The organism is Streptomyces sp. NPDC007189 (genome assembly GCF_040703635.1).
GTDB lineage: Bacteria > Actinomycetota > Actinomycetes > Streptomycetales > Streptomycetaceae > Streptomyces.
Genome location: NZ_JBEYEY010000004.1, coordinates 443,910 through 485,285, shown reverse-complemented (window position 1 = coordinate 485,285; position 41,376 = coordinate 443,910). Strand labels below are relative to the sequence as shown.

36 protein-coding genes and 1 pseudogene (1 of these 37 cut by a window edge) are annotated in these 41,376 nt (G+C 73.4%); 17 read left to right on the top strand and 20 right to left on the bottom strand.

Features of this window, described 5'->3' with window-relative positions; translation table 11 throughout:
• Positions 1–121: 121 nt before the first annotated feature.
• The 12 genes from AB0950_RS11380 to AB0950_RS11325 form a co-directional block, all read right to left on the bottom strand.
• Complete coding sequence (locus tag AB0950_RS11380) at positions 122–268, bottom strand: hypothetical protein (RefSeq protein WP_366778373.1); 147 nt, start codon at positions 266–268, stop codon at positions 122–124.
• Between the two features lie 119 nt (positions 269–387).
• Positions 388–534, bottom strand: coding sequence for a hypothetical protein (locus AB0950_RS11375; RefSeq protein WP_366778372.1), 147 nt, complete (start codon positions 532–534; stop codon positions 388–390).
• On the bottom strand, positions 524–1,519 hold the full coding sequence (locus AB0950_RS11370; protein WP_360145884.1) for a glycosyltransferase family 9 protein: 996 nt from the start codon (positions 1,517–1,519) through the stop codon (positions 524–526). The genes AB0950_RS11375 and AB0950_RS11370 overlap by 11 nt, the downstream gene beginning before the upstream one ends.
• 338 nt (positions 1,520–1,857) lie before the next feature.
• Entirely contained in the window at positions 1,858–3,489 is a 1,632-nt protein-coding gene (locus AB0950_RS11365) for a PfkB family carbohydrate kinase (protein ID WP_366778371.1), read from the bottom strand.
• Positions 3,486–4,199 (bottom strand): SIS domain-containing protein, encoded by a 714-nt coding sequence (locus AB0950_RS11360; protein WP_360573667.1) that lies wholly within the window; start codon positions 4,197–4,199, stop codon positions 3,486–3,488. The genes AB0950_RS11365 and AB0950_RS11360 overlap by 4 nt, the downstream gene beginning before the upstream one ends.
• Positions 4,196–5,428, bottom strand: a complete 1,233-nt coding sequence (locus AB0950_RS11355) for a glycosyltransferase (RefSeq protein ID WP_360145893.1) — start codon at positions 5,426–5,428, stop codon at positions 4,196–4,198. The genes AB0950_RS11360 and AB0950_RS11355 overlap by 4 nt, the downstream gene beginning before the upstream one ends.
• On the bottom strand, positions 5,425–6,387 hold the full coding sequence (locus tag AB0950_RS11350) for a glycosyltransferase (protein ID WP_360145896.1): 963 nt from the start codon (positions 6,385–6,387) through the stop codon (positions 5,425–5,427). The genes AB0950_RS11355 and AB0950_RS11350 overlap by 4 nt, the downstream gene beginning before the upstream one ends.
• Positions 6,384–7,394: a glycosyltransferase family 9 protein gene (locus AB0950_RS11345; RefSeq protein ID WP_360145899.1), complete on the bottom strand. Its 1,011-nt coding sequence runs from the start codon at positions 7,392–7,394 to the stop codon at positions 6,384–6,386. The genes AB0950_RS11350 and AB0950_RS11345 overlap by 4 nt, the downstream gene beginning before the upstream one ends.
• Positions 7,391–7,972 carry an HAD-IIIA family hydrolase gene (locus AB0950_RS11340; RefSeq protein ID WP_360145902.1) on the bottom strand — a complete coding sequence of 194 codons (582 nt, stop codon included), beginning with the start codon at positions 7,970–7,972 and terminating at the stop codon, positions 7,391–7,393. The genes AB0950_RS11345 and AB0950_RS11340 overlap by 4 nt, the downstream gene beginning before the upstream one ends.
• Positions 7,969–8,964 (bottom strand): glycosyltransferase, encoded by a 996-nt coding sequence (locus AB0950_RS11335; protein ID WP_360145905.1) that lies wholly within the window; start codon positions 8,962–8,964, stop codon positions 7,969–7,971. Before AB0950_RS11335 ends, AB0950_RS11340 begins: the two co-directional genes overlap by 4 nt.
• Positions 8,961–10,595, bottom strand: coding sequence for a carbamoyltransferase C-terminal domain-containing protein (locus AB0950_RS11330; protein ID WP_360145908.1), 1,635 nt, complete (start codon positions 10,593–10,595; stop codon positions 8,961–8,963). Before AB0950_RS11330 ends, AB0950_RS11335 begins: the two co-directional genes overlap by 4 nt.
• A 36-nt stretch (positions 10,596–10,631) precedes the next feature.
• The gene (locus AB0950_RS11325; protein WP_360145911.1) at positions 10,632–11,690 is read right to left on the bottom strand and encodes an NAD-dependent epimerase/dehydratase family protein; all 1,059 of its coding nucleotides are present in this window, start codon (positions 11,688–11,690) and stop codon (positions 10,632–10,634) included.
• Between the two features lie 315 nt (positions 11,691–12,005).
• On the opposite strand from AB0950_RS11325, the gene AB0950_RS11320 reads away from it, so the two are divergent.
• A complete protein-coding gene (locus AB0950_RS11320; protein ID WP_360573657.1) occupies positions 12,006–12,899 on the top strand; it encodes a polysaccharide pyruvyl transferase family protein in 894 nt (297 codons plus the stop codon).
• A 101-nt stretch (positions 12,900–13,000) separates the two neighbouring features.
• The gene (locus AB0950_RS11315; RefSeq protein WP_360573655.1) at positions 13,001–13,567 is read left to right on the top strand and encodes a hemerythrin domain-containing protein; all 567 of its coding nucleotides are present in this window, start codon (positions 13,001–13,003) and stop codon (positions 13,565–13,567) included.
• Positions 13,568–14,543: 976 nt separating this feature from the next.
• Here AB0950_RS11315 and AB0950_RS11310 read toward each other — a convergent pair.
• From AB0950_RS11310 to AB0950_RS11300, 3 genes are all read right to left on the bottom strand, one after another.
• A complete protein-coding gene (locus AB0950_RS11310; RefSeq protein ID WP_360145920.1) occupies positions 14,544–14,873 on the bottom strand; it encodes a DUF3040 domain-containing protein in 330 nt (109 codons plus the stop codon).
• A gap of 119 nt (positions 14,874–14,992) precedes the next feature.
• Positions 14,993–15,418: a VOC family protein gene (locus tag AB0950_RS11305; RefSeq protein ID WP_360145923.1), complete on the bottom strand. Its 426-nt coding sequence runs from the start codon at positions 15,416–15,418 to the stop codon at positions 14,993–14,995.
• A gap of 75 nt (positions 15,419–15,493) precedes the next feature.
• Positions 15,494–17,755, bottom strand: coding sequence for a DUF5127 domain-containing protein (locus tag AB0950_RS11300; protein WP_366778370.1), 2,262 nt, complete (start codon positions 17,753–17,755; stop codon positions 15,494–15,496).
• 575 nt (positions 17,756–18,330) lie between these two features.
• Here AB0950_RS11300 and AB0950_RS11295 point away from each other — a divergent pair.
• The 11 genes and pseudogenes from AB0950_RS11295 (at position 18,331) to AB0950_RS11245 (ending at position 32,222) form a co-directional block, all read left to right on the top strand.
• Positions 18,331–19,449, top strand: coding sequence for an ABC transporter substrate-binding protein (locus tag AB0950_RS11295; protein ID WP_360145929.1), 1,119 nt, complete (start codon positions 18,331–18,333; stop codon positions 19,447–19,449).
• A 114-nt stretch (positions 19,450–19,563) separates the two neighbouring features.
• Positions 19,564–21,255 (top strand): sugar ABC transporter ATP-binding protein, encoded by a 1,692-nt coding sequence (locus tag AB0950_RS11290; RefSeq protein WP_366778369.1) that lies wholly within the window; start codon positions 19,564–19,566, stop codon positions 21,253–21,255.
• Positions 21,252–22,217, top strand: coding sequence for an ABC transporter permease (locus AB0950_RS11285; protein ID WP_366778368.1), 966 nt, complete (start codon positions 21,252–21,254; stop codon positions 22,215–22,217). Before AB0950_RS11290 ends, AB0950_RS11285 begins: the two co-directional genes overlap by 4 nt.
• The gene (locus tag AB0950_RS11280) at positions 22,214–23,215 is read left to right on the top strand and encodes an ABC transporter permease (protein ID WP_360145938.1); all 1,002 of its coding nucleotides are present in this window, start codon (positions 22,214–22,216) and stop codon (positions 23,213–23,215) included. Before AB0950_RS11285 ends, AB0950_RS11280 begins: the two co-directional genes overlap by 4 nt.
• An 82-nt stretch (positions 23,216–23,297) precedes the next feature.
• Positions 23,298–24,323 (top strand): LacI family DNA-binding transcriptional regulator, encoded by a 1,026-nt coding sequence (locus AB0950_RS11275; RefSeq protein WP_360145941.1) that lies wholly within the window; start codon positions 23,298–23,300, stop codon positions 24,321–24,323.
• A gap of 56 nt (positions 24,324–24,379) precedes the next feature.
• The gene (locus AB0950_RS11270; protein WP_366778439.1) at positions 24,380–25,462 is read left to right on the top strand and encodes an aldose epimerase family protein; all 1,083 of its coding nucleotides are present in this window, start codon (positions 24,380–24,382) and stop codon (positions 25,460–25,462) included.
• A 180-nt stretch (positions 25,463–25,642) separates the two neighbouring features.
• Positions 25,643–28,849 carry a TIM-barrel domain-containing protein gene (locus AB0950_RS11265; protein ID WP_366778438.1) on the top strand — a complete coding sequence of 1,069 codons (3,207 nt, stop codon included), beginning with the start codon at positions 25,643–25,645 and terminating at the stop codon, positions 28,847–28,849.
• 243 nt (positions 28,850–29,092) lie between these two features.
• Positions 29,093–29,927: pseudogene (locus AB0950_RS11260) on the top strand (LysR family transcriptional regulator).
• 222 nt (positions 29,928–30,149) lie between these two features.
• Positions 30,150–31,142 carry a dihydroxyacetone kinase subunit DhaK gene (gene dhaK / locus AB0950_RS11255; RefSeq protein ID WP_360145947.1) on the top strand — a complete coding sequence of 331 codons (993 nt, stop codon included), beginning with the start codon at positions 30,150–30,152 and terminating at the stop codon, positions 31,140–31,142.
• A gap of 67 nt (positions 31,143–31,209) precedes the next feature.
• Positions 31,210–31,815 (top strand): dihydroxyacetone kinase subunit DhaL, encoded by a 606-nt coding sequence (gene dhaL, locus AB0950_RS11250; RefSeq protein WP_360145950.1) that lies wholly within the window; start codon positions 31,210–31,212, stop codon positions 31,813–31,815.
• Complete coding sequence (locus AB0950_RS11245; protein ID WP_330341642.1) at positions 31,812–32,222, top strand: PTS fructose transporter subunit IIA; 411 nt, start codon at positions 31,812–31,814, stop codon at positions 32,220–32,222. The genes dhaL and AB0950_RS11245 overlap by 4 nt, the downstream gene beginning before the upstream one ends.
• Before the next feature lie 21 nt (positions 32,223–32,243).
• Here the strand turns inward: AB0950_RS11245 and AB0950_RS11240 are convergent, their stop codons facing one another.
• Entirely contained in the window at positions 32,244–32,945 is a 702-nt protein-coding gene (locus AB0950_RS11240; RefSeq protein ID WP_366778367.1) for a glycoside hydrolase family 75 protein, read from the bottom strand.
• A gap of 567 nt (positions 32,946–33,512) precedes the next feature.
• Here AB0950_RS11240 and AB0950_RS11235 point away from each other — a divergent pair.
• Both AB0950_RS11235 and AB0950_RS11230 read left to right on the top strand, forming a co-directional pair.
• Entirely contained in the window at positions 33,513–34,487 is a 975-nt protein-coding gene (locus AB0950_RS11235) for a fibronectin type III domain-containing protein (RefSeq protein ID WP_360145956.1), read from the top strand.
• Positions 34,488–34,726: 239 nt separating this feature from the next.
• Entirely contained in the window at positions 34,727–35,266 is a 540-nt protein-coding gene (locus tag AB0950_RS11230; protein WP_360145959.1) for a hypothetical protein, read from the top strand.
• Between the two features lie 21 nt (positions 35,267–35,287).
• On the opposite strand, the gene AB0950_RS11225 is transcribed toward AB0950_RS11230, so the two are convergent.
• Both AB0950_RS11225 and AB0950_RS11220 read right to left on the bottom strand, forming a co-directional pair.
• On the bottom strand, positions 35,288–35,833 hold the full coding sequence (locus AB0950_RS11225) for a PadR family transcriptional regulator (protein ID WP_360145962.1): 546 nt from the start codon (positions 35,831–35,833) through the stop codon (positions 35,288–35,290).
• Between the two features lie 31 nt (positions 35,834–35,864).
• Positions 35,865–37,880 carry an NADPH-dependent 2,4-dienoyl-CoA reductase gene (locus tag AB0950_RS11220; RefSeq protein WP_366778366.1) on the bottom strand — a complete coding sequence of 672 codons (2,016 nt, stop codon included), beginning with the start codon at positions 37,878–37,880 and terminating at the stop codon, positions 35,865–35,867.
• Positions 37,881–38,059: 179 nt separating this feature from the next.
• Between AB0950_RS11220 and AB0950_RS11215 the strand changes: the two genes are divergently transcribed.
• Entirely contained in the window at positions 38,060–38,296 is a 237-nt protein-coding gene (locus AB0950_RS11215) for a tautomerase family protein (RefSeq protein WP_366778365.1), read from the top strand.
• 13 nt (positions 38,297–38,309) lie between these two features.
• Here AB0950_RS11215 and AB0950_RS11210 read toward each other — a convergent pair whose 3' ends face one another.
• Both AB0950_RS11210 and AB0950_RS11205 read right to left on the bottom strand, forming a co-directional pair.
• Positions 38,310–38,681 (bottom strand): hypothetical protein, encoded by a 372-nt coding sequence (locus tag AB0950_RS11210; protein ID WP_360145968.1) that lies wholly within the window; start codon positions 38,679–38,681, stop codon positions 38,310–38,312.
• Between the two features lie 104 nt (positions 38,682–38,785).
• Complete coding sequence (locus tag AB0950_RS11205; protein ID WP_366778364.1) at positions 38,786–39,667, bottom strand: hypothetical protein; 882 nt, start codon at positions 39,665–39,667, stop codon at positions 38,786–38,788.
• A 313-nt stretch (positions 39,668–39,980) separates the two neighbouring features.
• Here AB0950_RS11205 and AB0950_RS11200 point away from each other — a divergent pair, with 313 nt between their 5' ends.
• A protein-coding gene (locus AB0950_RS11200; RefSeq protein ID WP_366778363.1) for a SpoIIE family protein phosphatase crosses the window boundary here: on the top strand, positions 39,981–41,376 show its 5' portion. It continues 683 nt past the right edge of the window; only the first 1,396 of its 2,079 coding nucleotides appear in the window; it begins with the start codon at positions 39,981–39,983; its stop codon lies beyond the right edge, outside the window.

Below are 41,376 nucleotides of genomic sequence, written 5' to 3'. Positions count from 1 at the left end.
CACCTCCGGTCGGACGTCGAGGGGGCGCAGCAGGGCGGGCGACACGTCGCGAGTGACGACGGCGACACTGACCCGCGGGTCCCGCGCGGCGCCGGCCTCACGGGCGGTGCCGGGCAGGGACTCAGTGGACATGCGCCACCTCCGGTCGGACGTCGAGGGGGCGCAGCAGGGCGGGCGACACGTCGCGAGTGACGACGGCGACACTGACCCGCGGGTCCCGCGCGGCGCCGGCCCCACGGGCGGTGCCGGGCACGGACTCAGTGGACATGCGCCATCTCCCATCGGACGTCGAGGGTGCGCAGCAGGGCGGCCGGCCCGTCGCGACGGCAACGCTGATCCGCAGGCCCCCCCGCAGCATCGGCCTCACGCGTGGCGCCAGGCACGGACTCAGTGGACATGCGCCACCTCCCATCGGACGTCGAGCCTGCGCAGCAAGCCGACCGGCCCATCGCGGGTGACGACGGCGACACTGACCCGCGGGTCCCGCGCGGCGACGGCCCCACGGGCGGTACCGGGCACGGACTCAGTGGGCATGGGCCACCTCCGGTCGGGCCTCGGGCTCGCCGTCGCGGACCGGACGCAGCAGGGTCAGGCAGGCCGCGGCGACCTCGCCGGAGCGGATGCGCAGCAGCCGGGCGTCGGGGGTGCGGCCGTGCGGGTCGCCGGGCGGGCCGGGCTTCCACAGGGCCAGGTGGCGGGGGCTCGGGGGCGGTCCCCACAGGCGCGGGGAGACGGGGCCGAACAGGGTGACCGAGGGAGTGCCGTGGGCCACCGCGAGATGCGCCAGGCCGGTGTCGCCGCTGAGCACGAGGGACGCCCCGGCGACCAGCGCGGACAGTTCCCCGTACGGCAGGCCGCCCGCGAGCACGTCGCCGGCGGGCTGTCCGCTGTGCTCGGCGACCGAACGCACCAGGGCCTCCTCGCCGGGGCCGCCGGTGAGCACCACGTGGTGGCCGGCCGCGCGCAGGCACCGTACGACGGCGGCGTACCGCTCCCCCGGCCAGCGGCGGGAGCCCGAGGCCGCGCCGGGATGCACGACCACGGCGCCCGGCGCCGGGGACGCTGTGTCCGGCTTCGGGAGACGCAGGTCCAGGGGGTCGGCCGGAATGCCGTAGGCGTGCAGGAAGGCACACCAGCGGTCCCGTTCGTGGGCCTGGGCCTGCCAGGGCGGACCGTCCGGACAGGCGTGCGCGAGCAGCCGGCCCGGGCCCAGCGCGGCGAGGGCGTCGCGGCTCTCGGGGCCGTTGCCGTGCAGGTCGATCGCCAGGTCGGGCGGAGGACCGGCCCAGTGCGTCAGGGACGGCACCGCCCGCCCCGGCGCCTCGGCCGGGAACACGGCGTCGACCGCTCCGGTGGCCATGGCCGCCTCGGTCAGCCCCGGCGGCAGGGCGAGCACGATCCGGTGCCCGGGAAAACCCCGGCGCACACCGCGCAACGCGGGCACACCGGCGAGCAGATCACCGAGGCCCAGCGCGCGCAGGACCAGAACGGTCGGGGGGCGGTGCGGGGTGCGGGTCACCGGATGGGTCCTCCGAAGGGTGCGGGAGTCGGGCCGGAACGAACGGGCGGGTACCACGCGGCGAGCGGGCGACGCGTTGTCGGTGGGTTAGGCCAGGCGGGCGGTGGTGGTGCGGCGGGCTGTGGCCGGGACGGCGGCCGGGTGCCGGGCGCGCGGTGGGACTCCGGCCGGGTGGACGATGACGGTGGTGCGGCCGGCCGCGTCCGGTATGCGGCGTAAGGCATCGGGCCGGACGGGGGGCGCACGGTCGCCCGGTGCGTCCTCCTGCCGGGGCCGGGTCAGGACGGCAGGCAGGTGGCGCGCTCCCGGTGAAGCCCCGGCCGGACGGGCTGAGGTGGTCATCGTGTGCGGCCTGCGGTCGGGGCCGGGCTCTGGGCGGCGCGGCGGGCCAGGCCCGTGGTGGAGCGGCCGTCGAGGTACGGCAGCAGCAGGACCTGGCCGCCCCAGCTCTCCACCAGGGGCTGTTCCGGCAGCTCGGTACGGGCGTAGTCGCCGCCCTTCGCCCAGATGTGCGGGCGGAGTTCGCTGAGGATGCGTTCCGGCGTGTCCTCGTCGAACACGGCGACCGCGTCCACGCACTCCAGCGCGCGCAGCACCCGGACCCGGTCGGCCACCGGCACCAGGGGGCGGCCGGCGCCCTTGCGGCGGCGCACCGAGTCGTCGGAGTTCACGCAGACGATCAGGCAGTCGCCGGCCCGGCGTGCGGCCTGCAGGAGGGCCACGTGCCCGGCGTGCAGCAGGTCGAAGCAGCCGCCCGCGGCGACGACGGTGCCGCCCGCGCTCCGCAGCCGGGCTGCCGTGCGCACGGCGTCGCCGGTGGTGTCGCCGTCCCCCGGCGCGGCCTCGGGCGGGTCCGGTTGCTCCACGGTGGCGACCGCGCGGGCGCCGCCCTCGGCGACATAGCGGGTCGCGGCGTGCACGGCGGCCTGTACGGCGGCCTCGGTGAGCGCGCCGTCGGCGAGCAGGCCCGCGGCGGTCGCGGCGAACCGGTCGCCGGCGCCGCACGGGTCACCCGCCACGGCGGCCGGGGTCGGCACCAGCAGCGGGGTCTCACCGTGGGAGAGCAGCGCACCGCGCTCGCCGAGGGTCACGGCGACGGCCCGTGCCCGCCAGGCCCGGACCAGAGTGCGGGCGTCCCGCGCGGCGGCGCGCAGCCCCTCCTCGTCACCGGACTCACCGGAGCCGTGGGGCCCGTAGGGCCCGCCGGACGCGTCAAAACCCCCGGACCGGTCGGGGCCGCCGGTCCCGTAGGACCCGCCCGAGTCCACAAGGCCGCCGGACCGGTTGAACTCACCGGCCCCGCCGGAATCGTGTGCCGCGCCGGAGTCGATTGCCCCATCGAACCCGCCCGACCCAGCCAACCCTTCCGCCCCACCAGACCGCTCGCCACCGGCCAAGCGTCGGGCAAACGTGCGGGCCTCCTGCGCCGACGGTGTGGCCAGGCGGACGCCGGGGACAGGGGGGCGGCCGCGTACGTGGGGGTCCCAGACCACGGGGGCCTGCGTCCGGGCGAGGGCGTCCCGCAGGACGTCGGCCGTTCCCCGGCCGTAGTCGGCGACCAGGATGCCGCGGGCGCCGGTGATCGCGTCCTCGGCGGCCCCCGTCGCCGCGCGGGCGCGTCCCTCGCCGTCGTCCAGGCGGAGCAGCGGCCGGTCCCCGGCCAGGACCCGGGTCTTGCTGCTCAGCGTGCCCTCCAGCGGCACCTCCACCAGCTCGACCCGGCCCGCCAGCAGCTCGCGCAGGGTCTGGCTGGCGCTGTCGTCGCCGAGCGCGGTGACGAGCGTGACCGGGCGGCCGTCCGCGGCGGCGAGACAGGCCGCGAGGGCCGCGCCGCCGGGGCGGGAGCTGCGCCGGGCGCCGTGCACCACCGGCACGGGGGCGTCCGGGGCCAGGCGCTCGGCCCGGCCGCACAGGTCGTGGTCGAGCAGTGCGTCGCCGACGACGACCAGGGGGGTGCGCGTGCTCGTCATGCCTGTCCCTTCCGGTGCGCCGCGGGCGCGACGGTGCGGGCCCGGCCGACGAGCCGGCCGACGACGCCCGGCCTGCCGTCCACCCCGTCGCCGCCGGCCCGGCCGGCCTCTCCGCGTTCGACGGCCTGGTCGAAGGCCTCGCACAGCATGTGCACGGCGACCAGGTGGAGTTCCTGCACGGTGGCGGCCACCGGCGCGTCCACGCACAGGGCCTCGTCGGCGCCGAGCTGGAGCGGGTTGGGCGCGCGCCCGGTCAGCGCCCACACCGTCATGCCCAGGCGGTGGGCGCAGTCGGCGGCGGCCAGCAGGTTGGCGCTCGCGCCGCTGGTGGACAGCAGCATGAGCACGTCCCCGCGGCGGCCGTGGGCGGCGGTCTGCCGGGCGAACACCTCCTGGACGCCGTAGTCGTTGGCGATCGCGGTCGTGGAGGAGGTGTCGGCGTGCAGGGCGACCGCGGAGAACGGCGGCCGGTCGTCGCGGTAGCGGCCGACGAGTTCGGCGGTCAGGTGCTGGGCCTGGGCGGCGCTGCCGCCGTTGCCGGCGACGAGCAGCCGGGCTCCGGCGCCGAGCCGGCGGGCGAGTTCGCGGCCCCACCGTTCGATGAGGGGGCCGTGGTCGCGGAAGGCGTCCAGGGCCTTCGCGAGGTCGTCGCAGTGGGTGGTGCCCACGGCGGTGTCCACGGCGGTCTTGGTGTCGCTGTCGGTCTTCATCGCACCACTCCCGAGAGCGAGGGGATCGAGGAGACGGCGCCGTACACCGCGGACACGCCGTCGGCCACCCGGTCCCATGTGTAGTGGGTCAGCACGCGCCGCCGGCCGGCGGCCCCGTACCGGGCGAGCCGTTCGGGGTCGGCGAGGAGCGCGCGCACGACCGGCCCGAGGTCGTGGTCCTCGTCGGCCGGCACCAGGACGCCGGTGGTGCCGTCCACGACCGTGTCGAGCTGGCCGCCGACGGCGGTGGCGACGACCGGGGTGGCGCAGGCCATGGCTTCCAGCGGGACGATGCCGAACGGCTCGTAGCGCGGCAGCGACAGCACGAGGTCGGCGTCGGCCATCAGTGCGGGCATCCGGTCCCGGCCGACCCCGCCGAGGAGGGTGACGCGGTCGGCGACGCCGTACTCGGCGGCGATCGCGGCCAGGCGGCGGGCCTCGGGGTCGGTGCCGAGCAGGCCGGCCTCGGGGCCGCCCGCGACGACGAGTTCGGCGTCGGGGATGCCGGCGAGGGCGCGGATGGCGCGGTCGAAGCCCTTGCGGGGCACCAGCCGGCCGACGGCCAGCAGCCGTTTGCGGGCGCCGGCGGGCCGGATCCGGGGGGCGGGCCGGAACTGGTCGGGGTCGACTCCGCAGGGCACGATGCTGATCCGGTCCTCGTCCAGGCCCATGGCCTTCAGTTCGGCGACCTCGTCGCTGCAGGTGGCGATGATGCGGGCGCAGTCGTGGCCGACGGCCTCCTCTATGGCGAGGCGCTGCGGCGGGCTGGTGTCCGAGGCGCCCTGGTAGCGCTTCTTCACGGTGCCCAGCGCGTGATAGGTCTGCACGACCGGTATGCCGGGCTCGCGGGCCCCGGCGAGGGCGGCGAGGCCGGACATCCAGAAGTGGGCGTGCACCACGTCCGGTGGGCTCAGCGTCCACTCCTGGGCCAGGAAGGCACCGAACTCGCTCATGTGCGGCAGGAGTTCGTCCTTGGGGACGGGTGTGGGCGGCCCGGCGGGCACGTGCACCACCTGCACCCCGTCGTCGAGGGTCACCCGGTCCGGCAGGTCCGCCGAGTCCCGCCGGGTGTACACCGTGACCCGGTGTCCCTTTCTGGCGAGTTGCCGGGCGACCTGGGCGACGTACACGTTCTGGCCGCCGGCGTCGGGTCCGCCGAGCGCGGCCAGCGGGCTGGCGTGCTCGGACACCATGGCGACGCGCCCGGCCGGGTGGCGGGTACGGCTCATCGGGTGACCTCCTTGATCAGGCGCTCCCAGTCGTCGAGGAAGCGCCGCTCTCCGTGGCGGGCCTGTGCCGCCGCCCGGGCCGCCGCGCCGGTGCGGCGGGCGAGTTCGGGGTCGGCGAGAAAGGCTCGTACGGCGTCCTCCAGTACGTCGAGGCGGTTCGAGACCACCCCGGCGCCGTCGGGGATCGCCTCGCGCACCTCGGTGGTGTCGAGGGCGACCACCGGCATGCCCAGGAACATCGCCTCCAGCAGCGACAGCCCGAGCGAGGTCCAGCGCACGGGGTGCAGATAGAGGCGGCAGCGGGCCATCTCCCGGTGCAGTTCGTGCTGGGGCAGGTCACGGGTGCGGCAGCGTTCGGGCGGCAGGCCGAGGTGGCCGGCGAGCCCTTCGGTGCGCATGCCGAAGACGTCCAGGGGTGCGCAGCGGGCGAACCGGGGCAGCAGGTCGGTGCCGGTGGTACGGCCCCTGCGCACGGGTTCGTTGACCACGACGGCGGCGCGCCGCTCGGTGCCGGTGTACAGCGGGCCGGGGTCGATGATGCCGTGCTCGACGACCTCGGTCGGGGCCTGGCCGCTGTCCCACATCAGCCGGTTGAAGTGGGTGACGTGCACGATCGGGATCGCGGACTGCGCGGCCAGCGGGTGGGGCTGGCGTTCGGGTGTCTCGTCGGGGCTGTTGTGCTCGACGTACACGGCGGGCACGTCGACGCCGGGCCGGCGGCCGGTCCAGCGCAGGGCCAGGTCGAGTTCGTGCGGCCGTTGCAGCACCATCAGGTCGATGTCGGCGTCCCAGAGTTCCTTGGGGGTGCGTTCCTCGACGGTCTGCGGCCAGTCCCAGGTCACGGCGCGGCCGAGCCCGTCGGGTCCGCGGTCGTCGGTGACCGGGACCAGGTAGGTGTGCGGGCCCTGCACGAAGGCGGTGAGCCACGATCCGTGCACGTGCCAGACGAGGATGTTCATGAGTGCCGCTCCTGGATGAGCTTGTGCACCGCGCGCACCACGTCCTGCCCGGTGATCTCGTCCAGGCAGGGGTGTCCGGGCACCGGACAGGTCAGGGCCCGGGTGTTCGCGCACGGCGCCGACTGGTCGCCGAGCAGGATGGTGGGGACGCCGTACGGCGCCCAGCGTTCGGCGGGGACCACCGGCGCGAACAGGGACACGACGGGGGTGCCGACGGCGGCGGCGAGGTGGGCGGGTCCGGTGTTGGCGCTGATCACGACGTCGGCCATGCGCAGCACTCCGGCGAGGGTGCGCGGGGAGGTGCGCCCGCCGAGGTCGACGGCCAGGTCGCCGCTCACGCAGCGGGTGAGCACCCGCTCGTGCGGGCCGCCGGTGACGACCACGCGGTGCCCGGCGTCGGTGAGCAGGCCGACCGCCTCCGCGCAGCGCCGTGGGCTCCAGGCGCGGGCGGGGGCGCTGGCCCCGGGGTGCAGGACGACGTACGGGCCGTAGCCGGTCAGGGAGCTGGTGTCGGGAGGCGGCAGGACGCGCAGCCTGCCGCTGTCCCCGGCGGGCAGCCGGAAGCCCATGGCGGCCGCGGTGTCCAGGGCCGCTTCCGCCTCGTGCCGGCCGGGCAGCCTCCGGTGCCGTACGTCGAGCAGCCGTCCGGGGTGGTCGACGCTGTCGGCGCCGATCCGGCGCACGCCCGCGAGGCGCAGCAGCAGCGCGGTGGGCAGGGGGCTCTGGTGGAAGGAGGTGAGGACGAGCGCGGAGTCGAAGGCGCCGGCGCGCAGCCGGGCGAGCAGCGCGTCGATGTCCCCCGGGTCCACGTCGGGTGGGTCGAAGCCCTCCCAGGGCGCCTCCCAGACCACCAACTCGTCGACGCCGGGCAGCAGTTCCGCGGCGTCGGCGCCGCGCGGCCCGCACAGCAGGGTGACGTGCGTGCTGTGGGCGGCGACGGCGCGCACGGCCGGGCCGGCGAGCAGCACGTCGCCGAAGCTGTCGAGCCGGACGACGAGGGACCTCATGGCGACGGCCTCCCCTCCGGGACCGCCGCCTGCGGCGGGAGCGGGCACGTCCCGTCCGGGGCCGCCGGGAGCGCGCCGCTTACGGCGGTGAGCAGGTCGGGGGCGCTGTCCCCGGCGAAGCGTGCCACCTCCGCCGGCGCCGTGGCCGCGTTGGGTACGAGCACCCCCCGGGCGCCCGCCGCCCGGGCCGCCAGCACGTCGGCGGCGATGTCGCCGATCACCAGGCACCGGGCGGGCGGGACGCCGAGGCGCGCGGCGGCCGTGAACACCAGTCCGGGGCGCGGTTTGCGGCAGTCGCAGCCGGCGTCCGGGGCGTGCGGGCAGAACACCCAGGTGTCCAGGCCGCCCAGCAGGGCGTCGGCGCGCTCGTTGACCCGGCGCACCTGGTCGGCGGTGAGCAGTCCGCGTCCGATGCCGGACTGGTTGCTGATCACCCCGGTGGCCAGGCCGTGGGACCGGGCGAGGGCGACGGCCTCGGCGGCGCCGGGCAGCAGCCGGACGCGGTCGGGGTCGCCGTTGTAGGGCACGTCCGCCACGAGGGTGCCGTCGCGGTCGAACAGGACGGCGCACACGGTCATTCGGCGCCTCCCAGTGGTCGGGCGTGCCGGTGACGGACCACTCCGCGCAGCCAGTGCCGGACGGCGAGGGGCGGTATGAGCACGCTGGTGCCGGCCATCCCGGCGATCTCGCGGGCCGTACGGGGGCCGGGCAGGATGCGGGCGAGGGCGAACTCGGCGGTGCCGAGCGTCCACAGGGCGGCGCAGACGGCCGCGGCGCGGCGGCGGCCGGCGACGGCGCAGCCGGCGGCGGCCAGCGCGGCGCCGGTGACCGCCAGATGGCGGGGCAGCCGGCCGCGCGGCGCCTGGGCGCGGCTCCACCAGTCGCGGCCGTGCAGCCGGTTCATCAGCGCGTCGTCGGCGTTGCCGCGCTGCGCGGGCAGCGAGGCCCACCAGTGGGCGGGGCGGACCGGGTGGCGGGTGATGCGCCGGCCGCGCCGCAGCGTCCAGCCGGCCCGCTGCACCCGCAGGGCGAGGTCGGCGTCCTCGCGGAAGGCGCGCGGGAAGCGCTCGTCGAAGCCGTCGGCCTGGGTGAGCGCGTCGGTGCGGTAGGCCATGTCGGCGGTGGCCCAGGCGGCGTTCTCCAGACCCTTGGTGTTGCGTTCCCAGTCGGTGGGCCGGCGGTCCAGGGGCAGGGGGACATGCAGCTGCCCCTGGATGCCGCCGACGTCCTCCCCGGCCTCCCGCAGGTCCTCGGCGAGCAGCCGGGACCAGTCCGGGAGCACCTGGACGTCGTCGTCGAGGAAGACCGTCCAGGGGGTGGTGACGGTACGCCAGCCCGCGTTGCGGGCGGCGGCCGGGCCCTTGCCGCCGGTGCGCAGGGTGCGTATCCGTTCGCGCAGCGGCCCGGCCGCGTCCAGCGGCAGTTCGCCCTCGGGTGCGGGCCGGTCGTCGACGACGATCACCTCGTGCGGCGGGTGCCCCTCGGCCTCGGCGAGCGCGCGCAGGCACTCGTCGAGGCAGGGGCGGCCGATCGTCGGGACGACGACGCTGTAGGCGGGCGCGCCGGTCATGCGAACGCCTTCCCGCGTCGGACCGCGAACGGGCCGAGCACCAGCAGGTCCACGGGTGCGGAGCCGAAGCACTCCAGGGCGTCGCGCGGGTCGTCGACCATGGGCCGTCCGGCGGTGTTCAGGCTGGTGTTGACGACCACCGGCAGCCCGGTGCGCCGTTCGAACCCGTCGATCATGCGGGCCACCAGGGGCTCCTGGGCGCGGTCGACGGTCTGGATGCGCGCGGTGCCGTCGACGTGGACGACGGCCGGGATGCGGGCCTTCCACTCGGCGGCCACGTCGTGCACGAAGAGCATGTGGGGGCTGGGCAGCGGACCGTCGAAGATGTCGGCCGCGCGCTCGGCGAGCACCATGGGCGCGACGGGCCGGAACTCCTCGCGTCCCTTGACGGCGTTGAGCCGTTCCAGGTTCTCCGCCTTGCCGGGGTGCGCGAGCAGGGAGCGGTGGCCGAGGGCGCGCGGCCCGTACTCGCTGCGGCCCTGGAACCAGGCCACGATCCCGTCGGCGGCCAGCGCCTCGGCGGCGGTCTCGGCGATGTCGGCGGGTTCCTCGTACGGTACGGCGGCCCGCTCCAGCCACTGCCGCAGCTCTGCGTCGCTCCAGCCCCGCCCGAGCGCGGCCGTCGGCATCGGCTCCAGGGTGTCCTTCTGGCCCGCCACATGGGCGGCCGCGCCGAGGGCCGTTCCGGCGTCGCCGGCGGCGGGCTGCACCCACACGTGCCGGAAGCCGCTCTCCCGCCACAGCCGGGTGTTGGCGACGCAGTTCAGCGCGACTCCGCCGGCCATGGTGAGCGCGTCCTCGCCGGTGTGCTCGCGCAGCCACCGGGCCAGGGCGAGCACGGCCTCCTCCAGGCACAGCTGGGCGCTGGCCGCGAGGTCGGCGTGGTCCTGGCTCCAGGAGCCGCCGGCCGGGCGCGGCGGGACGAACTCGGCCCAGGGCACGGGCCGGGCCCTGAAGCCGCCCCCGTCGTCGGGGCGGACGTACTCCCGCAGCCGCTCGGCGAAGCGCGGGGTGCCGTAGGAGGCGAGCGCCATCACCTTGAACTCGTCGCTGCTGCGCAGGAATCCGAGGTGCTGGGTGAGGTCCTCGTAGAACAGGCCGAGGGAGTCGGGCAGCCGCTGGGTGGAAAGGACGGTCAGCTCGCGGTCGGTGTAGCGGCCGGCCAGGTGGGAGCCGCATTCGCCGCGGCCGTCCAGGACGAGCACGGCGCAGTCCGGGTACGGCGAGACGGGCCCGGCGGAGGCGGCGTGCGCCACGTGGTGGGGGACGAACCTCACCTTGGCCGGGTCCAGGCCGGGCAGGGCTTCGGCGAGGAAGCCGGGGGCCTGGCGGGCGTACTCCTGGCGGAGGTGGTCCCAGGGGTCGTTCAGGCCCATCTCCTCGGCGGGCCGGGCGAGCGCCGGGTCGTAGGAGTAGGCGACGGCGTCCAGGTCGGACGGGGTCAGGCCGGCCTGCTGCAGACACCAGCGGGCCGACTGCTCCGGCTGCTCCCACGCGGAGAAGGGCACGGGCCGTTTGCCGTGCTTGCGGCGCGAGAACCGCTCCTCCTCCGCCGCCGCCACGACCTTGCCGTCGGTGATCAGGGCGGCCGCGGGGTCGTGGAAGAGTGCGTTGATACCGAGGACGTGCATGCGGTGTCTCTCTCCTGGGCGGCGGGCGGTCGGGGGTCAGGGCTGCGACGCGGGCGCGCCTCCCGGGGGCCGCACGGCCGGCTCCCGCACCGGCTCGCCTTCGGCGGGCGTGGCGGCCGGCTCGCCCTGCGGCTGCTGCGCGGCGAAGTAGGCGATGGTCTGTTTCAGGCCTTCCTCCCACGGGATCTGCGGCGACCAGCCGAGCAGTTCGCGGGCGAGGGAGGTGTCGGGCCGGCGCCGACCGGGGTCGTCCACGGGCCGGTCGATGAACGCGACGGGTGAGCGGGAGCCGGTGAGGGCGACCACCCGGCGGGCCAGGTCGGCGACGGTGATCTCGTCGCTGCCGCCTATGTTCACCGGCCGCACGGACCTGCTCGCGGCCACCCGGAGGATGCCCTCGACGGTGTCGTCCACGTAGCACAGCGAACGGGTCTGGCTGCCGTCGCCGGTCACCGTGAGCGGTTCCCCGGCGAGCGCCTGGCAGATGAAGGTGGGCACCGCGCGGCCGTCGTGCGCCCGCATCCGCGGCCCGTAGGTGTTGAACAGCCGCACGATCCCGGCGTCGGTGCCGCGCGCGCCGGCGTGGGCGGTGACCAGCGCCTCGGCGAACCGCTTGGACTCGTCGTACACGCTGCGCGGCCCGACCGGGTTGACGTTGCCCCAGTAGCCCTCGTGCTGCGGGTGGACCAGCGGATCGCCGTAGACCTCGGAGGTGGAGGCGAGCAGGAAGCGCGCCGCGTCGCGGGCGGCGATGGTGAGCGCGTTGCGGGTGCCGAGGCTGCCGACGTCCAGGGTCTCCAGGGGAAGCCGCAGGTAGTCGGCGGGCGAGGCCGGGCAGGCGAAGTGCAGCACCAGGTCGTACGGCCCCGGCAGGCGCTCCACGCAGTCGGACGCGGAGACGTCCACCTCCACGAACCGGAAGCCGGGCCGGTCCTCGAGGTGGGCGACGTTCTCGCGCCGCCCGCAGACGAGGTTGTCGGCGCAGTCGACTTCGACCCCCGAATCCAGCAGCCTTTCGCACAGATGGGAGCCGAGGAAGCCGGCGCCGCCGGTCACGAGAGCGCGCCGCCAGGAAAACGGTGTGTCACCAGTCATGGGGGCTGTTCCTTCGTCCACGTCGTCGCGCCCCGGGAACGCTCCTGCCTGGGCGTTCGGCGCGTACCGCGTCGCCGGGCCGGGCTCACCGGCCCGAACTCGGGAATCAGGGACAGGGCTCGGGTCCCGCTGGTCCGAGGACCGCCCTGTGCGGCCGCCGCTGGCTGGACGGCACTGGCAGCAGAGTGCCCCTGCCAGTTGGTTTCACACGTTGGATTCTTATTCTCCGGAACCACGGGTACTCGCGCGACTCCGGCGTCACACGGCAGATCGGCTCAAGGCCGCAGGACGGGCCCGGACCAGGCGGGAGAGGGCATGCACGACGAGATCACCGCCGCGCTGCTGGGCGCGCTGCGGCGCTCCGGCCGGTCTCCGGGCCGTGTCCTGCTGACGGGCTGGTTCAGTTTCCGGGACGGCGAGGCGACCGCCGGGGACGTGCTCGCCGAGCGGCAGGTGTCGGCCGCGCTGACCCGGGCGGGCATCCGGCACGACACGGCGTGGAGCCCCGGTTTCCGTCCGGGCGCGCTGTCGCTGGAGACGGCGCGGCCGGAGGTGTACGACACCCTGCTCTTCGTGTGCGGTCCGGTGCACGGACCTCAGGTGGCCGCGCTGCATGCCAGGTTCGGGAGCTGTCGGCGACTGGCCGCCGGTGTCTCGGTCGTCGATCCGGCGGATCCCGCGGTCACGGGTTTCCATGAGATCGTCGCCCGGGACGGCGCAGCGGCCCCGGCCCGGCACGACCTCGCGGCCACGGCCCCGGCGGGCCCGCTGCCGCCGGTCGCCGCGGTGGTGCTCTCGCACGGGCAGGGCGAGTACGGCGCCCGCCGCCGCCATGAGGAGGCGAACGCCAAGATCACCGGCTGGCTGGCCGGGAAGGACTGCGCGCGGATGCCGGCCGACACCCGGCTGGCCTGTGACGACTGGCGGCTGTGCGGCACGGCCGAGCAGTTCCTGGCGCTGGTCTCCCGCTGCGACCTCGTGGTCACCACCCGGCTGCACGGCCTGGTGCTGGCCCTGCGCACCGGCACCCCGGTGATCGCCGTGGACCCGGTGGCGGGCGGCGCCAAGGTCACCGCCCAGGCGCGCGCGGTGGGCTGGCCGGCGCTGGTGAACGCGGCGGACCTGGGCGAGGAGGCGCTGGACCACTGGTGGCGGTGGGCGCTGTCCGAGCCGGGCCGGACGGCCGCGGCCCGCCACTCGATGGGCTGACGCGGCGGGGGCGGGCCGTGTAGCGCGCCGTGCGCGGGGCACTCGACGCGGCGACGGCAGGCCGTCATGGGCCGCCGCGATGTCTCGCAGGAGGTAAGGACATGGGTCACGGCGGAAACGTCATTCAGGAGCTGACGACCGATCACCGCGAGGTCGAGGAGATCTTCGGCCGTATCGAGGCGCTGCCGCCCGGTTCCAAGGAGCGCAAGGACCTGGCCGACCAGGCCACGATCGAGCTGGTACGGCACTCGGTCGCGGAGGAGGCCTATCTGTACCCGGCGGTGCGCGAGCACATCACCGGCGGGGACGCCCTGGCCGACAAGGAGATCGAGGACCACGCCAAGGCCGAGCAGATCATGAAGGACCTGGAGAGCTGCCAGGCGGACGATCCGCGGTTCGACTCGCTCATGGCCCAGCTGATGAGCGAGATCCGGTCCCACATCACGGACGAGGAGCAGAACCTCTTCCCCCGGCTGGAGGCCGCCTGTCCTCCTGACGCGCTGATGGACCTCGGCGACAAGGTCCGCCGCGCGAAGAAGATGGCCCCCACCCGCCCCCACCCGTCCGCCCCGGACACTCCCCCGGCCAACAAACTCCTGGCCCCCGGAGCCGGCCTGGTAGACCGCATGCGCGACGCCCTGACGGGCCGCGGCAAGCAACAGAGCTGAGACCTGTGCCGGCGGGCGGTACGGGGCCGGGTGGGGGGCGGTGGGGCGGTCCGCGGCTCTACTGGCGACATGGCGGGCGTCGGCGGGGGGAAGCGGTCGGGGTGGCATCGGCGGTCCGGACGAGCGTAGCGGTCCGGGCGGCGCGCCGGTGATGGCGGTCCGGGCCGGTGATGGCGGTTCGGGCGGCGCGTGCGGCCGGAGGCCGGACCGGTCGGGGCGGCATCGGCGGTCCGGGCGGGCGCTGGCGGTCCGGCTGCGGTGGCCGGTCCGCGCGGGCGTTGCGGTCCGGGTGGCATTGGCGGCCTGGGCGGCACTGGCGGTCCGGGCAGAGCGGTGCGGCCGGGTGCCGGAGCGGGGCGCTCCGGTCCGGGGCTGAGTGGATGAGTTCGGTGCTGAGCCGTCCGGGTTAGACCGGTCGGAGGACTGCGCTTCGGCCGCCGCCTGGGCTCGGGTCGGCCTCCCTTCGTCAGCTGTGTTTCGGCCTCGCCGCCCGGCCCCTTTGGGTCGGCTTTGCACACCTGGCGGCCCTTCGGCCTCACCCGCTCGGTGTGTGTCGGCCCCCCGGTCCCTCGCGGCCCTCGTCTCGTCCTCGTCCCGGCGCTGCGGCCCCGCCTGGGCTCGGGTCCGCCTCGCCCCGCCTGGTGTGTTTCGGCCTCGCCACCCGGCGTCGGGCCGGCCTTACCCGCCCGGCGGCGTCTTTCGACCTCACCCGCCTCGGTGTGTGTCGGCCCCCCGTCCCTCGGCGGCCCTCGTCCCGGCGCTGCGGAGTGCCCCTGCAGTTACGGGCCGGCGACCAGCCACTCGCCTGACGTACGGCGCCACCAAGCCCGGCCACTCGCTCCTACGGCCACTGAGCCATGGGGAGGTCTCGCCTCTCATGGCCACGGAGCCAAGGGGGGTCCGATGTCCGTGGCTTGCCTCGATGCCCATAGCCGGAGGTCACCCCCCGACGCTCCGCGCTCGCCCCTGACACCGCTCAGAGCCACGGCCTCGTGGACCCTCCTTGGCGGACGCCGCGCCGTACCGTTCGGCACAGGAGGCGGAAGGCCTGGACGAGGGTCAGCGGCCAGAGCAGGGCGAAGCAGCACAGCAGTGCGGGGTCCGAGGTGCGGACGCCCATGACGGCCGCGAACGCCGAGGCGACCCCCAGCAGCAGCACCGCGACGGGCAGCCACACGTCCCGCCGGGTGCCGCCCATGCGGCGCGCGAACCGGCGGTCCCGCCTGAGGTCCGTCTCGATCTGCACGAGCACGAGCCGTTCGCGCAGCGACAGCCGTACGTCGTCGTGCATCTCCCAGTCGTCCACGGCAACGGCACCTCCTCCGCCGGTCAGCGGCTCCGCCCCGCAGACCCGAGTTCCCCGGAACGGCCCGGCCGATACGGAACCCGACCCGCACCCCAGCCCCCGGCGTCCCGCGCCGGTGCTCAGTCGAGACAGAACTCGTTGCCCTCGATGTCCTGCATCGCGATGCACGAATCGTTGTCGTCGGCCAGGAGCTGCACGCGTACCGCGCCGAGCGCGACCAGTCGTGCGCATTCGGCCTCGAGCCTGGCCAGGCGCTCCTGGCCCACGAGCCCGGTGCCCACCCGCACGTCGAGATGCACCCGGTTCTTGACGACCTTCCCTTCGGGAACCCGCTGAAAGAACAGCCGCGGGCCGACGCCCGAGGGATCGGCGCAGGCGAACCACGAACCCCGGTCCTCAGGCGGCCGCGAGCGATCGAAATCGTCCCACGTGGCAAACCCCTTCGGCGGCGATACGACGTACCCCAGCACCTCGCACCAGAATCGAGCGACGCGCTCGGGTTCCGCGCAGTCGAAGGTGACTTGGAACTGCTTGATCGATGACATTCGCGCACCATAGCAACGCGGCGGTGTGCGAGTGCCGGCGGTGAAGGCGCTGCCGCCGGCACCGGTCGGGGCGGGCTATCGGCGCAGGCTCAGCAGCGCGAACACGCCGCCGACCACCGGGCGGGCCTGGAAGCCGCTCTGGGTGTTCGCCGCGGTGTCGTACCAGTCGGTGAACGGCACGCGCGAGGGCGAGGTGTGCGCGAACCGGTAGAGCGCGGAGATCAGCACGTCGCTGACCGGGTGGTCGCGCAGCCACGCGGCGGTCCACATCTCCCAGTCGCCCTTGGTGTAGCTGTGCCGCAGGTCCAGCGGGATACCGAACTGGTTGGCCTGCGACAGGTACCAGTCGCCCTCCTTGTGGGCCACGTCGCGCGGTACGAGGTTCAGCCCGAGCAGCGAGTCGGGGTAGCCGTTGTACTTCAGGCTCCAGGTGCCGGGCTGGTCGTAGGCGAGCCTGAGGTGGTCCTTGTCGGTGTCCTGCGCCTTGTCCACCCACTGGCCGATGTAGTCGCGGGCGGTGCTGCCGTAGTGGGAGCTGTCGGAGGAGTTGCCGGCCGCGGTCGCGATCTGTCCCATGGCGCCGATGGCCAGGATGCCCTTCAGGGCGAGGTTCGCGCTGTGGGCGATGAAGCCGGTGAAGTCGTCGGTCTGGTTCTGGTAGCCCGGGTCGAGGGCGTTGTCCACCAGGTAGTCGGCCCACTGCTTGAGGATCGTGTAGTGCGCGGAGGCGAACGCGGCGGCCGTGGCGGAGGTGCTGCGCGCCAGGTAGGCCGCGGTCATCAGCAGCATGTTGGCGGACTCCTCGACCGGCATGTCCTCTTCGTTGCCGTCGTTGTGGCCGCTCGCGTTGGGGTAGCTGGAGCCGAGGTCGTGTTCGGCGAACTTCTTGGGCCAGCCGCCGTTCTCCGCGTAGTCGAAGAGCGGTTCCAGGATCAGGCCGAGGTACTGCGGGTCCAGGTAGAGGAACACCGGCATCGCCGGGTAGGTCACGTCGATGGTCGAGACGTTGCCGTCGGAGGAGATCTCCTTCAGGAACGCCCAGGGTCTGCCCTTCCTGCTGACCAGTTCGGTGCCCGCGTACGCCTGCCGCAGGGAGAGCGCGCAGAGTGCCGCGTATTCCGCGCCGCCCGCGGCCGTCGCCTCCGTGCGGACCTTGTGGTCCAGGGCCGCGGTCCGCTTCTGCGCCGCGGTCGCGTCGGAGTGGAAGAAGGCCGCCATGTCCTGCCAGTTCGACCAGTGCGACTTCCACAGCGGCGGCAGTTGCTCGCCGAGGTAGCCGACCGCGGGCTCGCGGACGTGCCCGACCGACAGCAGCGCGCGGGTCGAGCCGTGCACGCTTCCGAGGTCGAAGCGGAAGGCGAAGACCGGCCAGTTGTCGTTGATGGCGCGCGGCTGCCGGGTGTCGGCGGAGTCGGCCAGCGCGTGTCCGGCCAGCGCGGTGGCGCGGACGCTGGTGTCCGAGCCGATCTGCCAGCTGAGCCCCGAGCGGTTGGTGGCGCTCCACACCACGGTTCCCCAGGAGGCCATGTCGCCGTTCTCCTTGAGCACTCCGGGGCTGTCCGGAGCGAAGGACAGCGAGGTCGCCGTGGTGCCGCCGGAGCCGGACAGCTGCTGCTGGGACCAGCGGATCTTCGTCCCGGAGTCGCCCGAGGCCCACTCGCCGGAGATGTCGAAGTACAGCGAGACGTCGTGCGCCTGGCCGTCGGAGCTGCGCACGTCCGCGATGACGTACGACAGCGGCATCGACTGGCGGCGCAGGTCGCCCGGTTCGACCGGGGAGAGGAACGTGAGGGTCAGTTCCGCTCCGCCGGCCTCGAAGACGAACCGGGAGCGGGTCGCGGTGAGGGTCAGCGAGCGCTGCGCCGCGCCGCGGGAGAGCGGGTGGTCGGGGACGTTGGGCGCGCCCAGGAACAGGTAGTTGGTGCCGTCGACCCGGATGACGCCCGTCATGGCGGTGGTGCGGCCCGTCCAGAACGCCGGCCAGTGGCCGGTCGGCAGATCGGCGTTCAGCCACGTGCTCAGGTACGGCGAGCGTACGGCCAGCGGTACGGCGGGGGGCCGGATCGGGTCGAAGGCCGGAGCTGCCAGGCCGGGGACGCGGCTGCCGGAGGAGGCGGGGACGGCTGCGGACGTCTCCTGCAGCGGCCGGGCGGCGGCCTGCGCACTGTGGGCGAAGCCCGGCAGCAGACCTGCGCCGGCCGCACCGAGGCCGACGCCGGTCCACCGGATCAGACCGCGGCGGCTGAGTCTGCCGTCAGGAGCGTCCGGGCCGGCCGGGGAATCGGGGACGTTCGAGTCGTTCGCAGGCAGCTCGGTGTGGTCGTTCCTTGGTGTCATTCGGTTCTCCTGGAGGAGCCGCTCGGGGAAGACGGTGAAGAACTGACGGGAGCACGCGGGGGGTTGGCGCCACGATCTGCCGGAGGGAGCCATGGGGGCGACGCGACGGCCCCGGCATCGAGCACAGGGCAGGGCGTGAAGGTCGCAGAGGGGGCCGCTACTACAACGATAGAAAAGCGAGCAGGACGATGACAGCACAGCCTGGTTGTCGTGTCCACCCTTCGGTGCCGACCGGATTGCCGGCCTTGGGGACTACGGCGCGGTCGTACACAACTACCCTTTCTAGCTGGGCGTTTGAAGCTTACGAAGGCTTCGGATGACCAACTGAAGACGGTCCCGGGAGTCAGTCTTTACCCCTCGCGCCGGGGTTCACATGGTCACCGCTCAAGCCGAATGTTGTGAACGCGAACTGACGTATTGACAGGTCCGGCGGCCGTCCTCCACTGTGCGTCTACATCGTTGTATGGATGTGTCAGGCCAGGTCGCCCCACAAGCCCGCCCGGCCCGTTCTCCCGCTCTCCCTTCCTCAGAACTCCCGCACGCTCCGACCGTTTCGACGAGGATGTGATCGGCGCATGTACACCTTCCTCCGGGCCAAGGCCGTGTCCGCCGCGGTACTGACCGCCGGCCTGTGCCTGGCCGCGACCGCCTGCACCAACTCCGGTGACGACTCTCCCTCTTCCGGTACCGGCGCGAGCAGCGGTGACAACACCGCGGCCGCCCAGCAGCTCGCCTCCCCCAGCGCCTCCGCCGGTGGCCCGGCGTGCACGTACCAGAGATACGGCGGCGGTGTCCCGAAGCTCGACATCACCGACGGCAAGACCGTGGTCGGCTTCTCGCAGTCGGAGTCCACCAGCAACCCCTTCAGAGCCACCGAGACCAAGAGCATCGAGGCGCAGGCCAAGAAACTCGGCGTCAAACTGATCGAGCGGAACGCCAACGCCGACGTCAACACCCAGAACTCGCAGATCGAGGACATGATCGCGCAGGGCGCCAAGGCCCTGATCGTGGCCCCGGAGAACTCCGACGGCCTCGGCCCCGCGCTGGCCAAGGCCAAGGCGAAGAAGATCCCGGTCCTCACCATCGACCGCTCCGTCACCGGCACCGCCTGCACGGACTTCATCGCCTTCATCGGCTCGAACTTCTACGGCCAGGCCCAGATGGCCGCCGACGACCTGGCGGGTGCCACCGGCAGCAGCGCGCACGTGGCGATCCTCACCGGCAGCCCCGGCAACAACGTCACCACCGACCGGACCAAGGGCTTCGAGGACCAGGTCAAGGCCAAGTACCCGAAGATGAAGATCGTGGCCTCCCAGACCGGCAACTTCGCCCAGACCGACGGTCAGAAGGTGATGGAGCAGCTGCTCCAGGCGCACCCCGACATCAACGCGGTCTACGCGGAGAACGACGAAATGGCCCTCGGCGCCATCCAGGCGATCAAGTCCGCCGGGAAGACCCCCGGCAAGGACGTCAAGATTGTCACCATCGACGGCATCTCGCAGATGGTGCAGAACGTCGCCTCCGGCCAGGCCGTCGCCGACATCGAGACCAACCCGCGGTTCGGCCCGCTCGCCTTCCAGTCGCTGCAGGACTTCTACGGCACCACCGGCGTGCAGCCCAAGGTGATCATCAAGGACGGTCACTTCACGTCCGGCAACGCCAAGCAGGCCCTGTCCCAGGGCCTGGTGTACTGACCGAGCCACCAGGTCCGGCGGCCGTGGAAGGCCCACGTCCACGGCCACCGGGCCCGCCGCACCGGCTGCCGAACAGCGCCACCGCGTCCGGCAGTTCCGCATGAGGAGGCAGACGTGGTCCAGCAGGACCCGGATCCCCGGGGCGACTTCGTCCTGGAAGTCGCCGGGGTGAACAAGAGCTTCGCCGGCGTGCACGCGCTGCGCGACGTGGACTTCGCGTTGCGCCCCGCCGAGGTGCACGCGCTCATCGGCGAGAACGGCGCGGGCAAGTCCACTCTGATCAAGGTGATGACCGGCGTCTACCGGCCGGACTCGGGCACGGTGCGGCTGGAGGGCCGCCCACGCGCCTTCCGCAACCCGCTGGAGGCCCAGGCGGCCGGGATCTCCACCATCTACCAGGAGGTCAACCTCGTCCCGCTGATGTCGGTCGCGCGCAATCTGTACCTCGGCCGCGAGCCGCGCCGCTTCGGGCTCGTGGACGTCGCCCGGATGAACCGCGAGGCAACCCGGGTGCTCGGCCGCTACGGCGTGCACGTCGACGTCACCCGCCCGCTGCGCACCCTCGGCCTGGGCGCCCAGCAGATGGTGGCCCTGGCCCGCGCGGTGCAGGTCGACGCCCGGGTCGTCATCATGGACGAGCCGACCTCCTCGCTGGAGCCGCGCGAGGTGGACATGCTCTTCTCGGTCATCCGCGGCCTGAAGGAGCAGGGCATCGCGGTGGTCTACGTCAGCCACCGGCTCGACGAGCTGTACGCCGTCTGCGACCGGGTCACCGTGATGCGTGACGGCGCGGTCGTGCACACCGGTGCGATGGCCGGACTCGAACGGCTGCGGCTGGTCTCCCTGATGCTCGGCCGGGAGATGGCCACCGTCCGGGACAAGGGCAGCACCGCCTTCGACACCGAGCGCCACGACCGCCGTGCGGGCCAACCCTCCCTCCGGGCCAGGGATCTGTCGGTGCGTCACCGGCTGCACGGCGTCTCGCTCGACATCCATCCCGGGGAGGTCGTCGGCCTGGGCGGGCTGCTGGGGGCCGGCCGCAGCGAGACCGCCAAGGCGATCGTCGGCGCGCTCGCCACCGAGGGCGGCTCCGTGGAGGTCGAGGGGCGGGCGCTGCACCGGCGCAGCCCCGCCGCCGCGATCCGCAACGGCGTGGTGATGCTCCCCGAGGACCGCAAGCTCGAGGGCATCATCCCCAACCTGTCGGTGCGCGAGAACATCTCGCTCGCCGCGCTGCCGCGCCTGTCGCGCGCGGGCCTGGTCTCGCAGGCCAAGCAAAACGAGATCGTCGCGTTCTTCATGAAGCGGCTGCGCATCAAGGCCTCGAGCCCCGAGCAGAAGGTCGGCGACCTGTCCGGCGGCAACCAGCAGAAGGTGCTGCTCGCCCGCTGGCTGTGCCTGAACCCCAAGGTGCTGCTGCTCGACGAGCCGACCCGCGGCATCGACGTCGGCGCCAAGACCGAGGTGCAGGCGCTGATCGACGAACTCGCCGGCGACGGCCTCGGCGTGCTGCTGATCTCCTCCGACCTGGAGGAGCTGATCGAGGGCTCCGACCGTGTGGTGGTCCTCAAGGACGGCCACGTCGTCGGGCACCTGGCCGAGGGGGAGGTCACCGAGGAGGGCCTGCTCGGCACGCTCGCCACCGCGTCGCAGGAAGCCGCCCGGGCACGCGCCGCCGGGAAGGAAGCCGGCGGCCCCGCGGCGGCCGGGGATGCGTCCAGTGAACCGCCCGCGCCCGAGGAGGCATCCGCCTCGGACCGGGCCGCGGCGGCCGAGCCGACACCGGTCGAGGAGAACCAGCGATGACGTCGCTCACGTGGAGCGGCCCGGTGACCGACCGGGCCCGCCTGTTGCGCCTGTTGCAGGAGTACGGCGTCTACGCCGCCCTGATCGTGCTGTTCCTCGTGGCCGTCGGCCTGGACACGTCGTTCGTCGAGATGAGCAACATCCGCGTCCAGCTCTTCCAGCTCGCGCCCACCCTGCTCGTCGCGCTCGGCATGGCCCTGGTCATCGGCACCGAGGGCATCGACCTGTCGGTCGGCGCCGTCATCGCGCTGGCCGCCTCCGTCGTGCCGCTGTACGCCGGGTACGGACTCGGCGGGGTCCTCCTCGTCGCCCTCCTGATCGGCGCGGGCTCGGGCGCGGTCGGCGGCGCGATGGTCGCCTTCACCCGTATCCAGCCCATCGTGGCCACCCTGTCGCTGATGATCGGCGTGCGGGGCCTGGCCGAGATCATCAACGGCAACTCCGCCAAGCCCGTCACCCAGTCCGGCGTCCTCGGCCTCGGCTCGCGCATCATCGTCGGGCTGCCCGAGATGGCGTGGCTCGCCGCGGTGTGCGCGCTGCTCACCGGCCTGCTGGTGCGCCGTACGACCTTCGGCAGACAGCTGGTGGCCGTCGGCGACAACCGGCAGGCCGCGTGGCTGTCCGGGCTGCCCGTGCGGCGCGTGCTGATCACCGTGTACGTGGTCTCGGGGGTGCTGGCCGCGCTGGCCGGTGTGCTCGTCGTCGGCCACGGCGCGGAGGCGGATCCGGCCAACCAGGGCCTGAACATGGAGCTCAACGCCATCACCGCGGTCGTCGTCGGCGGCACCCCGCTGTCGGGGGGCCGGGTGCGGGTGCTCGGCACCGTCGCGGGAGCGCTGTTCATGCAGCTGATCACCGCGGTGCTCACCCAGCACAACGTGCACACGTCGTACACCCAGATCGTCGAGGCGGCCATCATCTGCTGCGCCGTGTACGCCTCCCAGGAGCGTGGTACCCGATGACCTCCACCGTCCTGACGACCGCTCGGACGGAGGCGGACGCACCGCGCCCCACCCTCGGCGAGCGGATCGCCCCGCAGATCCAGCGGCGCGGCGCCCTGGCCGTGCTGGTGCTGGTGGTCGCGATCGCCTCCGCGACTTCCTCCACCTTCCCGACCTGGTCCAACGTCAGCAGCATCCTGGGCAACAACGCGTTCGTGTGGCTGCTGGCCCTCGGCATGACGTTCGTCATCATCACGGGCGGCATCGACCTGTCCGTCGGCTCGATGTACGCACTCGGCGGAGTGCTCGGGGCCTACGGCGCCACCCACGGCACATGGCTCGCGATCCTGCTGCCGCTGGCCGTCGGCGCCGCCTGGGGAGCCGTGCAGGGACTGCTCGTCGCCCGGGCCCGTATGGCGCCGTTCATCGTCAGCCTCGTCGGCCTCCTCGGACTGCGCGGCCTGATGCAGGCCGTCACCGACGAGGGCGCCACCACCTATCTCGTGCCGCAGCACTCCGCCTTCCGCTCCCTCGGTGCGGGCACCTGGACCCCGGTGCTGATCGTGGCCGTGTTCTTCGCCCTGGGCGCGCTGCTGCTGACCCGGACCGGCTTCGGCGCCACCCTCACCGCGATCGGCGGCAACGAGAACGCGGCACTGCTGCTCGGCCTGCCGGTGGCCCGCGCCAAGGTGCTGGTCTACGTGCTCTCGGGCACCCTGGCCGCGGCGGCCGGCGCACTCGGCGGCGCGCGCCTGGGCTCCGGTGTGACCACCATCGGCGTCGGCTACGAACTGACCGCCATCGCCTCGGTGGTCATCGGCGGCACCCTGCTCACCGGAGGCAGCGGCTCGGTCGGCGGCACCGTCAGCGGCGTGCTGCTGCTCGCGGTCATCCACAACCTCATCGACCACTACTTCTCGCAGTACGGCTCCGCCTTCACCGACACGGTCAACGGCGCCTTTCTGGCTGTGGTAGTCCTGATGCAGGCCCTGCTCAGCCGCACCCAGCAGCTGGAATGAGCACCCGCCGCCGCATCCGGCCCGGCACGGCCGCCCGGCGTACGGCCGCAACCCCCCTTCCGCTTTTCGAGAAAGGACCGCCGTGGGCGTCAGCCTGAAGGATGTCGCGCTGCGCGCCGGCGTGTCGGTGAAGACCGTCTCGAACGTCGTCAACGACTACCCGCACGTGACCCCCCGCACCCGTGAGCGGGTCCAGCGCGCCATCGACGAGCTGGGCTACCGGCCCAACCTGACGGCACGTCACCTGCGCAAGGGCCGCACCGGCCTGATCACCCTGGCCATCCCGGAACTGGGCAACCCCTACTTCGCGGAAGTGGCCGGGGCGGTGATCGACTCCGCCGCCCGGCACGACCTCACGGTCCTGCTCGACCACACCGCGGGGCTGCGGGAGAAGGAGCTGCTGGTCTCTCAGGGCTTCCGCTCGCACGTCATCGACGGCCTGATCCTCAGCCCGATCGGGCTGGAGCGCAAGGACCTGCTGGACCGGCCCGAGGGTCCGCCCATGGTGCTGCTGGGCGAGCGCGAGTACGAAGGCCCCTACGACCACATCATGATCGACAACGTGGGTGCGGCCCGGATCGCGGTGCGCCATCTGCTCGATCTCGGCCGGCGCCGGGTGGCCTTCCTCGGCGCACGCCGCGAGAGCGCCCGCCAGCCCGCCCACCTGCGCCTGCGCGGCTGGCGGGAGGCCATCACCGCGGCCGGCCTGGTCCCCGACGAGTCCCTGGTGGTGGCCACCGAGGGCTACGACCGGGCCGACGGCGCCGCCGCGATGGCCTTTCTGCTCGACCGCGACCAGCGTCCCGACGCCGTCTTCGCCTACAACGACCTGATCGCGCTCGGCGCCATGCGCACCCTGGTCGAACGCGGCCTGCGGGTGCCCGACGACATCGCGGTCGTCGGCTTCGACGACATCGAGGAGGGCCGCTACGGAGCGGTCTCGCTGAGCACCGTCTCACCCGACAAGACCGGCCTCGCCCGCCTCGCCGTCGACTGTCTGGTGGAGCGCATCGCCGCCCGGGGAACCGACACGCCGCCGGCGGCCCGCCTGATCCAGCCCGGCTACCGGCTGATCGTGCGCGAGTCCACCGCGGTCCGCAGGGCCTGACCGACACCGCCCCCAGCGCCGCCGTACACCTCCGACGACCGAGGACGAGGATGTCGATACCTCACCGCACCGTGACCGGCTCACCGTACGGCACCGCTCCCGACGGCACGGCGGTGCACCGCTGGCGGCTGGACTCCGGCAGCGGCGTCAGCGCGGACGTGCTCAGCTTCGGAGGCATCGTGGCCGGGCTGCGGGTGCCGGATGCCTCCGGAGACGTCGGCGACATCGTGCTCGGCCTGCCCGACATGGCCGCCTACTCCGCCCCCCATCCCTACCTCGGCGCACTCGTCGGCCGTTACGCCAACCGCATCGCCGGCGGTGAGTTCACCCTCGACGGACAGACCCATCGCGTGCCCGTCACCGACCGCGGCCACGCGCTGCACGGCGGCCCCGACGGCTTCCACCGGCGGGTCTGGAAGGGCGGCCCGGCCTCCGGCAACAGCGGCGGGTTGGCCGCGCTCTGCCTCCAACTGCACAGCCCGGACGGCGACATGGGCTTTCCCGGCGTCCTCGACGTCGAGGTCACCTACAGCCTCGACCGCAGCGGCACCCTCGCCGTCGAGTACCGGGCCCGCACCGACCGTGCGACCGTCGTGAACCTCACCAACCACTCCTACTTCAACCTCGCCGGAGGCCATGGCGACGTGCTCGGTCACACGCTTCAGCTGGAGGCGGACGCGTACCTGCCGGTGACCGCCGAGGCGATCCCGCTCGGCCCGCCCGTGCCCACGGCGGGCACCGCCTTCGACTTCCGTACCGCCCGCCCGATCGGGGACCGGATCGCCGAGGAGGACGCCCAGCTGACCGACGCCGGAGGGTACGACCACTGCTGGGTGCTCGCCCCCTCCGCAGCCCCGGGCGTGTTGCGCCGCGCCGCCTGTCTCGCGGACCCCGGCAGCGGCCGGCGGATGGAGGTGTGGACCACCGAGCCGGGCATCCAGGTCTACACCGGCAACGCCCTGGACGGATCGCTCACGGGGCCGGGAGGCAAGCCCTACGAGCGCCATGGCGCCGTGTGTCTGGAGACCCAGCACTTCCCCGACTCGCCGAACCGGCCGGAGTACCCGAGCACGGTCCTGCGCCCGGGCCAGGAGTACCGCAGCCGCACCGAGTTCCGCTTTCCGCACCTGACGTCCTGAGCAGCCGGCTGGTGCCGGCGGCGCGGGAAGTCGTGCGACGCCTCCGGGGATCACGGCAGCCGCTCGTCAACCGACCGATGAAGGAACGGAGTTGACATGACAGTCGTACCGAGGAAACGACGGCGCAGAACATGGCGGCGTCAGGTGGGCGCGGCCGCGGCGCTGGCCGTGGCCGCCGCCATGACCCTGGCGGGCAGCGGTCCCGCCGCGGCCGGCGAGGCGCGGCAAGGCCACCGCATTCCGGCCGTCACCTCCGGCGACGCCCGCTTCGAGGTTCTCTCGCCGACGCTGATCCGCACCGAGTACGCGGGCGACGGTAAGTTCACCGACGATCCCACGTTCAACGCGATCGGCCGCGACGGCTTCGCCCCGGCCTCCTACACCACCGAGACCTCCGACGGCTGGCTGACCATCTCCACGAGCGCGCTGACCCTGCGCTACCGGGTCGGTTCCGGACCGTTCGACGCCAAGAACCTCTCGGTGCGCCTGAAGGCGGGCGACGCCCCGGTGACCGCCACCCCCTGGCAGCGGCTGACCTGTGGGCCGGGCGATCTGTGCGAGGCGGAGAACCTCCGGCTGGACGGCGTGTCCGTGGCCTCCGACCACGCCGGGCACACCGGTACCGGCTTCGCCGCGGGATTCACCGGAACGGGCAGCTCGGCGTCCGCCGACATCGATGTCAAGGACGCGGGGACCTACGACTTCGCCCTGCGGTACGCCAACTCCCTCGGCGGCGACGGCAAGAACCAGACCCGGACGCTGACCCTGTCGGTCGACGGCGGCGCACAGCAGGCGGTGACCCTGCCGGCCACGGGGAACTGGGACACCTGGAAGCTCGCCACCGCGAGCGTCGAGCTCGGCTCGGGCCACCACACGATCGCGCTGACCCGTACCGCGTCGGACAGCGGGAACGTCAACGTCGACAGCGTCGCGCTGGTGCGCCCCGGCGAGCCGTACCCGCCGGTGTCCCGCACGGCGATCACCGACTGCCTGCTCGGGGTGAGCTGCGAGGCGGAGGCCGGCCGGACCGCCGGCACCGCGACCAGTGCCACCGACCACCAGGGCTACGCGGGCGACGGCTTCGTCGCCGAGCTGAACCAGGGGTCGAGCCTGACCACGCATCTGGCCGGGGTGCCCGCCGACGGCACCTACACCCTGCGGGTGCGCTACGCCAACGGCACCGGCGGCGACGGTCTTCACCAGACCCGCACCGCCTCGGTGTCCGCGGGCACCGGCACCGGCACACTGACGCTGCCGGCGACGAAGGACTGGGACGACTGGCAGACCGCCTCCATGCCGGTGGCCCTGAAGGCGGGCGAGGACGACATCACCCTCGGCTGCCCCGACACGGCGAGCTGCCACGTCAACCTGGACACCGTCTCCGTGACCCCGACCGGCGCCGCGGCCCCGCAGCCGCACCTCGCGCTCGGCGGCTACCGCCGCGGCCTGGACGGCGTGACCGGCAACGGCGACGCCCCCGCGACCACCCCCGGCCTGCTCCACAGGGACGGCTGGTACCTGCTGGACGACACCCCGTCGGCGCTCTACGACACCGCGACGCAGAAGGTGACACCGCGCCCCTTGCACGGCGGCGAGCCGTACCAGGACGGCTACCTCTTCGGTTTCGGCCACGACTACAAGCAGGGTCTCACCGACCTCGCCACCCTGACCGGGCCGCCCGCGCTCCTGCCCTCATGGGCGTACGGCGTGTGGTACTCGGAGTACATCGACCGCACCGCGGCCGACTACGAGAACACCATCCTCCCCGCCTTCCGGTCCGAAGGCGTCCCGCTGGACGTGCTGGTGACCGACACGGACTTCAAGGCCGTGAACAACTGGAGCGGCTGGGAGATGGACCCGGGCAGGTTCCCCGATCCGAAGGGGTTCTTCGACTGGTCGGCGGCGCAGGGGCTGCACAACACGCTCAACGTGCACCCCAGCATCCTCGCCTCCGACCCCCAGTTCGCCCAGGCGCAGGCCACGGCCAAGGGCAAGCTGACGAAGGGGGGTTGCGCCTCGGGCGCCTCCGTGGAGAACAACTGCTACACCTTCGACTTCGGTGATCCCGACCAGCTCAAGGCCTATCTGGACCTGCACCGCACCATGGACGAGCAGGGCAACGACTTCTGGTGGCTCGACTGGTGCTGCGACTCCTCCCAGTCATCGCTGCAGGGCGTGACGCCGGACGCCTGGATCAACCAGCAGTACGCCACCCTCACCGGCAAGACCCTCGGCCGCGGCTTCGTCCTCTCGCGCGCCTACGGCTCCCTGCAGGCCGGCGGATACAGCGGCCAGCAGGCCCTGCCGACCGGCCCCTGGGCGGACAAGCGCACCACCGTGCACTTCACCGGAGACACCTCCTCCACCTGGGGCGCCCTGAAGCTGGAGGTCGGCTACACCCCGGGCGAGTCGGCGGCGACCGGCATGGCCGCCATCACCCATGACATCGGCGGCCACAACGACACGACGGGACTGACCGGTTCGGAGACCTACACCGACGCCGGCCAGACCCGCACCACGCACAAGCTGCCCGACGACATGTACGCCCGCTGGGTGCAGTTCGGCGCCTTCCAGCCGATCGACCGCCTGCACAGCAACCACAGCGACCGGCTGCCCTGGCAGTACGGCACCGAGGCCCGCACGTCCGCCGACAGGTTCCTCAACCTCCGCGAGAACCTGGTGCCGTACACCTACTCGCTGGCCGAGGAGGCGAACCGCACCGGCGTGCCGATCGTCCGCCCCACCTACCTGGAGTATCCGGAGGAGGCCCAGGCGTACGCCACCGCGGGCAGCGAGTACTTCTACGGCTCGGACGTCCTGGTCGCCCCGGTGACGACGCCGGGGACGACCGCGACCACCTCGGTGTGGTTCCCGCCCGGCCAGTGGACCGACTACTTCACCGGCAAGACCTACCAGGGCGGCACCACCCAGGACGTCACCACCGGCCTGGACACCATGCCCGTGTTCATCAAGGCCGGCGGCATCCTGCCCACCCGCACCCACGACGTCACCAGTGACGACAAGGCCAAGCTGACCGACGTCACGCTGACCGTCGCCACCGGCGCGCCGGGGTCGTACCGCCTGTACGAGGACGACGGGACCACCATGCAGAAGGGACACAGCGCCACGACGACCATCCGGTACGGCCGCAGCGGCTCGCGCCACACGGTGACGATCGGTCCGGCACGGGGCTCCTTCCCCGGCCAGGTGGAGAACCGGCAGTGGACGCTGTCCCTGCTGGGGATGTCCCACGCGCCCACGAAGGTGACCGCCACCGGCGTCCGGCTGGCCGCCTCCGACTACAGCTGGAACAGCTCCACCGGGACGCTCACGGTCACCCTGCCCCCACGCAGCGTCCGCACGCCGGTCACCGTCACCTACCAGTAGGGAGCGGGCACAGCCAGGTGTGGCCGCCCGTGACCGGCACGGGCGGCCACACCGGCTCACCGCATGCTTGCCCTCGTACTTGCCCATGGCGGACACACTCCCTCTGGGGAAACGGCGGTGGGATGTCGTCCGGCCGGTCGGCCCGGCCGGACGGGATCGAGTCAACAACCGTCCTGGCGGGGGCGTCCAAGACCCGTTCTGCACCCCGTCATGCACGAACCGCATGACGAGTAGGCTGCGGGTATGCCCGACGCAGCCGCGCCCCCACCGGCGTCCCGCCCCGGCCCCGAGCCGGATCTCAGACTGGTGCGGTACTTCACGGTCGTCGCGGAGCATCTGAACTTCGCCCCGGCGGCCGAGGCGCTGCACGTCGCCCAGCCCTCCCTGAGCCGCCAGATCCAGCGCCTGGAGGACGCGCTCGGCGTGCGCCTGCTGGAGCGCACCCCGCAGGGCAGCCGCATCACCGCGGCCGGTGCGGCCTTCCTCCCGCAGGCACAGACCCTCCTGCACACGGCTCAGCAGGCGGTGCGCGCCGCACGTGCCGCCGCGCCGCCTCGTACGATCACCGTGGGATACGTCGAGGACCTGGTCGTCACCCCTGCCGTACGGGACCTGCGCCGCCGTCACCCCGACGCCCACGTCCGCACCCGTCACCTGGACTGGGACGAGGCCCGGGCCCTGCCGGAGGGCCGGGTCGACGCGCTCGTCGTCCGCACCCCGCTGCCCATCCCGGACGACGGCCTGGACCTCACCGTCCTCCACGACGAACCCCGGGCCCTGCTCGTGCCCGCCTCCCACCGCCTGGCCGGGAAGGAGTCGGTCACCCCGGACGACTCCGCCGGCGAGCCCCTCGTGGCCTGTGCCGGCATGGCCGCGGTGTGGACTCGCCGACGGCCGGGCCATCGCCCTGGTGCCGGTCGGCGACCGGCGCCGCACACTCCGCGACGACCTCGCCACCGTCCCCGTCGAGGGAATCGAACCCTGCCAGGTGGTGGTCGCCACGCGTGCGGGCGACCGCAACCCGCTCGTCGCCCGCTTCCGTGACTCCGCGCAGAACCTCCTCACCCGCGATGCCTGACGTGCCCCGGTCGGACAGCCGCACCGCCGCAGGTGACCTTCGCTGCCGCAAGGTCGATACTGCCCATAGACGGGACGGGCGACCTGCTACATCGGGCGGCCGGCACCACCTGACATACCGTCACCAAAGTCGATATGGAGTCAGCAAGAACCGCCCTCACCACCGGTGACCTGCGAAGGCGCAGGTCATGAGCCCACATGTCAAGCTCGCGAGGAGACACCCATGAGGATGCTGATCAACGTGCCGGAGACCGTCGTGGCGGACGCGCTGCGCGGGATGGCGGCGGCGTATCCGGATCTGACCGTGGACGTGGAGCACCGGGTGATCGTCCGCCGGGACGCTCCGGTGGCCGGGCAGGTCGCGCTGGTCTCCGGTGGCGGGTCGGGGCACGAACCGCTGCACGGCGGTTTCGTCGGCCCGGGCATGCTGTCGGCCGCCTGCCCCGGAGAGGTGTTCACCTCACCGGTGCCGGACCAGATGGTGCGTGCCGCGGCGGCCGTGGACAGCGGCGCGGGCGTGCTGTTCGTGGTGAAGAACTACACCGGCGACGTGCTCAACTTCGACATGGCGGCCGAACTGGCCGAGGACGAGGGCATCCAGGTGGCCAAGGTGCTCGTCGACGACGACGTGGCGGTCACCGACAGCCTGTACACGGCCGGCCGGCGCGGTACCGGCGGCACCCTGTTCGTGGAGAAGATCGCCGGCGCCGCCGCGGCCGAGGGACAGCCTCTGGAGCGCGTGGAGTCCATCGGGCGTCAGGTGAACGAGAACTCCCGGAGTTTCGGTGTCGCGCTCAGCGCCTGTACGACGCCGGCGAAGGGCTCCCCCACCTTCGATCTGCCGGACGGCGAGCTGGAGTTGGGCATCGGCATCCACGGCGAGCCGGGCCGGGAGCGGCGGCCGATGATGACCTCCGGGGAGATCGCCGACTTCGCGGTGAACGCGATCCTGGAGGACATGCCGCCGCGCAGCCCCGTGCTGGTGCTGGTCAACGGCATGGGCGCCACCCCGCTGCTGGAGCTGTACGGCTTCAACGCCGAGGTGCAGCGGGTGCTGCGCGAGCGCGGGGTCGCGGTGGCCCGCACGCTCGTCGGCAACTACGTCACCTCCCTGGACATGGCGGGCGCCTCGGTGACGCTCTGCCAGGCCGACGAGGAGTTGCTGCGCCTGTGGGACGCGCCGGTGCGGACTCCCGCGCTGCGGTGGGGGATGTGATACGGCCGACGAGGCGACCATCACCCGTACCACGGCGCTCAACTCCCCTACCAAGCAAGGAGATCCAGTGCTCGACGCCGACTTCTTCCGCCGCTGGATGGTGGCGACCGCCGCGTCCGTGAACCGCGAGGCGGACCGGCTCACCGCGCTCGACTCGGCCATCGGCGACGCCGACCACGGCAGCAATCTGCAGCGCGGCTTCACGGCCGTGCAGACCGCCCTGGACAAGGAGGCGCCGGACACCCCCGGCGCGGTCCTGGTCCTGGCCGGGCGGCAGCTCATCTCCACGGTGGGCGGCGCGTCCGGGCCGCTGTACGGCACCCTGCTGCGCCGGACCGGCAAGGCGCTGGGCGATGCCGCCGAGGTCGGCGAGCAGCAGCTGGCCGAGGCGCTGCGCGCCGGCGTGGACGGGGTGATGGCGCTCGGCGGTGCCGCCCCCGGCGACAAGACCATGATCGACGCCCTGCTGCCCGCCGTGGACGCGCTCGGCGACGGCTTCGCGGCCGCGCGGGCCGCCGCCGAGGAGGGTGCGGTGGCCACCACTCCGCTGCAGGCCCGCAAGGGCCGGGCCAGTTATCTCGGCGAGCGCAGCATCGGCCACCAGGATCCGGGCGCGACCTCCTCGGCGCTGCTCGTCGCCGCGCTGGAAGAGGCGGCGGAGGGCGGCCGGTGAGCGACGAGAAGGTGGTCGGGATCGTGCTGGTGTCGCACAGCGCGGAGGTGGCCGCGTCGGTCGCCGAACTGGCCAAGGGCCTGGCGGGCGGGGCGCCCGCCGTGCCGGTGGCCCCGGCGGGCGGCACCGAGGGCGGCGGGCTCGGCACCAGCGCGGAGCTGGTCTCCGCCGCGGCGGCCTCGGTCGACCGGGGAGCCGGGGTGGCGGTGCTCACCGACCTCGGCAGTGCCGTGCTCACGGTGAAGGCGCTGATCGCCGAGGGCGACGAACTGCCGGACGGGACCCGGCTGGTGGACGCTCCGTTCGTCGAGGGCGCGGTGGCGGCGGTGGTCACGGCCGCCGCGGGCGCCGATCTCGACGCGGTGGAGGCCGCGGCGAAGGAGGCGTACGGCTACCGCAAGGTGTGACGCGGCCGCGGGGCCGGCCGGTCATCTGTTCGCGACGAACAGCCTGGCCAGCCGTGTTCCCGCGGCCACCGCCGCCGCGTGGTCCTGGATGGGGGCCACCCTGGAGTGCTTGAAGACGACGTAGGTGACACCGGAGGGTGTCCCGCCGACGCGCGGGTCGGCCCCGATGCCGAGGCCACGGGCGGTGGCGTAGGACGCCTCGCCGATGATGTCGCGCGGACCGGTGTCGCCGACGACGGCGTACTGCACCCGGTCCTGGTAGATCACGGCGGCGACGGAACCGCCCCGCACGCCGTGCGCGCCGGGGTTCCAGATGCGGCTCGGGGCCGGGACGACGATGTAGGGCAGGGCGGCGGCGTTCAGCTGGCGGCCGTCGGACTGCTGACAGGCGGTCGTGGCGGCGAACTGCGGGTCGGTGCGCCGGTTGCAGCGGGCGGTGGGCCGTCCGTCGCAGTCGACGTCCAGGTCGGCCTGCCAGAAGACGGCGTCCCGGGTGTCGCAGACGGGCACGGTCGCGGGGCTGCCCGCGTCGGTGCGGTACCGGCCGTGGGAGATCCGGCGGCACGCGCCCAGCCGGGCCAGCAGGTCGCCGGCCGCCACGGCGCCCTCGCTGTGGGCCGCGGGGTGGGCCCGCGGCGGGACGGCGACGGCCGGGTCGGGCAGCGTGGCCGGTGTGAGCAGCGCGGCGCCGATCATGGCCGGCGTCAGCAACGGGACAAGCACGATGAGGGACCCTCTCGTCGGGGACGGGGCGGACGTCCAGCCCCTGGGGCCCGGACGTCGAGCACACTTTGGTGCGGGTCCGCACCCGCGAACGCCCCGGCCGCACCTCGAGAGGGCCGGATGGAGCACCTTCTGACCACCCGTGAGGGACATCGCCGGCAGACAGCGGCGACGGTGACGACAGGGGCCGGGGATCCGGGCCGAGACCGGTCCGGATCCCCCGGCCGCCCGCGTCGGCGCGGGATCGGCGACGACAGCGTGTCCGCGCCACAGGCGTGAACTTCCGGGCCATTGCGGGGAGTTCAGCCGTAGGGAGCCTCAGCATACGTACCCTCCGGCTTGGTCACCAACGCGGGCCCCACTGCGGTCACTCACCTGGACCGTCCTCGGTCACCTGCCTGGAGCCGCACGCGTCACCCAGAGGAACCAGCGCGGCTCCCCACCGCCGCCCTCTTGCCCTCGCCGTACCCGCCCCGCCATATTGGTCCGGACCTTTGCGCGAGGGCCGTTTGCGTGACGGTCCTGTGCGTGATGTGCCGATGCCGCCGTCCCCGGGGAGGCAGAGCCGTGCGACGCGTTCCCTGGCCGCTCCTGCCGGTCTGCGGGGCCCTCCTGCTGGCCGTGTCCTGCGGCTGGGGCCAGGCTCGCGAGGGCGACGAAGGGCGGGCGCCCGGCGCACCGGCCGGGGTCACCGCGCAGGCGGGCAGCGCCACCAGTGTGCACGTGATGTGGAACGCGGTGCCGGACAGCACGCGTATCCGCGCCTACGAGGTCTATCGCGGCACCACGAAGGCGCAGGAAGTGCCGGGTTCGCAGCGCATGGTGGACGTCACCAGGCTCAGGCCGTCCACCCCGTACTCCTTCACCGTGCGGGCCCGGGACACCGAAGGACGGCTCGGCCCTCCGAGCCGTCCGGTCACGGCGCGGACACCGGCCCTGGCGGCGGCGGACCGCTCGGCGCCGACCCGGCCCGCCGCTCCCGCCGGGCGGGTGCTCGGCGCCCGGGAGGTCCAGCTGTCGTGGGGCGCGTCCCGGGACGACCGGGGTGTGGTGTCGTACGACATCTGGCAGGGCGGGGCGAAGATCCACAGCGTGGGCGGGAACCAGACGGCGGCCGTGGTCACCGGGCTGCGTCCCGGCACCGCGTACGCCTTCACGGTGCGGGCCCGGGACGCCGCCGACAACCTCTCCCCCGCGAGCGCGCCGGTCCGCCTCAGCACACCGGGCACCGACGACGCCCGGGACACCGCGCCCACCGGCTTCACCGCGCGCACGCACCGCTCCGGCGGGGCGTACTACATCGACCTGGCCTGGGACCCGCCGCGCACGGACGGCGTCATCACCGAGTACCAGATCCAGCTGGACGGCACCACGACGACCTCCCTGGTCTGGGGCGGCACTCCCCCGCACGGCCGCTCGACCTACAGCTTCTACGCCGGCCGCACCGCGGGAGAGCACCACCGCGTACGACTCCGGGCCAGACTCCCCGACGGCACATGGGGCGGCTGGACGCCACAACGCACAACGACGACAGGCAACTGAGAGACCCCGACTTGCCCACCCCTTGAGGGCAGCCGCGCCACGGACGACCCGCACCCGGCACACGCCCAGGCGCCCCAACCGCCTGCGCCGGGCGGAGGAAACGGCCACCCGCCCGGCCGCCTCCCGGGTGCGCGCGGACCGGGACCCGCGTTGGCTGCTGACCAGGCAGCACGGACGTTTCCCGACCCCCGGCGGCGCAGGGGGCGTCCCGCCGACCGCGCCCCCCGAAAGGCCAGCCCATGCACACCTCGCGACTCCTCCTCCGCTCCGGCCCCGCCCTGGCGGCCGCCGCCGTGCTCCCGGTCGCCCTCGCCGGGCCGTCCGCCGCGGCCGCGGGCATCTCCGCCAGCACCACGGGATCCACCGTCTCGGTGGTCACCAGCGCATGCTCCGAGATCAACGGCACCTGGGGTACGGCGGCCCTGCTCACCGCCAAGCAGAGCACGGTGGGCCAGGGCCGGCAGGCGCCGCTGACGGGCACCACCGTCCGTCAGTCCGCGGCCTGGAAGGGGGTGAGCCCGGGGACGTACACCGTGGTCGTGGTCTGCTCCAACGGCAGCGCGGCGGGCAGCCAGGCGGTGATCGTCTCCTCCGGCGCGGGGTCGAAGACCGCGGCGACGGCCTCGCCGGTGCCCGCCCGGGGCGTGCTGAGCGGTCTGGGCGGGGCCGCCCGGCACTACGGCCCGCTGACGCTGGGCGTCGGGGCCGCCGTCGTGGGCACCGGCATCGTCGCCACGGGCTGGTATCTGCGCCGGCGCGCCAAGCCGTACCGGCTCTGAGTCACCGGCCGCGCACCCGGCTCAGCCGCCCTGGGGCAGTTCGGCGAACTCCGCCAGCGCGTGGCTGAGCCACTGGGTCCAGAAGGTCTCCACCTCGATGCCGGCCCGCAGCACGAGGTGGCGCAGCCGGTCCTCGGGGGCGTCCCGGCCCGGCGGGAAGTCCCGCTTCTCGATCTCCTCGTACTCGGCCAACTGCCGCCGGTGCAAATCCAGATGGCGGCGCAGGTCCGCCTCCAGGCCGGCCGTGCCGACGACCGCAGCGGCGCGCAGCCGGAGCAGGAGGGCGTCCCGCATCGGCTTGGGGTCCTGCGCGGCGGCGGTCCAGCGGGCGAGTTCGGCGCGGCCCGCGGGCAGGACCTCGTAGCTCTTCTTCTGTCCGCGGGCCGGCGCCTCGGCCGGCAGGGTGCGGATGAGGCCCTCGGCCTCCAGCCTGCCCAGCTCGCGATAGATCTGCTGGTGCGTCGCGGACCAGAAGTAGCCGATCGACTTGTCGAACCGGCGCGTCAGTTCCAGTCCCGACGACGGCTTTTCCAGCAGGGCGGTGAGGATCGCGTGCGGGAGTGACATGGCCTCATCCTAGGGATCGCCGGGCTGCGCCCTACAGCGCCGCCGCCAGCTCCGTGCCCTGCTTGATGGCCCGCTTGGCGTCCAGTTCGGCCGCGACGTCCGCGCCGCCGATCAGATGGACGCTGCGCCCGGCGGCGGCCAGCTCGTCGTACAGGTCGCGGCGCGGCTCCTGGCCGGTGCACAGCACCACGGTGTCGACCTCGAGAACCGTGCTCTCCTCGCCGACGGTGATGTGCAGGCCGGCGTCGTCGATCCGGTCGTAGCGCACGCCCGGGACCATGGTGACGCCGCGGTGCTTGAGCTCGGTGCGGTGGATCCAGCCGGTGGTCTTGCCGAGGCCGGCGCCGACCTTGCTGGTCTTGCGCTGGAGCAGGTGGACCTGGCGGGGCGGGGTGGGCCGCTGCGGCGCGGCGAGGCCGCCCGGCGCCCGGTAGTCCATGTCGACGCCCCAGGCGCGGAAGTACGTCCCGGGGTCCTCGCTCGCCTTGTCGCCGCCGTCGGTGAGGTACTCGGCGACGTCGAAGCCGATGCCGCCGGCGCCGAGGATCGCGACCCGCTCGCCGACGGGGGCGCCGTCGCGCAGCACGTCGAGGTAGCCGAGGACGCGGGGGTGGTCGACGCCGGGGATGTCCGGGACGCGCGGGGTGACACCGGTGGCGACGACCACCTCGTCGTAGCCCTCCACGGTCTCGGCGGTGACCCGGGTGCCGAGGCGTACCTCGACGCCGTGCGCGTCGAGCTGGTGGCGGAAGTAGCGCAGGGTCTCGTCGAACTCCTGCTTGCCGGGGACCTTGCGGGCGACGTTGAGCTGGCCGCCGATCTCGCTCGCGGCGTCGAAGAGGGTGACGTCGTGGCCGCGTTCGGCGGCGCTGACCGCGCAGGCGAGGCCGGCCGGGCCGGCGCCGACGACGGCGACGCGCTTCTTCAGCCGGGTCGGGGAGAGCACCAGCTCGGTCTCGTGACAGGCGCGCGGGTTGACCAGGCAGGAGGTGATCTTGCCGCTGAAGGTGTGGTCGAGGCAGGCCTGGTTGCAGCCGATGCAGGTGTTGATGGCCTCGGGCGTCCCGGCGGCGGCCTTGGCGACGAAGTCGGCGTCGGCGAGCATCGGACGGGCCATCGACACCATGTCCGCGTAGCCGCCGGCCAGCAACTCCTCGGCCAGCTCGGGGGTGTTGATGCGGTTGGTGGTCACCAGCGGCACGGACACCTCGCCCATGAGCTTCTTGGTGACCCAGGTGTAGGCGCCGCGCGGCACGGAGGTGGCGATGGTCGGGATGCGGGCCTCGTGCCAGCCGATGCCGGTGTTGATGATCGTCGCCCCGGCGGCCTCCACGGCCTTGGCGAGCGTGATCACCTCGGCCAGGGAGGAGCCGCCCGGGACCAGGTCCAGCATGGAGAGCCGGTAGATGACGATGAAGTCCTCGCCGACGGCCTCGCGGACCCGCCCCACGATCTCGACGGGGAACCGCATCCGGTTCTCGTAGGAGCCGCCCCAGCGGTCGGTGCGCTGGTTGGTCTGGCGGGCGGTGAACTCGTTGATGAGGTAGCCCTCGGAGCCCATGATCTCCACGCCGTCGTAGCCGGCCTGCCGGGCGAGGCGGGCGGCGTGGACGTAGTCGTCGATGGTCCGCTCGACGTCCGCGTCGCTCATCTCGCGCGGCACGAACGGGCTGATCGGAGCCTGCAGCGGGCTGGGCGCGACCAGGTCCTGGTGGTAGGCGTACCGCCCGAAGTGCAGGATCTGCATCGCGATCCGGCCGCCCTCGCGGTGCACGGCCTCGGTGACGGTCTTGTGCTGCTCGGCCTCCGCCTCGGTGGTGAGCCTCGCGCCGCCCTCGTACGGCCGGCCCTCGTCGTTGGGCGCGATGCCGCCGGTGACGATGAGGCCCACCCCGCCGCGGGCGCGGGCCGCGTAGAACTCCGCCATCCGCTCGAAGCCGCGCTCGGCCTCCTCCAGGCCGACATGCATGGAGCCCATCAGCACCCGGTTGGGCAGCGTGGTGAAGCCCAGGTCGAGCGGGGTCAGCAGATGCGGGTAACGGCTCATCGGGCCCTCCGTGCGCGGTGTCGTCGCCTCTTGTTGTAGAGGACACGCGCACCATTGTGCAACTAGTTGCACAAACACCGGGGCGTGACATCGACCACTCTGTACCTACTCGTATGTAAAACCATGCAGTACAGCCCCGTCTCGAAACCAGCGGCCTGCGCCACGGCGACCGTCTGGGCGTGCGCAAGGACGACTCGGCGGTGTTCGTGGCGATCACCATGCGCGCCGGGCGCGGCCCGGAGCTGAAGCGCGCGCTCTACCGGCGGATCGCCGAGCTGGTGCACGAGCGCACCGGGACGGCGCAGCGCAACGTGGTCGTCACCGTCACCGAGAACACGGCCGTCGACTGGTCCTTCGGGGACGGCGAGGCGCAGTACGCCCCGGCGGGCCAGGAGCCGGCCGGGGCGCTGCCATAGGGTCGACGGAAGGTCAGCGGCTGCGCAGCCGCAGGTGGAGGTCCCGTTCCTGGTCGCCGGAGGCCGTGCAGGTCTCCTCGACGGCGAACATCGCGTCCAGGGTGTGCCGGAACCGGTCCACGGCCCAGTAGCCGCCCTGGACGTCCGCCTGGACGGGTGCGTCGAGGTGGACCGGCGGGCAGCCCGTCCCCCGGGTGTCGGCGACGTCGTAGGTGCCCAGCCACACCATCGGCCGGACCTCGTGGAGCTGCTGGGGGATCTCGTCCTCGCGCCGGTCGGACGCGAAGCAGTGACTCAGCGCGTCGAAGACGAGGCGGGCGTCCTCCTTGGAGCCGCTGATCTCCACCGTGACGGATTCCGGGTGCGACCCCTCCGTGCGTGCCATTGATCGCTCCTTTCGTGCCGCGCCGCGGTGGAACGGGGTACCCCGCCCAGCCGCTTCCATCCTCAGCAAAGCACCACCAGCCCGCCGGCACACCCCAGGCGGGCTCAGCCGCGGGTGAACCGGTACGTCTTGCTGTCGGTCAGGACGCAGACGCCGGGCGACATCACGATGACGCGCAGGGTCCCGGTGCGGCGGTCGTAGTCGATGCCCTCCGCCTCGAAGGTCCCGGAGCAGGAACTGCGCAGCGGCAGCTGGCGCAGGGCGGTGACATGCCCGGTGACGTCCGAGGAGCCGTTCGGCGGGGCCGACAGGTCGATCTGGATGAGCGGCTTGGTGATGCCGAAGAGGCTGCCGTCCGGGTCGTCCGAGGAGCACAGCAGGGTGGTGGGGCCGGAGAAGTCGCAGCCCTGGACGTCGCGGACGGCGTGGTCGAGGTTGACCGTGGAGGCCTGCGGGAGGTTCGCCGACGGCGAGGTGGAGGGGTTGACGCCGGGGGTCGGGAAGACCAGCAGGCGGTTCATCGTGCCCCATTCGCCCGACAGCATCCACTGGCCGTCGGGCGAGATCGCGTCCCAGGAGTTGTTCAGGGCCTCGCCGGGGCCGAGCGTGTGAACATACTCCGACCAGGTGCCGTCGGGCGCCTGCACGCGGTACATCTTCGAGTTGCCGGAGTCCCGCTGGTAGGGCTCGATGTAGTAGCCGTTGTACGAGGCGTCGGGGTCCCCGACGTGATTCCAGCCGCGACCGGAGACGCTGATGGGAATGGTGCCGATACCGGTGTACCGGTTGGGGCTGTCCGCCGGGACCTCGACGGAGGTCAGGCCCTGGCTCTCGTCCAGTGCGCGGGCGTGGTCGGAGCCGGTCTCCGTCCAGGTGTCGGCCGCGGCGGCGGGCCCGGACGCGGACAGGGACACGACGGCGGCGGTGGCGAGGCTGACGAGGCCGGCGAGAGCTGCGTGACAACGTTGCCGGGCGGACGCGGGCATGGCCGACTCCTCGGACGGGGTGGGGGGCGGGAACACTCGGTCGGCGGACAGTCTGGCGTGGCGCGATGGTCATGTACAGACCAATGCAGCAACATGAACGTGAACTCTCCCCGTCCGGCCGCAAGGCGGGCAGGATGTGCGGGACAGGAGGGCTCCCCCGGCGTGACGGCTTCGGCGGACGTGCACCGCTGTGGTGAGAGATGGTGGAGGTAACCGGCGAAGGCGTCGGAGAGTCGGGTGTGAGCACGGTGGACCAAGGGGAGTCGGCACGGGGGACGACGTGCCGTGCGGACGGGCGAAGGCGGTGCATGGCATGAGTGCAGCCGAGGCTCCGGTGGCGGAGGGCGGCGAGCCCGTGCGCGGACCGGTGCGGCCGGGCGGCCTGCTCGACGTGCTGCGCGTGGCGTCGGTGGTGCTGGACGCCACCGGCCGCATCGTGCTGTGGAGCCCGCAGGCCGAGGAGCTGTTCGGCTACAGCGCCGACGAGGCCCTCGGCCAGTACGCGGCCCGGCTCATGGTCCACGAACGGCACTTCGAGCTGGTCGGCAAGCTCTTCGCCGATGTGATGCGCACCGGGCAGAGCTGGGCCGGCGGCTTCCCGGTCCGGCACAAGGACGGCAGCACCCGCGTGGTGGAGTTCCGCAACATGCGGCTGCTGGACGACCACGGCGATGTGTACGCCCTCGGACTCGCCGCCGACCAGTCGACCGTGCGGCGGCTGGAGCAGGACGTGGCGCTGTCCGAGCGGATGGTGAAGCAGTCGCCTATCGGCTACGCCGTCCTGGACACCCAGCTTCGGTTCGTCTCGGTCAACCCGGCCCTGGAGAAGATCAACGGCGTGCCCGCCGCCGAGCACATCGGGCGGACGCTGCGCGAGGTGCTGCCGATGCTGGAGTCCGGCGGGGTGGAGGCCGGCGCCCGCCGGGTGCTGGACACCGGCGTGCCCGTGATCGACGACACAACGGTCGGCCGTACCCCCGCCAACCCGGACGAGGACCACACCTGGGCCCACTCGCTGTACCGGCTCGAGGACGCCATGGGCAACGTGCTCGGCGTGGCGGTCACGGTGGTGGACATCACCGAGCAGCACCGGGCCTCGGTGGAGGCCGAGACCGCCCGGCGCCGGCTCGCCATCGTCGCCGACGCCTCCGCCCGCATCGGTACGACGCTCGACCTGGACCGCACGGCCTGCGAGCTGGCCGAGGTGGCCGTGCCGGAACTCGCCGACGTGGCCGCGGTGGACCTGCTGGACTCGGTGGTGGAGGGCCGGCGCAGCACGCTCGGCCCGTCGGAGGCGGCCGTGATCCGGGCTCTCGCGGTACGCCCGCAGGACGGCTCGGACGCCGTACGGGCGGCCGACCTGCCCGGCCGGATCGCCCGCTACGCGCCCGACCGCCTGGTCACCGAGTGCGTGCGCTCGGGCGAGGTGGTGCTGGTGACGCAGGTGAAGGACGAGGACCTGCCGCGCATCGCCCGCTCCCCCGAGGCGGCCGAGCTGCTGGGCCGCGCCGGGCTCCACTCGTACCTGGCGGTGCCGCTGATCGCGCGCGGCGAGGTGCTGGGCGCCCTGGACCTCAAACGCACCCGCAATCCGGCGCCGTTCGACGAGGACGACGTCCTGCTCGCCCGGGAACTGGCGGCCCGCGCGGCGGTGCAGATCGACAACGCGCGCTGGTACCAGAACGCCCGCAACACCGCCCTCACCCTGC

What these genes read in the sequence shown, in the direction of transcription:
- AB0950_RS11380 (WP_366778373.1), bottom strand. Translation starts at nt 268, where the DNA reads ATGTCCACTGAGTCCGTGCCCGGCACCGCCCGTGGGGCCGGCGCCGCG.
- AB0950_RS11375 (WP_366778372.1), bottom strand. Translation starts at nt 534, where the DNA reads ATGCCCACTGAGTCCGTGCCCGGTACCGCCCGTGGGGCCGTCGCCGCG.
- AB0950_RS11365 (WP_366778371.1), bottom strand. Translation starts at nt 3,489, where the DNA reads ATGACGAGCACGCGCACCCCCCTGGTCGTCGTCGGCGACGCACTGCTC.
- AB0950_RS11360 (WP_360573667.1), bottom strand. Translation starts at nt 4,199, where the DNA reads ATGAAGACCGACAGCGACACCAAGACCGCCGTGGACACCGCCGTGGGC.
- AB0950_RS11355 (WP_360145893.1), bottom strand. Translation starts at nt 5,428, where the DNA reads ATGAGCCGTACCCGCCACCCGGCCGGGCGCGTCGCCATGGTGTCCGAG.
- AB0950_RS11350 (WP_360145896.1), bottom strand. Translation starts at nt 6,387, where the DNA reads ATGAACATCCTCGTCTGGCACGTGCACGGATCGTGGCTCACCGCCTTC.
- AB0950_RS11345 (WP_360145899.1), bottom strand. Translation starts at nt 7,394, where the DNA reads ATGAGGTCCCTCGTCGTCCGGCTCGACAGCTTCGGCGACGTGCTGCTC.
- AB0950_RS11340 (WP_360145902.1), bottom strand. Translation starts at nt 7,972, where the DNA reads ATGACCGTGTGCGCCGTCCTGTTCGACCGCGACGGCACCCTCGTGGCG.
- AB0950_RS11335 (WP_360145905.1), bottom strand. Translation starts at nt 8,964, where the DNA reads ATGACCGGCGCGCCCGCCTACAGCGTCGTCGTCCCGACGATCGGCCGC.
- AB0950_RS11330 (WP_360145908.1), bottom strand. Translation starts at nt 10,595, where the DNA reads ATGCACGTCCTCGGTATCAACGCACTCTTCCACGACCCCGCGGCCGCC.
- AB0950_RS11325 (WP_360145911.1), bottom strand. Translation starts at nt 11,690, where the DNA reads ATGACTGGTGACACACCGTTTTCCTGGCGGCGCGCTCTCGTGACCGGC.
- AB0950_RS11320 (WP_360573657.1), top strand. Translation starts at nt 12,006, where the DNA reads ATGCACGACGAGATCACCGCCGCGCTGCTGGGCGCGCTGCGGCGCTCC.
- AB0950_RS11315 (WP_360573655.1), top strand. Translation starts at nt 13,001, where the DNA reads ATGGGTCACGGCGGAAACGTCATTCAGGAGCTGACGACCGATCACCGC.
- AB0950_RS11305 (WP_360145923.1), bottom strand. Translation starts at nt 15,418, where the DNA reads ATGTCATCGATCAAGCAGTTCCAAGTCACCTTCGACTGCGCGGAACCC.
- AB0950_RS11300 (WP_366778370.1), bottom strand. Translation starts at nt 17,755, where the DNA reads ATGACACCAAGGAACGACCACACCGAGCTGCCTGCGAACGACTCGAAC.
- AB0950_RS11295 (WP_360145929.1), top strand. Translation starts at nt 18,331, where the DNA reads ATGTACACCTTCCTCCGGGCCAAGGCCGTGTCCGCCGCGGTACTGACC.
- AB0950_RS11285 (WP_366778368.1), top strand. Translation starts at nt 21,252, where the DNA reads ATGACGTCGCTCACGTGGAGCGGCCCGGTGACCGACCGGGCCCGCCTG.
- AB0950_RS11280 (WP_360145938.1), top strand. Translation starts at nt 22,214, where the DNA reads ATGACCTCCACCGTCCTGACGACCGCTCGGACGGAGGCGGACGCACCG.
- AB0950_RS11265 (WP_366778438.1), top strand. Translation starts at nt 25,643, where the DNA reads ATGACCCTGGCGGGCAGCGGTCCCGCCGCGGCCGGCGAGGCGCGGCAA.
- dhaK (WP_360145947.1), top strand. Translation starts at nt 30,150, where the DNA reads ATGAGGATGCTGATCAACGTGCCGGAGACCGTCGTGGCGGACGCGCTG.
- AB0950_RS11230 (WP_360145959.1), top strand. Translation starts at nt 34,727, where the DNA reads ATGCACACCTCGCGACTCCTCCTCCGCTCCGGCCCCGCCCTGGCGGCC.
- AB0950_RS11225 (WP_360145962.1), bottom strand. Translation starts at nt 35,833, where the DNA reads ATGTCACTCCCGCACGCGATCCTCACCGCCCTGCTGGAAAAGCCGTCG.
- AB0950_RS11220 (WP_366778366.1), bottom strand. Translation starts at nt 37,880, where the DNA reads ATGAGCCGTTACCCGCATCTGCTGACCCCGCTCGACCTGGGCTTCACC.
- AB0950_RS11210 (WP_360145968.1), bottom strand. Translation starts at nt 38,681, where the DNA reads ATGGCACGCACGGAGGGGTCGCACCCGGAATCCGTCACGGTGGAGATC.
- AB0950_RS11205 (WP_366778364.1), bottom strand. Translation starts at nt 39,667, where the DNA reads ATGCCCGCGTCCGCCCGGCAACGTTGTCACGCAGCTCTCGCCGGCCTC.